Source organism: Saliphagus sp. GCM10025317 (genome assembly GCF_042663665.1).
Taxonomy (GTDB): Archaea; Halobacteriota; Halobacteria; order Halobacteriales; family Natrialbaceae; genus Natronosalvus.
Genome location: NZ_JBHTAQ010000002.1, coordinates 1 through 55,485, shown reverse-complemented (window position 1 = coordinate 55,485; position 55,485 = coordinate 1). Strand labels below are relative to the sequence as shown.

Annotated in this window: 49 protein-coding genes and 11 pseudogenes (1 of these 60 only partly in view); 28 read left to right on the top strand and 32 right to left on the bottom strand. The window is 64.4% G+C overall.

Translation table 11 applies throughout. The annotated features are described in order from the left end of the window. The 4 genes from ACFQS4_RS00845 to ACFQS4_RS00830 all read left to right on the top strand — a co-directional run. Positions 1-536, top strand: the 3' portion of a protein-coding gene (locus ACFQS4_RS00845) for an MFS transporter (protein ID WP_500191731.1). The gene continues 613 nt to the left of window position 1, outside the view; only the last 536 of its 1,149 coding nucleotides appear in the window; its start codon lies beyond the left edge, outside the window; its stop codon occupies positions 534-536. Between the two features lie 113 nt (positions 537-649). Next, entirely contained in the window at positions 650-1,639 is a 990-nt protein-coding gene (locus ACFQS4_RS00840) for a potassium channel family protein (protein WP_500191774.1), read from the top strand. Position 1,640: 1 nt separating this feature from the next. Continuing rightward, positions 1,641-1,871, top strand: coding sequence for an Lrp/AsnC family transcriptional regulator (locus tag ACFQS4_RS00835; protein WP_254157509.1), 231 nt, complete (start codon positions 1,641-1,643; stop codon positions 1,869-1,871). Between the two features lie 70 nt (positions 1,872-1,941). Next, a complete protein-coding gene (locus tag ACFQS4_RS00830; protein WP_500191726.1) occupies positions 1,942-3,429 on the top strand; it encodes a dihydrolipoyl dehydrogenase in 1,488 nt (495 codons plus the stop codon). Positions 3,430-3,507: 78 nt separating this feature from the next. On the opposite strand, the gene ACFQS4_RS00825 is transcribed toward ACFQS4_RS00830, so the two are convergent. From ACFQS4_RS00825 to ACFQS4_RS00810, 4 genes are all read right to left on the bottom strand, one after another. Next, positions 3,508-4,815: a thiamine pyrophosphate-dependent enzyme gene (locus ACFQS4_RS00825; protein ID WP_500191724.1), complete on the bottom strand. Its 1,308-nt coding sequence runs from the start codon at positions 4,813-4,815 to the stop codon at positions 3,508-3,510. A gap of 83 nt (positions 4,816-4,898) precedes the next feature. After that, positions 4,899-6,503 carry an ABC1 kinase family protein gene (locus ACFQS4_RS00820; protein WP_500191722.1) on the bottom strand — a complete coding sequence of 535 codons (1,605 nt, stop codon included), beginning with the start codon at positions 6,501-6,503 and terminating at the stop codon, positions 4,899-4,901. A gap of 75 nt (positions 6,504-6,578) precedes the next feature. Continuing rightward, entirely contained in the window at positions 6,579-6,986 is a 408-nt protein-coding gene (locus ACFQS4_RS00815) for an Hsp20/alpha crystallin family protein (RefSeq protein ID WP_500191719.1), read from the bottom strand. A 71-nt stretch (positions 6,987-7,057) separates the two neighbouring features. Then, the gene (locus tag ACFQS4_RS00810; RefSeq protein ID WP_500191772.1) at positions 7,058-7,882 is read right to left on the bottom strand and encodes a GIDE domain-containing protein; all 825 of its coding nucleotides are present in this window, start codon (positions 7,880-7,882) and stop codon (positions 7,058-7,060) included. Positions 7,883-7,973: 91 nt separating this feature from the next. Between ACFQS4_RS00810 and ACFQS4_RS00805 the strand changes: the two genes are divergently transcribed. From ACFQS4_RS00805 to ACFQS4_RS00795, 3 genes are all read left to right on the top strand, one after another. Beyond that, complete coding sequence (locus ACFQS4_RS00805) at positions 7,974-9,296, top strand: molybdopterin molybdotransferase MoeA (RefSeq protein WP_500191710.1); 1,323 nt, start codon at positions 7,974-7,976, stop codon at positions 9,294-9,296. 221 nt (positions 9,297-9,517) lie between these two features. Then, on the top strand, positions 9,518-11,392 hold the full coding sequence (locus ACFQS4_RS00800; RefSeq protein ID WP_500191708.1) for a molybdopterin biosynthesis protein: 1,875 nt from the start codon (positions 9,518-9,520) through the stop codon (positions 11,390-11,392). Positions 11,393-11,472: 80 nt separating this feature from the next. Next, positions 11,473-12,120, top strand: a complete 648-nt coding sequence (locus tag ACFQS4_RS00795; RefSeq protein WP_500191770.1) for a helix-turn-helix domain-containing protein — start codon at positions 11,473-11,475, stop codon at positions 12,118-12,120. Here ACFQS4_RS00795 and ACFQS4_RS00790 read toward each other — a convergent pair. Beyond that, positions 12,117-12,746, bottom strand: coding sequence for an HAD family hydrolase (locus tag ACFQS4_RS00790; protein WP_500191766.1), 630 nt, complete (start codon positions 12,744-12,746; stop codon positions 12,117-12,119). The two genes, ACFQS4_RS00795 and ACFQS4_RS00790, sit on opposite strands and share 4 nt — an antisense overlap. Positions 12,747-12,895: 149 nt before the next feature. Then, positions 12,896-13,105: an HVO_0649 family zinc finger protein gene (locus ACFQS4_RS00785; RefSeq protein ID WP_500191764.1), complete on the bottom strand. Its 210-nt coding sequence runs from the start codon at positions 13,103-13,105 to the stop codon at positions 12,896-12,898. 113 nt (positions 13,106-13,218) lie between these two features. On the opposite strand from ACFQS4_RS00785, the gene ACFQS4_RS00780 reads away from it, so the two are divergent. From ACFQS4_RS00780 to ACFQS4_RS00770, 3 genes and pseudogenes are all read left to right on the top strand, one after another. After that, on the top strand, positions 13,219-14,769 hold the full coding sequence (locus ACFQS4_RS00780) for a bacterio-opsin activator domain-containing protein (protein ID WP_500191762.1): 1,551 nt from the start codon (positions 13,219-13,221) through the stop codon (positions 14,767-14,769). Between the two features lie 141 nt (positions 14,770-14,910). After that, positions 14,911-15,093 (top strand): DUF1328 domain-containing protein, encoded by a 183-nt coding sequence (locus tag ACFQS4_RS00775; protein WP_253437063.1) that lies wholly within the window; start codon positions 14,911-14,913, stop codon positions 15,091-15,093. A 232-nt stretch (positions 15,094-15,325) separates the two neighbouring features. Continuing rightward, positions 15,326-17,244 (top strand): annotated as a pseudogene (locus tag ACFQS4_RS00770) (aldehyde ferredoxin oxidoreductase family protein). Positions 17,245-17,351: 107 nt separating this feature from the next. Here ACFQS4_RS00770 and ACFQS4_RS00765 read toward each other — a convergent pair. Both ACFQS4_RS00765 and pan2 (ACFQS4_RS00760) read right to left on the bottom strand, forming a co-directional pair. Beyond that, positions 17,352-17,843, bottom strand: coding sequence for a pyruvoyl-dependent arginine decarboxylase (locus ACFQS4_RS00765; RefSeq protein WP_500191759.1), 492 nt, complete (start codon positions 17,841-17,843; stop codon positions 17,352-17,354). Positions 17,844-17,940: 97 nt separating this feature from the next. Continuing rightward, positions 17,941-19,167, bottom strand: a complete 1,227-nt coding sequence (gene pan2 / locus ACFQS4_RS00760; protein WP_500191757.1) for a proteasome-activating nucleotidase Pan2 — start codon at positions 19,165-19,167, stop codon at positions 17,941-17,943. Between the two features lie 166 nt (positions 19,168-19,333). Here pan2 (ACFQS4_RS00760) and ACFQS4_RS00755 point away from each other — a divergent pair, with 166 nt between their 5' ends. After that, positions 19,334-19,723, top strand: a complete 390-nt coding sequence (locus tag ACFQS4_RS00755) for a DUF7522 family protein (protein ID WP_500191701.1) — start codon at positions 19,334-19,336, stop codon at positions 19,721-19,723. A gap of 6 nt (positions 19,724-19,729) precedes the next feature. Here the strand turns inward: ACFQS4_RS00755 and ACFQS4_RS00750 are convergent, their stop codons facing one another. Next, on the bottom strand, positions 19,730-19,876 hold the full coding sequence (locus ACFQS4_RS00750) for a hypothetical protein (protein ID WP_500191755.1): 147 nt from the start codon (positions 19,874-19,876) through the stop codon (positions 19,730-19,732). A gap of 209 nt (positions 19,877-20,085) precedes the next feature. On the opposite strand from ACFQS4_RS00750, the gene ACFQS4_RS00745 reads away from it, so the two are divergent. After that, positions 20,086-20,628, top strand: coding sequence for a DUF5813 family protein (locus ACFQS4_RS00745; protein ID WP_500191699.1), 543 nt, complete (start codon positions 20,086-20,088; stop codon positions 20,626-20,628). 181 nt (positions 20,629-20,809) lie between these two features. Here the strand turns inward: ACFQS4_RS00745 and ACFQS4_RS00740 are convergent, their stop codons facing one another. Next, positions 20,810-21,040, bottom strand: a complete 231-nt coding sequence (locus tag ACFQS4_RS00740; protein ID WP_253437094.1) for an Lrp/AsnC ligand binding domain-containing protein — start codon at positions 21,038-21,040, stop codon at positions 20,810-20,812. A gap of 161 nt (positions 21,041-21,201) precedes the next feature. On the opposite strand from ACFQS4_RS00740, the gene ACFQS4_RS00735 reads away from it, so the two are divergent. Next, positions 21,202-21,399: a heavy-metal-associated domain-containing protein gene (locus ACFQS4_RS00735; RefSeq protein WP_500191752.1), complete on the top strand. Its 198-nt coding sequence runs from the start codon at positions 21,202-21,204 to the stop codon at positions 21,397-21,399. A gap of 39 nt (positions 21,400-21,438) precedes the next feature. Here ACFQS4_RS00735 and ACFQS4_RS00730 read toward each other — a convergent pair whose 3' ends face one another. Genes ACFQS4_RS00730 through ACFQS4_RS00705 form a run of 6 tightly spaced genes read right to left on the bottom strand, consistent with a single transcriptional unit; the run spans position 21,439 to position 27,671 of the window. Further along, positions 21,439-22,047, bottom strand: a complete 609-nt coding sequence (locus tag ACFQS4_RS00730; protein WP_500191749.1) for a hypothetical protein — start codon at positions 22,045-22,047, stop codon at positions 21,439-21,441. Next, the gene (locus ACFQS4_RS00725) at positions 22,044-23,099 is read right to left on the bottom strand and encodes an ABC transporter ATP-binding protein (RefSeq protein ID WP_500191746.1); all 1,056 of its coding nucleotides are present in this window, start codon (positions 23,097-23,099) and stop codon (positions 22,044-22,046) included. Before ACFQS4_RS00725 ends, ACFQS4_RS00730 begins: the two co-directional genes overlap by 4 nt. Continuing rightward, on the bottom strand, positions 23,096-24,166 hold the full coding sequence (locus tag ACFQS4_RS00720; RefSeq protein ID WP_500191743.1) for an ABC transporter ATP-binding protein: 1,071 nt from the start codon (positions 24,164-24,166) through the stop codon (positions 23,096-23,098). Before ACFQS4_RS00720 ends, ACFQS4_RS00725 begins: the two co-directional genes overlap by 4 nt. 2 nt (positions 24,167-24,168) lie before the next feature. Next, positions 24,169-25,095: a nickel transporter permease gene (nikC, locus tag ACFQS4_RS00715; RefSeq protein WP_500191741.1), complete on the bottom strand. Its 927-nt coding sequence runs from the start codon at positions 25,093-25,095 to the stop codon at positions 24,169-24,171. Further along, positions 25,092-26,039, bottom strand: coding sequence for a nickel ABC transporter permease (nikB, locus tag ACFQS4_RS00710; RefSeq protein WP_500191738.1), 948 nt, complete (start codon positions 26,037-26,039; stop codon positions 25,092-25,094). Before nikB (ACFQS4_RS00710) ends, nikC (ACFQS4_RS00715) begins: the two co-directional genes overlap by 4 nt. Before the next feature lie 30 nt (positions 26,040-26,069). Continuing rightward, positions 26,070-27,671 (bottom strand): ABC transporter substrate-binding protein, encoded by a 1,602-nt coding sequence (locus ACFQS4_RS00705; RefSeq protein ID WP_500191736.1) that lies wholly within the window; start codon positions 27,669-27,671, stop codon positions 26,070-26,072. Positions 27,672-28,112: 441 nt separating this feature from the next. Between ACFQS4_RS00705 and ACFQS4_RS00700 the strand changes: the two genes are divergently transcribed. The 5 genes from ACFQS4_RS00700 (at position 28,113) to ACFQS4_RS00680 (ending at position 32,718) form a co-directional block, all read left to right on the top strand. Next, a complete protein-coding gene (locus ACFQS4_RS00700) occupies positions 28,113-28,709 on the top strand; it encodes a winged helix-turn-helix transcriptional regulator (protein ID WP_500191734.1) in 597 nt (198 codons plus the stop codon). Between the two features lie 213 nt (positions 28,710-28,922). Beyond that, positions 28,923-30,071, top strand: a complete 1,149-nt coding sequence (locus ACFQS4_RS00695; protein WP_500191731.1) for an MFS transporter — start codon at positions 28,923-28,925, stop codon at positions 30,069-30,071. Positions 30,072-30,184: 113 nt separating this feature from the next. Next, positions 30,185-30,928, top strand: a complete 744-nt coding sequence (locus ACFQS4_RS00690; RefSeq protein ID WP_500191729.1) for a potassium channel family protein — start codon at positions 30,185-30,187, stop codon at positions 30,926-30,928. 1 nt (position 30,929) lies between these two features. After that, positions 30,930-31,160 carry an Lrp/AsnC family transcriptional regulator gene (locus tag ACFQS4_RS00685; protein WP_254157509.1) on the top strand — a complete coding sequence of 77 codons (231 nt, stop codon included), beginning with the start codon at positions 30,930-30,932 and terminating at the stop codon, positions 31,158-31,160. Between the two features lie 70 nt (positions 31,161-31,230). Further along, positions 31,231-32,718: a dihydrolipoyl dehydrogenase gene (locus ACFQS4_RS00680; protein ID WP_500191726.1), complete on the top strand. Its 1,488-nt coding sequence runs from the start codon at positions 31,231-31,233 to the stop codon at positions 32,716-32,718. 78 nt (positions 32,719-32,796) lie between these two features. Here the strand turns inward: ACFQS4_RS00680 and ACFQS4_RS00675 are convergent, their stop codons facing one another. The 5 genes from ACFQS4_RS00675 to ACFQS4_RS00655 form a co-directional block, all read right to left on the bottom strand. Continuing rightward, positions 32,797-34,104: a thiamine pyrophosphate-dependent enzyme gene (locus ACFQS4_RS00675; protein ID WP_500191724.1), complete on the bottom strand. Its 1,308-nt coding sequence runs from the start codon at positions 34,102-34,104 to the stop codon at positions 32,797-32,799. An 83-nt stretch (positions 34,105-34,187) separates the two neighbouring features. Continuing rightward, the gene (locus ACFQS4_RS00670; RefSeq protein WP_500191722.1) at positions 34,188-35,792 is read right to left on the bottom strand and encodes an ABC1 kinase family protein; all 1,605 of its coding nucleotides are present in this window, start codon (positions 35,790-35,792) and stop codon (positions 34,188-34,190) included. Positions 35,793-35,867: 75 nt separating this feature from the next. After that, the gene (locus ACFQS4_RS00665) at positions 35,868-36,275 is read right to left on the bottom strand and encodes an Hsp20/alpha crystallin family protein (protein ID WP_500191719.1); all 408 of its coding nucleotides are present in this window, start codon (positions 36,273-36,275) and stop codon (positions 35,868-35,870) included. A 71-nt stretch (positions 36,276-36,346) separates the two neighbouring features. Beyond that, positions 36,347-36,553, bottom strand: a complete 207-nt coding sequence (locus ACFQS4_RS00660) for a hypothetical protein (RefSeq protein WP_500191717.1) — start codon at positions 36,551-36,553, stop codon at positions 36,347-36,349. Continuing rightward, complete coding sequence (locus ACFQS4_RS00655) at positions 36,550-37,170, bottom strand: GIDE domain-containing protein (RefSeq protein WP_500191714.1); 621 nt, start codon at positions 37,168-37,170, stop codon at positions 36,550-36,552. The genes ACFQS4_RS00660 and ACFQS4_RS00655 overlap by 4 nt, the downstream gene beginning before the upstream one ends. 91 nt (positions 37,171-37,261) lie before the next feature. Between ACFQS4_RS00655 and ACFQS4_RS00650 the strand changes: the two genes are divergently transcribed. The 3 genes and pseudogenes from ACFQS4_RS00650 (at position 37,262) to ACFQS4_RS00640 (ending at position 41,406) form a co-directional block, all read left to right on the top strand. Then, positions 37,262-38,584 carry a molybdopterin molybdotransferase MoeA gene (locus tag ACFQS4_RS00650; protein WP_500191710.1) on the top strand — a complete coding sequence of 441 codons (1,323 nt, stop codon included), beginning with the start codon at positions 37,262-37,264 and terminating at the stop codon, positions 38,582-38,584. A gap of 221 nt (positions 38,585-38,805) precedes the next feature. Next, positions 38,806-40,680, top strand: a complete 1,875-nt coding sequence (locus tag ACFQS4_RS00645) for a molybdopterin biosynthesis protein (protein WP_500191708.1) — start codon at positions 38,806-38,808, stop codon at positions 40,678-40,680. An 80-nt stretch (positions 40,681-40,760) separates the two neighbouring features. Beyond that, positions 40,761-41,406, top strand: a pseudogene (locus tag ACFQS4_RS00640) (helix-turn-helix domain-containing protein). Between the two features lies 1 nt (position 41,407). Here the strand turns inward: ACFQS4_RS00640 and ACFQS4_RS00635 are convergent. Beyond that, positions 41,408-42,031 (bottom strand): annotated as a pseudogene (locus tag ACFQS4_RS00635) (HAD family hydrolase); the annotation flags it as partial. Positions 42,032-42,056: 25 nt separating this feature from the next. Next, on the bottom strand, positions 42,057-42,389 hold the full coding sequence (locus tag ACFQS4_RS00630) for an HVO_0649 family zinc finger protein (protein WP_500191705.1): 333 nt from the start codon (positions 42,387-42,389) through the stop codon (positions 42,057-42,059). Between the two features lie 128 nt (positions 42,390-42,517). On the opposite strand from ACFQS4_RS00630, the pseudogene ACFQS4_RS00625 reads away from it, so the two are divergent. From ACFQS4_RS00625 to ACFQS4_RS00610, 4 genes and pseudogenes are all read left to right on the top strand, one after another. Further along, positions 42,518-44,049, top strand: a pseudogene (locus ACFQS4_RS00625) (bacterio-opsin activator domain-containing protein); the annotation flags it as partial. A 141-nt stretch (positions 44,050-44,190) separates the two neighbouring features. Next, positions 44,191-44,373, top strand: coding sequence for a DUF1328 domain-containing protein (locus ACFQS4_RS00620; protein ID WP_253437063.1), 183 nt, complete (start codon positions 44,191-44,193; stop codon positions 44,371-44,373). Positions 44,374-44,605: 232 nt separating this feature from the next. After that, positions 44,606-45,171, top strand: a pseudogene (locus ACFQS4_RS00615) (aldehyde ferredoxin oxidoreductase N-terminal domain-containing protein); the annotation flags it as partial. Further along, positions 45,148-46,524: an aldehyde ferredoxin oxidoreductase family protein gene (locus ACFQS4_RS00610; protein WP_500191789.1), complete on the top strand. Its 1,377-nt coding sequence runs from the start codon at positions 45,148-45,150 to the stop codon at positions 46,522-46,524. The pseudogene ACFQS4_RS00615 and the gene ACFQS4_RS00610, both read left to right, overlap by 24 nt. 120 nt (positions 46,525-46,644) lie before the next feature. Here ACFQS4_RS00610 and ACFQS4_RS00605 read toward each other — a convergent pair. Together ACFQS4_RS00605 and pan2 (ACFQS4_RS00600) are read right to left on the bottom strand one after the other, a co-directional pair. Further along, positions 46,645-47,124: pseudogene (locus tag ACFQS4_RS00605) on the bottom strand (pyruvoyl-dependent arginine decarboxylase); the annotation flags it as partial. 97 nt (positions 47,125-47,221) lie between these two features. Next, positions 47,222-48,443, bottom strand: a pseudogene (gene pan2, locus ACFQS4_RS00600) (proteasome-activating nucleotidase Pan2). Between the two features lie 166 nt (positions 48,444-48,609). On the opposite strand from pan2 (ACFQS4_RS00600), the gene ACFQS4_RS00595 reads away from it, so the two are divergent. Together ACFQS4_RS00595 and ACFQS4_RS00590 are read left to right on the top strand one after the other, a co-directional pair. Continuing rightward, positions 48,610-48,999 carry a DUF7522 family protein gene (locus ACFQS4_RS00595; RefSeq protein ID WP_500191701.1) on the top strand — a complete coding sequence of 130 codons (390 nt, stop codon included), beginning with the start codon at positions 48,610-48,612 and terminating at the stop codon, positions 48,997-48,999. Between the two features lie 361 nt (positions 49,000-49,360). After that, positions 49,361-49,903, top strand: coding sequence for a DUF5813 family protein (locus tag ACFQS4_RS00590; RefSeq protein ID WP_500191699.1), 543 nt, complete (start codon positions 49,361-49,363; stop codon positions 49,901-49,903). Between the two features lie 181 nt (positions 49,904-50,084). On the opposite strand, the gene ACFQS4_RS00585 is transcribed toward ACFQS4_RS00590, so the two are convergent. Then, positions 50,085-50,315 (bottom strand): Lrp/AsnC ligand binding domain-containing protein, encoded by a 231-nt coding sequence (locus tag ACFQS4_RS00585; RefSeq protein WP_253437094.1) that lies wholly within the window; start codon positions 50,313-50,315, stop codon positions 50,085-50,087. A 255-nt stretch (positions 50,316-50,570) separates the two neighbouring features. On the opposite strand from ACFQS4_RS00585, the pseudogene ACFQS4_RS00580 reads away from it, so the two are divergent. After that, a pseudogene (locus ACFQS4_RS00580) lies at positions 50,571-50,675 on the top strand (heavy metal transporter); the annotation flags it as partial. Here ACFQS4_RS00580 and ACFQS4_RS00575 read toward each other — a convergent pair. The 6 genes and pseudogenes from ACFQS4_RS00575 to nikB (ACFQS4_RS00550) all read right to left on the bottom strand — a co-directional run bounded on the left by ACFQS4_RS00575 (position 50,657) and on the right by nikB (ACFQS4_RS00550) (position 55,307). After that, positions 50,657-51,322, bottom strand: a complete 666-nt coding sequence (locus ACFQS4_RS00575) for a hypothetical protein (protein WP_500191695.1) — start codon at positions 51,320-51,322, stop codon at positions 50,657-50,659. The pseudogene ACFQS4_RS00580 and the gene ACFQS4_RS00575 sit on opposite strands and share 19 nt — an antisense overlap. After that, positions 51,319-51,732: an oligopeptide/dipeptide ABC transporter ATP-binding protein gene (locus ACFQS4_RS00570; protein ID WP_500191692.1), complete on the bottom strand. Its 414-nt coding sequence runs from the start codon at positions 51,730-51,732 to the stop codon at positions 51,319-51,321. Before ACFQS4_RS00570 ends, ACFQS4_RS00575 begins: the two co-directional genes overlap by 4 nt. A 103-nt stretch (positions 51,733-51,835) precedes the next feature. Then, positions 51,836-52,372: pseudogene (locus tag ACFQS4_RS00565) on the bottom strand (ATP-binding cassette domain-containing protein); the annotation flags it as partial. After that, complete coding sequence (locus ACFQS4_RS00560; protein WP_500191689.1) at positions 52,326-53,438, bottom strand: ABC transporter ATP-binding protein; 1,113 nt, start codon at positions 53,436-53,438, stop codon at positions 52,326-52,328. The pseudogene ACFQS4_RS00565 and the gene ACFQS4_RS00560, both read right to left, overlap by 47 nt. A gap of 37 nt (positions 53,439-53,475) precedes the next feature. Beyond that, a pseudogene (gene nikC / locus ACFQS4_RS00555) lies at positions 53,476-54,278 on the bottom strand (nickel transporter permease); the annotation flags it as partial. A gap of 82 nt (positions 54,279-54,360) precedes the next feature. Then, a pseudogene (gene nikB, locus ACFQS4_RS00550) lies at positions 54,361-55,307 on the bottom strand (nickel ABC transporter permease). Positions 55,308-55,485 lie beyond the last annotated feature (178 nt).

Genomic DNA, 55,485 nt, shown 5'->3' with positions numbered 1-55,485 from the left:
CCTCGATCTTTCTCCAGCCAGTCTTCGAAACGGCCGTCCTCGAGTTGGGAGCGTCACCGTCAGCCGTTGAGCCGCTTCTCGGCTGGTTTTACGCTATCGTGAGCCTCGTCTCTGCCGGGTTGAGCTATCACACCGGCCGGATCTACGAGTCTATCGGCGTCAAAGGCTGGTTCGCCACAGTCCCGTTTCTCGTCGGTACGGGGTTGGTAGTGCTCTGGTTCGTACCCGTGCTCGCCATTCCAGTTCTTCTGGGCGCGCGGAGCGTGGTCGAGACGTCCCGCTCGCTCGCGATTCAGCACGTCAATATACACGTCGGAACAATAGGCCGCGCCTCCGTATTGAGCGCGATGGCGATGGTTAGTTCGGTCACCGTGATCCCCTTCCAGCTTGGAAGTGGGGTCATCTCCGATTTGGCCAGCCCGCTGATCGCCCTCTCACTGGCCGGCGTCACCCTCGTAGCTGGCTCAGCGGCACTGCTCGCGCTGAGTTCGCCGCTTCGAAGCGACGACGCGGTAGCCAAAATTTCGTCGGACTAACGAGCGGCTCACGGTTCAATCCAAGCAGACTGATGAATCACCGCGCTTATCCGCACCCCGCACATCCGTGAACCGGGGTAACATTATTCACGGCTGCCGGCGTAGCCCACTCCATGCGGTTCGTCATCATCGGCGCCGGTCGGGTCGGCCTCCGCACTGCGCGCGTCTTACGTGAGGAGGGCCACGAGGTAACACTGGTCGAGTACGACGAGGCGAAGGTCCGCCGTGCGCGCGGGCAAGACTTCGAGGTCGTCCAGGGCGACGGCTCCCGCGAGGAGGTCCTCGAGGAAGCGGGGGTCCGTCGAGCCGACGCCCTCGGCGCATTGACGGGCGACCTGAACGTCAACTTCGCGGCCTGTATGATCGCCAAACACCACGGCTGTCGGACGATCATGCGCATCGACGAGGACTACCGCGAGGAGATCTACCGCAAGTATGCCGACGAGGTCGACGACGTGATCTACGGATACAATTTCCGCTCGGGCAGCGAAGACGCCTGGCTGTACGACAGCCTGACAGACCTGGATCGAAGCGATCACTTCCCTCACGTTCGTGGTCGCGGCGAAGCGCTCGCGCTCGCCATCGGTGCCGGCGCGTCGGTCATCGGGGGCTACGTCGGCGGAATCGATCTCGCCTATCCGTTCTTTCTCGCCGCGGGAGTGATGGCCGTCGGCGTCGGGGTCGTGTATACGATGCCCGAACCGAGGAGCTATCCCGAGCGGCTAGGCGCGATGGGCGCGAAGAACGCGCTTCTGGGCGGGACGATCCGGGCCATCGCGGACATCGCCCAGCACCTCCAGGTCGTCGAGTTGACGATTACCGACGAAGCCCCGGTTCGGGGGTACACGATCAGCGAACTCTCTGCCGCCAACGCAACCCTGCTCGCGTTCGGCAAGGCAGGCCACCAGCTCGCGATTCCGACCGAGGACGAGTCGCTCGAGACCGGCGACCGCCTGGTCGTCCTGGCGGATTTCGACGTGCTGAGCGACGTCAGACAGATTCTCGTGGGTGAGTCACCGGACCGGGCGGTGTCGGCCGATGGCGGAATTGTCGACCAAATCTCGGGTACAGCGAACGACGGCGAACACGACGGAGGTAACTAGTATGGTCACTGCGTTCATCATGATCAAGGCGAATACGGGCGAGGCGGATCGACTCAGGGACAGCGTCGAAGCGATCGAGGGCGTCGAATCGGCGCACATCGTCGCGGGCGACGTCGACATCATCGCGAAGGCGCGCGTCGAGACGCCCGCTGCAGTGAAGGAGATTTCGGCGACGCGGATCCAGGGCATTCAGGGCGTCGAGGACACCCAGACGTACATCGCGATGGACTGATCGACCCACTCACCGCCAGGGGATCGGTTCGACCTCGGTGATTTATACTGTTTTGTCGCGTGAAACCCGTATGCAGGAGTTCGACTTTCTCGTCATCGGATCGGGTTCGGGCCTCGACGTGGCGAACGCGGCCGTCAACCAGGGACAGTCCGTTGCCGTGGTCGAAAAGGGGCGTCTCGGCGGGACGTGTCTCAATCGTGGTTGCATCCCCTCGAAGATGTTGCTCTATCACGCCGATGTCCTCGAGACGATCGAGTCCGCCGACGAGTTCGGGATCGACGCGACCGTCGACGACGTTGACTTCGCCGGTATCGTCCGCGAAGTCAACGAAGACGTGAAAGCGGACGCCGAATCGATCCGCCGCGGTCTGCGCTCCTCGTCTGATCACGCCCTATTCGAGGCCGAAGGACGGTTCGTCAACGACAGAACGCTCGAGGTCTCCGGCGGCGAGGACGACGGCGTACAGCTCCGGGCCGACACGATCCTCATCGCGGCAGGGACTCGCCCGACAATCCCGCCAATCGAGGGCATCCAGGACGTCGAGTACCTGACCAGTACCGAGGCGCTACGCCTCGAGAGTCCACCGGAACACCTGGTGATCATTGGAGGCGGGTACGTCGCGGCCGAACTGGGGCACTTCTTCGGCACGTTCGGCAGCGACGTGACGATCGTCGGGAGGCGGCCGTCGCTCCTCCCCGAGGCCGACGACGAGGTCGCCGAGGCGTTCACCGACCGATTCGCCGACCGGTTCACCGTCTACACCGGCCACGAGGCGACCGCCGTCTCTGCTTCCGGCGGCCAGGTCACCGTCGAGGCGAAGCCCTACGAGTACGGCGATGGACTCCTCGAGGACGCTCAGCCGGTGACCGCCACCGGCGACGCGCTGTTGGTCGCCGCCGGTCGCCGCCCGAACACGGACACCCTGAACCTCGAGGAGACGGGCGTCGAGACGGATGCTCGAGGCTTCGTCGAGACCGACGAGTACCTGCGGACGGACGCCGAGGGCGTCTGGGCGCTCGGCGACATCGTCGGCGAGTACCTGCTGAAACACAGCGCGAACCACGAAGCCCAGGCGGTCGCCCGCAACCTCTTCGGGGACGAGCTCCAGCCGGTCGATTACGACGCGATGCCGTTCGCCGTCTTCACATCCCCCGAAGTCGCCGGTGTTGACGCTCACGAGGCCGACCTCCGGGACGACGGTCGAGAATACGCGACGAACACGTACCGCTACGAGAACACCGCCCGCGGCGCGGCGATGAAAGCCGAGGGGTTCGTGAAGGTGCTCATCGATCCCGAGGGAACGATCCTGGGGTGTCACATCGTGGGGCCGGACGCCTCGACGCTGATCCAGGAGGTCGTCGTCGCGATGAAGTCCGGTTCGGGGACGGTCCAGGACGTTCGGAGTGCGGTCCACGTTCACCCGGCGCTCCCCGAGGTCGTCCAGCGCGCGTTTACCGGGCAGTTCACCCGGGGTGACAGCCACGATCACGACGCCCAACCCGATCACCAGCACGATCACGGCGACGATCACCAGCACGACCCCGACCACCAGCACTGACGCCCGTATCCGCCGAGTGACAGCTCTCGAGAAGCAATCACAGAGACCGCATTTTCGAGACTCGAAGTCGCTCGAGCGTCAGTGCTCGAGTTCCTGCACGTCGTAGTCGGCGAGGAAGCGCTCGAGCCAGGCACGCTGGTCCTCGAGTCGGGGCGTCGGCTCGTCGTAGACGGGTTCGAACACGTCCGACGGGTCGGGGGCTGGCGCCTCCTCGGCCGTCTCGACGGCCGCCTCCACTTCGGCTTCGACATCCTCGCGGACCGACTCGACGACGTCGTCGTCGAGGACGCCCTGCTCGCGGAGATACGTTTCGTAGCGCTCGAGCGGGTCAGCGGTGCGCCACTCGGGGAGGTCCTCGCGGTCCTCGCGGTAGCGCGAGGGGTCGTTGTAGACGCCGGGGGCGACGTCGTTGGGGCCGTCGGGATAGTACAGCGCGGCCAGCAACTGAATTTGCCCGCGACCGACGCCGAGTTCGAACTGCCCGCCGCCGTAACACCGAATCCCGCGCTCCTCGCAGTAGGCGATCGTCTCGAGCAACGACTCGAGCGAGCCGAATCGGGAGGGCTTGACGTTCAACCACCGCGGCTCCCACGGCAATGACCCGACGTCCTCGACACTGTGAATCGGGGCGTCCCAGGAGAGCCGGTTCCGAACGTCGGGCACCTCGAGCAGCGGGCGCGTCTCCTCGGTTACACCCGGATCCTCGATCACGGCCTCCGGGAACGACTCGAGGATGCGCTCGTAGAAGTCCGGATCCGACGGGACGTCCACCTCGGTCCCCTCGTACTGCCCCTTCAGGTCGAGGATTCGGACGGCGTCGGTCGCCACCAGGTCGTCGACCACGGCGTCGGTCCACTCGGGCGTTGGATCGAGTTTAAACTCGAGGGACGGAACGGCATCGCGAAGGTGCTCGACCCGATCGGTCGACGGCGGCTCCCCGAGGCGGGTGCTCGCGACGAAGCGGAGCGGTTTCGGTTCGCGGTCGAGTGCGTCCCCAAGCGAGGTTCCGGCCTGGCGCAGCGCCAGGTCGAGCGCCGCGCTCTCGAGCGCCCAGCGACGGTAATCCCGGAAGTCCTTGCGGTCGGGTGGGCCCGCCGGAAACAGGTTCAGGTCCTCGAGTCGATCCGAGAACGATGCCAGCGTGAACTCGCCCTCGAGGCCGTCGGTCGGCAACCCGACCTGATGGAGGGCGTCGTGTTCCTCGGCGTCGTAGGTGACGTCTTCGCCGCGTCCCGTGACTTGCTCACTACTCGAGTGCGGTCCCGAGAGCGCGACCTCGGTCGTCACCCGCGTAAAATCGCTCGACGTGTCCCGCTCGAGTCGCTCGAGTTCGACGTCGGCGACGTGTACCTCGAGGTCGGCGAGACGGTCGAAGTCCGTATCCATACGTCTCGTTGGGTTGCCAGACCGATGAACGTTCGTGCGCTCGTGGCGCTCGAGCCCGGCCGATCGCCACTGACTGGCCTCGATTACTCCTGCTCCCGACGCTGTCTGAGATTCTGGCGCGTGAACTGCGGTTTCGTCGAGATGGAACTCGGCGTCCGGAACGACCAGTAGAGGACGATCGAGAGGACGGCCGAAAAGATTGCCGCGACGACCGCCGCGATGGGTGCGTCGAGCGCGTAGAGCACCCCCATAGAGAACAGCGACATGGTCAACAACATGCCGTAAACGAGCCGTTTCGCCAGGGTGGCGAATACCTGATCGCTGTCCTCGACCCCGACCCGGACGAACTGGTCGTCCCGTTCGAATCGGTCGAGCATCCGCTCGAGTTTCGGCGGGATCCTGACGGCGGATCGACTGGCGTCCCTGACCTCGCCCGCAGTGTCCTCGAGGACCCGCTGTATCGACTCCTCGCGGTAGCCCTGCTCGGTGAGGTAGTCCGTCGCGGTAGCGATGAAGTCGAAGTCGGGATCGAGGGTCACGCAGACGCCCTCGACGACGGTCGCCACCCGGAGCACGAGCGCAAGGTTCTTCGGGAGACGGAACGGGAACTCGTAGATCGAGTCCTCGATCTGGCCGACGATCTGCTGGACGCGGTACTGCTCGATGTCCTCGCCGCGCGCGTCGGCGATAGCGAGTTCCATCACGTCGGCCATCACGGCCCGGTCGGCCTCGGGACTCAGCGTTCCGATCGCGATGAGGGAGTCGAGGATCGCGTCGATGTCCTGGTTGGCAATCGCAATGTAGAACTCGACGATCCTGTCCTGGACGAATTCGTCGACGCGGCCGCTCATCCCGAAGTCGTAGAAGACGATCCGTCCGTCGTCGGTCACCGCCAGGTTTCCGGGGTGGGGATCGGCGTGAAAGACCCCGTCGTCGATGATCATCTGGAGGTACGATCGCTGGAGGTTCTCCGCGACCTGCTGGCGGTCGATTCCCTTCGCGTCGAGTTCGCCGACCTGATTGATCTTCGTCCCGTCGATGTAGGCCATCGTCAGGACCCGATCGCTCGAGTAGGCCTCGTACACCTCCGGAATGAGAAACCGGTCGTCGTCGGCGAAATTCGAGCGAATCTCGGCGAGCATCCGGGCCTCGCGATGGTAGTCCATCTCCTCGCGAATCGTTTTCGCGAACTCGTCGGCCAGGTTCTCGAGGGAGAACGACCGGGATTCGTCGACGAACCGAATCAGTACCGGAAGCGACCACCGGATCACCCGGAGGTCGGCCTCGACGAGCGTCTCGATTCCCGGCCGCCGAATCTTGACGGCGACGTCGTCGCCGTCGATCGAGGCACGGTACACCTGCCCCAGACTGGCGCCGCTGATTGCGTCGGTATCGAAGTCCTGAAAGCGGGTTTCGACCGGGCCGAGGTCCTCCTCGAGCACGACTCGCGCGTCGGCCCAGTCGGCCGGGGGTACCTCGTCCTGGAGGGCCGAGAGCACGTCGATGTACGCCGGGGGGAGGACGTCCGGGCGCGTCGAGAGCAACTGCCCGAGTTTGATGAACGTCGGACCGAGGGTGAGCAACGACTCGAGCAGGACTTCCGCGCGCTCGCGATGGGTCTCCGAGCCGACGCGGCGTGGCCGTCCGAAGACGAGCCAGCGGCGGCGGTCGCGGGCGTACGCCAGCAACAGCGGCAGGAAGTGCCACGCGACGACGACGAACCGTCGATACGCGCGAAGGATGCCCAGGTCAGGTCACCCGGGTTAGACGTCCCCGTCGGCGTCTCCATCGGCGTCTTCGGCAGTCGAGTCCTCGGGGTCGCTCACGACGTCGATCGGCGTCCTATCGGATCCCTCCCGTTTCGGCAGGGCGAGTTCGAGTACCCCCCTATCGACGCTCGCCTCGGCGTTCGACTCCGTCGCGTCGTCGGGCAGGGGGAGGTCGACGTCGACAAAGAGCGGACGGTTCTCCTCGAGGTAGTGGTACTCCTCGGGGAGATCCTTCTGGCGGCGGGCCTCGATCCGAATGCGGCCGTCTTCGACGGCGACGTCCACAGTCTCGGCAGCGACCCCTGGCACGTCGAGCACGAGGAGGTAAGAATCGTCGCTCTCGAGGAGATCGAAGAACGCGGCGTCGGAGAGGTCCCGGAGGGCGTCGCGCAGCGCTGACATAGTGACCGGTTCGAACGCCGCGACGAAAAAGGCCGCGGTCCCGACCGGTCGTTCTCGGGCCACCGGGCGGGTCAGATACCGCCGACGCCGACGGCGAGAGAGATGACGAGGAACAGGACGCCCGCGAACGCCGAGAGCAGTCCCCGGACCGCGACGCGGCGTGCCGCACGGCGCTCGGTCACGTCGAAGAGCAGAAACGGCGGGCCGAGCAGGCGTTGGCGAACGCGAGCTAGGAGTCCCGACTCTGGTGGGACCGACCGCTCGACGACGGCGTTCACCTGTCCCGTCTCTCGAGAGGCCGTCGTGTCTCGCCGGGCCGTCCCGAGCAGGTGAACCGACTCCCCGACGTCCAGTCGCCGCTCCAGGTAGCGCCGGTCCCGCCCGGTCGAAATCTCGAGCGGGCCCAGCGAGAGGCTCGTGTTCTCGTCAGAGACATCCTCGTCGCGCTCGATGTAGTGGGCGATCGGTGTCGGTGGCGTCTCGCCTCCCTCGACGCGAATCCGCGCGTCTGCCGTAAGACGCAGGTCCGCCCCTCGCGGATTGACCAGGACGTTCCCCGACTCGTCCTCGAGGCGGAACGGCACGACCTGAGTCCCGCCGTCGATTTCGACCCACTTCGTGGTGCTCCCCGTGTTGGTCGACTTCCGGCGTTTCTCCTCGACGGCGTACTCGACGGCGACACAGGCCGTTTCGGTGAACGGCGACTCGAGGACGTCGTCCCAGGCGAGCACGGTTCCAGACAGTTCGACGGACCCGCCGTTCGGCGTGTCTAGTACCGTGTGCGGCTCGCGTGCGAAGAGCCGATAGGCGAAGCCCAGTTCGCGGAGCCCGTAGCCCAGAAGGGCGACACCGAGGAGCATACCGAGGGCGGCCAGAGAGAGGACCAGGACGGACATGTTCGGATTCCAATTTGTCGGCGAGAGTAAAAGTCGTCGGGTTCGCGGCCGACCCGCACGTTTTTCATCGTCGGCCGTCCCTCTTTGCGGTATGAAGGGTGCCGACCACGACCGCACGGAGTCGGGGTTCCGAGTGAGAACCCGCGTCGACGACGCCCGATCGACCCTCGAGGCGGCGCTCGAGGAGCGAAGCGTCCGGTGTGATCAGGAACGCGTGGCGCTCTCACGCGCCGACGGCCGCGTCCTGGCCGAGCCAATCACCGCCGACGTCGACGTCCCCCACTACGAGCGAGCGGCGATGGACGGCTACGCCCTGCGAGCGGCCGTCACGTTCGGTGCGAGTGAACGCTCACCCGCGGTCTTGGCCCTCGAGGATCAGCCCGACCCCGAAACCGCGCTCCCCCCGGAAACGGCCCGTCGGGTCCACACCGGGAGCGCTGTCCCCGCCGACGCCGACGCGGTCGTCATGCTCGAGCACGCCGAATCGCTCGGGGCGACGGGCGAACTCGAGGTGCTCGACGCGGTCGCCGAGGGCGAGAACGTCGCGCCCGTCGGGGAGGACGTCGAGGCTGGCCAGAAACTGTACGAACCGGGCCATCGACTGCGCCCCTCGGACCTCGGCCTCCTCCGGTCGGCGGGGACCGACCGGTCGCTCGTCTCGAGTCGACCGACCGTCGGCGTCGTGCCGACCGGCGAGGAGGTCGTCCAGGCCGATCCCGACCCCGGCGAGGTGATCGAGACCAACGGGCTGACGGTCTCGCGACTGGTCGGGCGCTGGGGCGGTCGCGCGACCCACCGCGAGGTCGTGACGGACGACGCCGAGGCGCTTCGCGTGGCGATCCAGCGCGATCTGACGAAGGACATCGTCGTCACGACCGGCGGCTCTTCGGTCGGCCAGCGGGATCTCCTGCCGGAGGTGATCGACGACCTCGGCGAGGTGCTGGTTCACGGCGTCGCGCTGAAACCCGGTCACCCGGTCTGTCTCGGAATCGTCGAGGAGACACCGGTGCTCGCGTTGCCGGGGTACCCGGTAGCGTGTCTCATCAACGCGGTCCAGTTCCTGCGGCCGACGCTCGCGTGGCTCCAGGGAACCGAGGCGACCCCGCATCCGACGGTGGCGGCACGTCTTGAGCGAAAGATTGCCTCGGAACCGGGAACGCGAACGTTCGCTCGGGTATCGCTCGAGGGGAATGAGGGACTCGAGGAGGCGGACGAGGCAGTCGAGGAGACGGAAGACGGACACGAGGAGAGGAAAGAAGGCGGGGAGCTGGTCGCGACCCCCACGCGAGCGAGCGGGTCGGGCGTGCTCTCGAGCGTCGCGCTCGCCGACGGCTGGGTCGTCGTTCCAGAGGACCGAGAGGGGATCCCGGCGGGTGAGATGGTGGCGGTGGAGAACTGGGAGCCCTGGTTCTGAAGGACTGATCGACGAGGCGTCGGACTGTGGCGAACAGGCGACACACTGCGACCGCGATCCGTCGTGTCGCACGACCGCCGCGCGGATCGCGTCTCGAGTCAGTTCACGCCGAGGTTGGCCGCTCCTTCGTATATAAACCTCCTCACAGTGATCGGAGCGCAGTGAGCCGAGCGCGCCGACGGACACTCGAGGTTTTTACCGCATCGCTTCCAAGAACGCCCATGGCCCGCAAGGAATTTCGGGATCTCGCGACACCCGAGCAAGCCCACGAGGCGATTCGGTCGCTGTCGCTCGAGGGCGGCATCGACCGCGTTCCCCTGTCAGAGGCGCGCGGCCGGGTACTGGTGACGCGCGTCGACGCCGAACTGGACGTCCCCGGGTTCGATCGCTCGAGTCTGGACGGCTACGCCCTCCGCGCGAGTGATACGTTCGGCGCGGACGAGGCCGACCCGGCTCGCCTCGAACTGGTTGGGGAGGTCCACGCTGGCGAGAGGCCGGGACTCGAGGTCGGATCCGGCGAAGCGGTCGAAATCTCGACCGGGGCGGTGATGCCGCCCGGGGCCGACGCGATGGTTCCCGTCGAGCGGACGGACATCGAGGATGAGACGGTCCTGGTCCGCACGAGCGTCGCGCCGGGAGACAACGTCATGTTCGCCGGGGCTGACGTCGCCGCCGGCGAGCGCGCGCTGGGGCCGGGGACGCAGCTGACGCCGCGGGAGATCGGCCTACTCTCGGCGCTGGGCGTCGACGAGGTCCCCGTTCGTTCCCGTCCCCGCGTAGGAATCGTCTCGACCGGCGACGAACTCGTTCGCCCGGGCGGCGACCTCGAGAGTGCCCGCGGGCAGATCTACGACGTCAACAGCTACACGGTCGCGGCGGGCGTCGAGGAGGCAGGCGGCGAGGCGGTACTCTACTCGCACGCTGGCGACGACCCCGCCGAGATGGAGCGCGTGCTTCGGGAGGCGGCCGAGGAGTGCGATCTCGTGCTCTCGTCTGGATCGACGAGTGCGAGCGCGGTCGACGTGATTTACCGCGTGATCGAGGAACAGGGCGAGTTGCTGCTGCACGGCGTGAGCGTCAAACCCGGGAAGCCGATGCTGATCGGGCGTCTCGAGCGGTCGGATTCGGCGGGACAGTCCGCCTACGTCGGCCTCCCCGGCTACCCCGTCTCGGCGATGATGGTCTTCCGGACGTTCGTCGCGCCCGCCATCCGCGAGGCGGCTGGCGTTCCCGAACCCGAGACGGCGACGTTGACCGGCCGCCTGGCTCGAGAGGAGCGATCCGAGCAGGGCCGTCATCGCCTGCTTCCGGTCGGCGTCACGACCGACGGCGACGGCGAGTACCTGGTCTACCCCGTCGACAAGGGGAGCGGGGCGACGACCAGCCTCGTCGAGGCCGACGGCGTCGTCGAAATCGACGCCGACACGGACTACCTCGAGGTCGGCGCAACACTCGAGGTCCGGCTGTTCTCGCCCGATCGTCGGCTCCCGACGCTGTTCGGCGTCGGCGAGGACGATCCGACCCTCAACCGCGTCCTGGATCGCCTCGAGCGACCACGATACCTCCCGATCGGATCGCGCCCCGCACTGCGGCGGCTTCGGACGGGAGCTCCTGACGTGGCCGTGGTCGCCGGGCCGGTCGAGCCGGATCGCGAACCCGAAGGTATCGAACTCGGCTCCTGGAATCGAGAGTGGGGGCTGATCGTACCTGCGGGGAACCCGGTCGAGGTCGAAGGGCTCGAGTCGCTCGTCGACCGCGACCTGCGGTTCGTCAACCGGACGACCGATTCGGGGTTGCGAACGAGCCTGAGCGTCGCCCTCGCGGAACTCGCGGACGAACGCGGCCGGGACCGCCATGACCTCACCGCGGCCATCGACGGCTTCGATTTGGGACTACGCGCCCACGAGAGCCCTGCTCGACGGGTCATCGCCGGGGAAGCGGACGTCGCGCTCGGACTCCAGGAGACCGCGGAGCGATTGAGCCTCGGATTCGTTTCCTGCGGCGAGCAACCCGTCCGGGTCTGGGCGGCGGCCGACCGCGTGGACAAACCGGGCGTTCGGGAACTCGAGTCGGCTCTCCACGAGAAACTCGAATAACGCACGGAGACAGTCTCAGGGCCCCGGTAGTCAGGATCTTCGAAGTAGCAGTTTTACGCCCGAGCGGTGTAGTGTGCGTGATGTCGACGATTGCCGAGTTTCGGATCCCGGCCTCGGATACGGCGATGGAGACGACGTTCGAGCGCGCCCCACAGGCCAGGCTCGAACTCGAGTCCTCGGTGTCGAAGACGCTCCCGTCGATTTGGGTCTCGGGGACGACCTGCGAGGTGATCGAGAACGCCTTCGCCGCCGACGACACGATCGAGCGATTCGAACTGGTCGCGAGTGCCGAAGACCGACTCCTCTACGACGTCGACTCCGAGCGCGCGCAGTACCTCTACGACGAGTTGCTATCCTCTGGCGGCTCGTTGCTCGAGGCGAGCGGCGTCGATTCCTGGTGGCAGTTCAAGATGCGGTTTCGGACGCGCGAACACCTCGTCGACACCCACGAGACGCTCGAGAGCCAGGACATCGTGGTCGATTTGATCCGCGTCACCGACGTCACGACGGTGTCGACGGGGAACACGCGGCTCACGCCGGAGCAACACGAGGCGTTGACGGCCGCGTTCGAGAAGGGGTACTTCAAGATTCCGCGCCAGATTTCGATGGAGGAACTCGCGAGCGACCTCGGCATCTCCCACCAGGCACTCTCGGAACGGTTGCGTCGCGCGTACGGGACGCTGGTCGACGCGGAGGTACAGCCGGTGAACGAGCAGACGACCGACTAGAACAGTTCCTCGAACGATTGGACGCGGTAGTCGCCGAGCACGCAGCGTCCGCGCCTGTCGTGGCCGACGCGTTCGACGTGGATCGCGTCGAGACCCGCGTTCCAGGCAGCGCCGACGTCGCCAGCACCGTCGCCAGCGAGGACGCCCCGGTGTCCGTTTTTCGCGACGCCCAGGTTCGTCATCACCCGTTCGACGGGCGTGGGGTCGGGCTTCCAGCCCGTCTCCGGGGTACAGCACAGCACGTCGTCGAACCAGTCGCGAATCCCGACGTGGTCGAGGACTGGATCGGCCAGGAACTGCTGGCAGTGGGTGACGAGGCCGACCGGCGTCTCGAGGTCGCCGACGAAGGCGGCGTCCTCGTGGAGGTACGTCTGTTCGGCGCGGACGAGCGGATCCTCCTCGGCGTGGAAGGCGTCCCAGAACGCCGACGGCTCGATGCCCCAGGCCCTGAGCTGGGCGTCGCGGGAGCCGGTGAGGCCGTTCCAGAGGATGTCGGCCTCCCGGTCGGTGAACTCCCGGCTGAGTCGGTCACCGACGCGGTCGAACACCTCGCGGGTGTAGGACCACTCGACGTCGACCAGGGTTCCGTCGAGATCGAGGAGCCAGAAGTCGTACTCCGAGACCATGTGGAGCTACCAGTAGTCGTCCCGCTTATAAGTGTGTGTCGCCGCGAGCGCCGTCGCTCTCGGTTCGCCGATTTCCCACGTTATTCGTGTCGCCCGTCACACGTCCTTCACGTCGCCCGTCACACGTCACTTCCTCATGAGCGCAGAACTCACCGGCGCGGTGTCTCGAGCCTGACCTCCCTCGTCTCGACGCCGGCACAGGAAGGACAGACGAACCGGTAGTGGATGGACCGTCCGGACGTCGTCACGTGCCAGCCCGCGTCGTCGCCGTCGTAGCCGCACTCTCGGCACCGGGCGCTGGTTCGATCGAGTCGCTGGCGCAGCCTTTCGAACGGAGACCGACTTCGCTGTATAGACATGTGTTAACATACAACTCGAGGTCGTATAATTGTCCGCATCAGTCACGAACGAAGAATGTTCACCACCACGACAGGGACTGGCGTTTTATGACCGGCCCGAAACTAGAGTGAACATGGACGACACCGACGGACGAGACGGGGAGGGCGACGTCGATCGAGCCGTGAAGGCGAGGGCGGTCGACGAGGCACCGATCGGCGTCTCGCTCTCCGATCCGTCACGCGAGGACAACCCGCTGGTGTACATCAATCCGGCCTTCAAGCGACTCACCGGCTACGACGACGAGGCGGTTCTCGGACGAAACTGTCGATTCCTCCAGGGGCCGGACTCGAGCCCCGAAGTCGTCGCGGAAATGCGGGCCGCTATCGAGGACGAACGGCCGACGACAGTCGAACTCCGGAACTACCGAGATGACGGCACCGAGTTCTGGAACGAGGTGACGATCGCTCCCGTTCGCGACGAGACGGGAACCGTCACGCACTACGTCGGCTTCCAGAACGACGTCACGGCCAGAAAGGCAGCCGAGTTTGCCCTCGAGGAACGAACCGAGGAACTCGAGTATATCCTCGAGCGCGTCGAGGGATTGATCCAGGACGTGACCAGCGTCGTCGCTGGATCGACCTCCCGGAGCGACCTCGAGACCACAGTGTGTAGCCGAATCGCCGAGGAAGCCGCCTACGAGGGCGCCTGGATCGGCGAACGCAATCCCGCAACAGACACGCTCGAGGTGCGAGCGAGCGTCGGCGTCGACCCTGACGATTTGTCGATTGACGCCGATCACCCCGCGACGACCAGCCTCGCCTCGGAGTCCGTCGTCGTCGACACGGTCGAGGGGTGGACTCACGCCTCCTTCCCGCTCGTCTACAACGGCGTCGAGTACGGGACGCTGACGGTCTGCAGCGACGACTCACACGAGGTCGACGACCGCGAGACGATCATCCTCTCGGCGCTCGCACGGGCGGTCGCCAGCGGGATCAACGCTCGCGAGACCAGTCGCATGCTCGCGACCGACGCCGTCGTCGCCGTCGAACTCGAGATGACCGACCGCGACCTCCCACCAGTTGGGGTCAGCGCCGAGACGGGCGGTCGCCTCGAGTACCGCCGGTCGGTTCACGGTTCGGGTGACGACACGGCGTCGCTGTTTACGGTCACGAACGCTGGTGCCGAGGAGCTGGCCGCGGTCGCCGAGGGTCTCGAGGGAGTCGACCTCGCAGTTCTCGTCGAGCGGGCGGACCGCATGTTAATCGAACTCGACGCCGAGAACGACCTCGTCGAGTGGCTCTCCGAACGCGGCATTCTCGTCCAGTCGATCGAGGCCGAGGACGGCCGTGCCCGCGTGACCCTCGAGATTCCGCACTCGACGAACGTCCGCAGCGTCGTCGAGTCGGTTCAGGCACGGTACGACGGAACGGACGTCATCTCCTTTCGCCAGCACGAACGTGGCGACGAGACGCGCGAGGAGTTTGCCGCCAGACTCGAGGACGAACTCACCGAGCGCCAGTTCGCCTCTCTGCAACGGGCGTACCTCGGCGGCTACTTCGAGTGGCCCCGTCCGACCACTGGCGAGGAACTCGCCAGTTCGATGGACGTCTCGCGACCGACGTTCCACGAACACCTGCGGAATGCTGAAGCGAAACTCTGTCAGGCGTTTTTCGAAGGCAAGTGAGGCGAACGTTCGTCGAAGGCGAGCGAGGCGAAGAAAGATCACCCTATACTCGCTTACTGCGCCGTAGTCGGCCCTTAGGGTCGAAAATCGAGTAGGACAGTCACCAGCGTTTATATACTCGTTTGTGGTGGCAAGGCACACATGCTCGAGATTCCACTCCAGATCGGTGGCGGCGGCTTCCTGTACTGGGCGATCATCTTCTTCGTCCTGGCGATTATCGCCGCGGCGGTCGGGTCTCGCGGCGTCGCCGGGGTGAGTATGGAGATCGCACGGATCTTCGTGTTGATCTTCATCATCCTCGCGGTCGTCGCCCTGTTACTGTAGCCGCCCTCGAATGTCGGTACGGAGAAACCGAGACTCGAGGCCGGAAACCAGAAAGAAGAGGCTGGAGAGAGGAGACCGGAAATCAGAGAGAGAAAATCAGAGAAGCGACGCCAGTGTACGGACTCGCCACCGGCCGAGTCCGTCGTCTTCTTCGCGACGTAAGTGGATCCGGTTACGTGCCTGTGGGAACGCCTAACAGGCTTCACCACGAATATAACGAACAGGGTTTACCATGACAGAACTCGGCGGTTTTCACGACAGGGTTGCTCGCATCGATCTCTCCTCGGGGTCGGTCGACTACGAGCCGATCGACGACGAGGACGCCAGGAAGTACATCGGGGCTCGCGGCCTCGGCGTGAAGTACGTCTTCGAGAACGGCCCGGACGTCGACCCGGAGGGACCCGAGAACCTGCTCGCGTTCATGAACGGTCCGCTCACTGGCTCGCAGGTCCCGATGTCCGGTCGAATCGCGGTCTGTACCAAATCGCCGCTGACCGGGACCGTCACCGACAGCCACCACGGCGGCTGGTCCGGCGCGCGGCTCAAGTGGGCCGGCTTCGACGGCCTGCTGTTCGAAGGCAAGGCCGACGAACCCGTCTACGCCGTCGTCGAGGACGGCGAGGTCGAACTCCGTGACGCCTCTCACCTCTGGGGAAGCGGCGTCCACGAGACGCGCGACCAGCCGAGGAGGAAGTAGACGGCTCCTACGGGAAGAACCTCTCGTTGATGGCCATCGGGACGGGCGGCGAGAACGGCGTGAAGTACGCCTGCATCATGAACGAGGACGACCGAGCCTCCGGTCGGGGCGGTACCGGTTGCGTGATGGGGTCGAAGAACCTCAAGGCGGTCGTCGTCAAGTCGACGACGAAGATGCCCAAGCCCGCAGACCAGGAGACGTTCAGGGAGGGCCACCAGCAGGCGATGAAGGCGATCCAGGAGTCGGACGTCACCGCGCCCAACGAGGGCGGCCTCTCGATGTACGGGACGAACGTCCTGATGAACATCGGCGAGGAGATGGACGGCCTCCCGACGAAGAACGCTCAGTACACCTCGACCGAGAGCATGCGCGAGGCCGAGGGCGCCGACATCGACGCCGAGCGCGTCTCCGGGGAGAATGTTCGCGAGAACATCCTCGTCGACGAACCGACCTGTCACTCCTGTCCGGTCGCCTGCAAGAAGGAAGTCGAGGTGCAGACGATGCACAAGGGCGAGGAGATGAACGTCCGGACGGAGTCCTACGAGTACGAGTCGGCCTACGCGCTCGGCCCGAACTCGGGGCACACCGACCGCGACGCCGTCGCCCTCATGATCGAGCGCTGTAACGACGTGGGCGTCGACACCATCGAAACGGGGAACATGATGGCGATGGCCATGGAGATGTCCGAGCAAGGCAAACTCGAGGAGGGCGACCTCGAGTGGGGCGACTACGAGACGATGATCGACATGATCGACCGAATCGGCCGCCGCGAGGACGACCTCGCCGACCTGCTCGCGGAGGGGCCGCGCCGGGTCGCCGACCGCAAGGACGCCCAGGACAACTCGCTCGCGGTCAAGGGCCAGACCATCGCCGCCTACGACCCGCGCTGTATGAAGGGGATGGGCATCGGCTACGCCACCTCGAACCGGGGCGCGTGTCACCTGCGCGGGTACACGCCCGCCGCCGAAATTCTCGGCATTCCCGAGAAGGTCGATCCTTACGAGTGGGAGGGCAAGGGCGAGCTGACCGCCGCCTTCCAGGACCTCCACGCCATCTCCGACAGCTTCGACATCTGCAAGTTCAACGCTTTCGCGGAGGGCATCGAGGAGTACGTCGACCAGTACAACGGCATGACCGGCCTCGACGTGAGCGAAGACGAACTCATGGAAGCCGGCGAGCGCATCTACAACCTCGAGCGCTACTACAACAACCTCGCCGGCTTCGACGGCTCGGACGACTCCCTGCCGGCGCGCTTCCTCGAGGACGGCATCCGCGGCCAGGGCGCCAGCGAGGGTGAGTACTGCGAGCTCGATGAGATGAAAGAAGAGTACTACGAGCACCGCGGCTGGGTCGACGGCGTCGTTCCCGACGAGAAACTCGACGAACTGGGCATCGACATGGGCCCCGGTACCGGCGTCTCGCTCGGCGACTCGCCGGCTCCGGCGGACGACTGATTGCCAGGCCGACTCGTTTCCGATCACCGGCCATTTTTCGACGCGAATCGACCCACTCGAGCGGCGTTCAGCCGGCTCGCTGACTCCATCTGCGCCTCGAGACTCGGCTAAAACCCGCAGCAGATCGGCTCGCTCTCGCCGTACACCGCCAGCACCACGGCCGTCGCGTAGCCGTCCGGTTCCCCCCGAACCGTCTCGATTCGCGTCTCGGGTTCGTCGAACACCCACTCGCGCAGGGTCTGTCCGCCCGCCAGGCCCTCGAGCACCCGGGACTCGACGGTGGCCGGATCGGCCTCGCCCGCGTTCTCGTAGAACAGGCCGGGACCGTTCCCCGAATCGGACTGGGCCCAGGCGAGCGCGGAACTGGCGCGTCCTTCGCCGCGAACGGTCGCGCGGGCCTGTACCACGGTGAGTCGTTCCCCGGCGGGGCCGAGGTCGGGCGCCGTGCCGACCGCTTCGACGTCGGCAGCTGCGGGAATCACCGACGAGACCGTCACGAGGTTGTAGTTTTCGACGCCAGCGTCGGCCAGGGCGGCGTCGTAGGAGGCCATCTCCGTCGAGGCGGTCGCCGATCCCCAGGCGACGCGGATCGTGCTCATGAGCGGGAGTCGGGGACCGACGGCGTAAGGGCTTGCGATTTCGCTGTCGTCGTGCCGGTACGTAAATTGCGGGGAGTGTGTCGCTCGAAGGCGTAGCTCAGTCGAAGAAGTAGTTCGCCGACGTGACGACTTCCCGATCACCGGCCTCGATCTTCTCGAGGGCGGCCTCGAAGTCCGACTGCCCGACGGTCGTCCGGTCGTCGCGGATGGCGAACATCCCGGCTTCGGTCGTGACGGATTCGATTTCCGCGCCCGTGAAGCCGACCGTCTGTTCGGCGAGGTCCTCGAAGTCGACCTCGTCGTCGACGTTCATGGCTCGCGTGTGAATCTCGAAGATCTGCTGTCGTCCCTCGCCGTCTGGTTCTGGAACCTCGATGAGGCGATCGAACCGACCTGGACGGAGGATCGCGTCGTCGAGCATGTCGAAACGGTTCGTGGCGGCGATGATGCGGATGTCACCGCGCTCGTCGAACCCGTCCATCTCGCTCAGGAGCTGCATCATCGTTCGCTGGACCTCGGCGTCGCCGGAGGTCTTCGACTCGGTACGCGTAGCGGCGATGGCATCGATCTCGTCGATGAAGATAACGGCAGGTTCGCGCTCGCGGGCCATCTCGAAGAGGTCCCGAACCAGTCGGGAGCCCTCGCCGATGAACTTGCGGACGAGTTCGGAGCCGGCCATCTTGATGAAGGTCGCGTCGGTCTGGGTGGCGACGGCTTTGGCGAGCATCGTCTTCCCCGTGCCCGGCGGCCCGTAGAGCAGGACGCCGGCCGGTGGTTCGATCCCCACGTTCTCGAAGAGTTCGGGCTGGGCGAGCGGTTGCTCGACGGCCTCCCTGACTTCGCGAACCTGGTCGTCGATCCCCCCGATGTCCTCGTAGCTGACGTCGGGTTTTTCCGTAATCTCCATCGTCTGCGCACGGGCGTCCGTCTCCGCCGAGAGGATCCGCTGGATACCAAAGGAATCGTTGACGGCGACGCGGTCCCCGTACTCGAGTTCCTCGGCGAAGTCGGGGCCGATTTCGGTGAGTACCTCCTGGTTGTTCCCGTGTTGCTTGACGATCACCTCGTCGCCCAGGTGGTCTTCGACGGTCGCGAGGTACAGCGACGAACTCTTGAGGACCTCGTTTTCGCGTTTGGTGCGGTCGACCTGTTCTTTGAGTCGCGTTCGCCGGTCGCGGGCGGCGTCGAGTTGCTCTGACAGCTGCTCGCTGGCCGCTGTCAGCTGCAGAAAGTGGTCGTGGAGCGCTTCGAGTCGTTCTTCGTCCGGGAGATCGGGATCGATCTCCCGACTCGGTGTGTCGGGGAGCGAGGGACTTCGAGACATCCTGACGACCGAGCATAACTGCCGACGGTACATCTGCCTTTGGGTCCCGGTGAGGATATCGACGCGGCCCCGGTTCGCCGGCGAACGTCCACGGCTCGGGCCCGGCACCCGTCGGCCGTCTGTCGCTGCCCGCGCCATTTAAGCGGCCGGGGTTCCCTTTCCCGGTATGGCCACGGGTCTGCTCACGGACGAACGAGCCGATCAGATCGTCACCACCTGTCGAACCGCCGTCGGCGACAGCCTCCGGTCGGTGACGTACTTCACCCGGGACGACTTCGAACAGCTGTACCTCCGCGACGACCTCGAGCGCGACGCCGACCTCACGAGCTTCATCGGTCACGAGTGGCGCGGCTTCAAGACCGCCCAGACCGCCTACGAGGGCTCCGAACTGGGCGACTACGAGTACACCATCCGCGTATTCGAAAACGGCTTTCTCATCCGCGTGACGACCGATCGGGAGGGCGTCTTCGCGACGACCGACGGGCTGACGGTCAAGGACTTCGAAGAAGTCGCAACCGGTCTCGAGTCGTTCTTAGGCGAGCGCAACCGCGAGTAAGCGCCGTTAACACGCTTCCGACCGCTCGTCGTCGTCGCCTGACTCGCCCGGTCCGTCGGGGGAGCCGATCGGTAATCCCGAGCCGAGTTCCCCGTCGGTGCCGAGCAGTCGAGCGAACCGTCGTTTCTCCGCAGCGTACTTATCGAGTGCCATGCTTCCGACGAACGGTCGACCCACGTGTAGTTATGCACGACATTAACGCTGTTTCCCACCGTTGTTTACGGCGAAACGGACGGGAACCGATCGAACGCCAGTAAAATGGTTAGAAAAATGATGGGACGATTCTATTGAACCCTGACATCGCAAGCCCAGGCCGTGCCGCTGTCGTAACACCCATTTTCGCACCCACCCTTCGCCCACGTATGACGAAGCTACCGACGGCCGTCGCTGACACACTCGAGGCGCACGAGGCGTTTTCGCCGCTCGACGACGCGACGTACGCGCTCGAGACCACGGTCTTCGAGGCGCGCGTGAGCGTGACCGCCGCCGAGGGGCGGCGAGACGGCTCGTTTACCGTCGTCGTCCGATTGCCGACGCTCGACGCGGCGACCGCCGACCGCGTTGCCCCGGTGGTCGAAGACGGCTGGTTCGAGACGTTCGAGCGTCGACTCGCGGACGTGTTCACGGTCGCCGAAACCGGCACGCACGACGCGCCGCGAATCGACCGCGACGAGGGCGTCGTGACGGTCACCCTCGAGTACGTCGCCTGGGACGCCAGGGAGGGGGTCGACGACGCCAAGGCGCTGATCGAATACGTCGAGGGAACCTACGCGCAGGGCATCATTCCGGGGTACGAGTACGAAGGGCCCGCAGCGACGCTGGTCGAGAACGCCCAGACCGCGGGAGAGCGGGCTGCCGAAGGCGCTGCTGGCGACCATGGCGACGAGTACGACAGCCCGTTTTAATCACGCTTACTTGCCTCGACTCACGCTGAACGGATGCGTCCGCATTAGTGGTAGTGGCTCGAGACGTACTGCCCCATCTCTCGTTCCTACGAACTCGAGCGATAGATTCCTCCGGCGCGTTTGATCCGGTCCACTCGAGCGACGGACCTGCCGCGCAGTACGCAATCTCGCAAACGTCGTTTCAGTCCATCGCGATGTAGGTCTTCGTATCCGAAACCCCATCGAGACTCTGGATATCGCCCGAAGCCGCCTTCAGGACGCCGTACACCTCGTCGGCGTCGACCTCGGCGATGATGTCGTAATTTCCGGCGACGATGTGGGCGTCCGAAACGCTCTCGAGGTCGCGGATGCCCGCCAGGAGCCCTTCGGATTTGCCGGCAGCGGTCTTCACCATGATGAACGCGTGAACCATTACTTTCGTGTGGTACTCCTTGGCACGACTAAAGTGTTTGCCCGGCCACGGACGCCGACGTCTCGAGAACCCGTCGAAACTTTCGTATCAAAAGTCCCGCGGTGGTTACAACGAGAGGTCGAAGCAGTAACTGGCAAAAACCTGGAGCCCGAAGTGAGTGTATGGCACGAACCATCACGGTAACTGGCATGAGCTGTGGCGGCTGCGAGGACACGGTCGAATCGGCGCTCGAGGACGTCGACGGCGTCGTCGAGGCGTCGGCGGACAACGAATCGGACGCCGTCACCGTCGAGGGTGACGCCAACGTCGACACGCTCGTCGAAGCGATCCAGAACGCGGGCTACGACGCCTCCGCCTGAAATCGGCCCACTCGCGAACGCCCGCTCGTTCTACACGTTTTACCGGTCGATCGGATCGTCGATCCAGTTGTAACAGCGAAAGTGCTCCGGCCGCTTTTCGCTCGTGAGCATCTCGAGGGGGATGAACCCCTCGCCGCCGCGAGCCCCCGCCTCGCGCTCGTCGGGATCGTCGGAGAAGGTCATGAGCTTCGCCTTCACCGAAAACGTGACCTCGAGCGTGCCCGTGTGGTTTTCGTCGGGGTCGAACCGCATCGAGACGTCGCCGGCGCCGACGCCGAAGATGGCCCGATCGGTCGGCGTCGAGACGCCCACGTCGTGACTGGCGAGTCCGCTCGAGAGGCCCTCGAGCCACGCGCGCATCGACTCGCGGTCGAGCGGTTGCTCGAGGTCGAACCCGCCGTCTGCGTCCATCGACCCCGATTCGAACGCGAAGTCGGGGTAGGCGAGTTTCTCGTCGGGGAGGACGTGAGAACTCGTTTCCGGGTCCGGCGGGGTTTCGGGGACGCCCAGTTCGTCGCTGATCGCCGACCGGACGGTCGCTTCGGCGTTCGACGGGTCCACTGGTGTCGCATCGCACACTTCTTCCGTTTCGTCGTCCGTTTCCGCCGAGGAGTCGCCGTCCATTCTCTCGTCGCTATCTCGAGTCATGGTCCATAGTCCTCCTGGTCGCTCGCTCGAGCGACACGCTCTGCGAAGTGGCACTTCGAAACTGTCCCCTCGAGGTCGACCACGTTGGGGACGTCCGTTCGGCACTGGTCCTCGGCGATTGGACATCGCGTGTGGAAGACGCACCCGCTCGGCGGATCCACTGGACTCGGGATGTCACCCTCGAGAATGGTCGCGTCGAGCACCGACGTGGTGGGATCGAGATCAGGAATCGACGCGAGCAATGCCTCCGTGTAGGGGTGACCGGGCGACGTGAACAGTCGCTCTGCCTCGCCGACCTCCATCAACTCGCCGAGGTACATAACCGCGATACGATCGGCGATGTGCTTGACGACGCTCAGGTCGTGGCTGATGAGGACGTAGGTGAGATCGAGTTCCCGCTGGAGGCGCAACAGGAGGTTGATAATGCTCCCTTTCACCGAGGCGTCGAGCGCCGACACTGGTTCGTCGAGGATGAGCACCCGTGGCTCCGTCGCAATCGCCCTGGCAATCGCGACTCGCTGGGCTTGACCACCTGAAAGTTCGTGGGCGTATCGATCGACGTAGCGCGCTGAGAGGTTTACCTGTTCAAGCAACTCGGTGATACGGTCCTTTCGTTCGACCCGCGACCAACCCTGCGTCTTTAGCGGTTCGGCGATCGCCTGCGCGACCGTCATTCGCGGATCGATGCTCGATTTGGCGTTCTGGAAGATGACTCCGAAGTCCGCGAGCAGTTGGTTCGAGCGACCGCTGACGGATCGAACGGCCCGACCATCGATTCGGACGTCACCTGCCGTCGGCGTGTGAAGTCCCGTAACGAGGTTCGCGAGCGTCGACTTCCCGCTCCCGCTCTCGCCGACGATGCCGAGCGTCTCGCCTTCGTACACGTTCAGTGAGACGCCCGAGACGGCGGTGATCGTCGTCCGAGTGCCGAACAGGCGATCGATCAGGGAGTCTTCGAGGGCGAACTCCTTCGTGACGTTCTCGAGTTCGACGACCGTGGTCGCATCACGTTCGTGTTCGCGTTCCTCCGCCGATTCGACTGGCGTGCTCATCGTTCTCCCTCCGTGTCGAGGGTTGAGGCCAGCGAGAGATCGTCGTTCACCCGACGAATTTCACAGCACTTCGCTCGGTGGTTCTCGCCGCAGTCTACCGTCGGCATCGGTCCCGACCGACACGCCTCGCGAGCGTAGTCACACCGCGACGCGAACGGACACCCCGTGACGTCGCCGAGTTGATCCGGAACCTGCCCCTCGATCGTCTCTAACTGCTCCTTCCGCGCGGTTTCCTGGGGCATGCACTCGAGCAACGCCTGTGTGTAGGGATGTTTCGGTTCTTGCAGGATCTCTTCGACCGGTCCGCTCTCCATGACCTCGCCGCCGTACATCACGATCACGCGGTCACAGATATCGGCGACGACGCCAAGGTCGTGGGTGATCATGACGACAGACATATCGCGTTCGTCTCTGAGCCTGGCGATGATTCGAAGGATCTGCGCCTGAATCGTGACGTCGAGGGCCGTCGTCGGTTCGTCGGCGATCAGGAGGTCAGGCTCACTCGCGAGTGCGATCGCGAGCATCGCTCGCTGGCGCATCCCGCCGGAGAACTCGTGGGGGTAGGCGTCGAGTCGTTCGGTCGGGTTCGGAATGCCGACCTCTTCCATCAGATCGACGACTCGCCCACGCTTTTCTCGCCAGTCGGAGCGGTCGTGCAAGAGGGGAACGCGTAGGTACTCTCGAAGCTTTTGTGACGTCGGATCGTCGTGGATCTTCAGCGATTCGACGATCTGTTCGCCGACCGTAAAGACCGGGTTGAGCGTCGTCATCGGATCTTGAAACACCATCGAGAGACCGTCGCCGCGGATCCGGCGGATCTCGCGGTCGTTTGCCGTCGTCAACTCGGTGTCCCTGAACCGTATTGATCCATCGGCGATTCGTCCGGGGTCTTCGAGTCGCATCGTCGAAAGCGCGGTGACGGATTTCCCGCTTCCGCTCTCGCCGACGATGCCAAGAATCTCTCCCCTGTCGACGTCGAAACTCACGCCGTTGACGGCGTGAACGGTTCCTTCGTACGTATCGAAACAGGTGTGTAAATTTTCGACCGAGAGCAGTGGTTCTGTCATGCTTAGAATCCCTCGTTCTGTACCGTATCCGTTTCCCGGGGATCGAGGACGTCGCGAAGCCCGTCACCGAGCAAGTTGAATCCGAGAACCGCGAGCATGATCGCCAGGCCGGGGAAGTTCACGACCCACCAGGCGTCCTGCAGGTAGTTTCGTCCTTCGGATATCATCGTTCCCCACTCTGGCGTCGGCGGCTGAGCGCCGAGACCCAGGAACGATAGTCCGGCGGTCCCGAGGATCACGCCGGCCATGTCGATCGTCGCGAGGACGACTACCGGGCCGATGACGTTCGGCACGATGTGGCGACCGACGATCCTGAGGCGACCGACACCCATCAACTGGCTGGCCTTGACGAACTCCTGTTCTTTGACCGAGAGTACGCTCCCGCGTATCACGCGAGCGTATCTGGTCCAGCCGACGACGGCGAGCGCGATCATGATGTTCGTCAGACTGGGCCCGAGGATGCCGGCGATGACGAGCGCGAGCAAGAGCCCGGGGAAGGCCAGCAGGACGTCGACGAACCGCATCAGCGCTTCGTCTACGTAGCCGCCGGCGTACCCCGCCGTCACTCCCACCGCCGTGCCGATCGCCAGCGAGATACCGACGACGGCAAGCCCGATTCGCAGTGAGATGCGAGCGCCGTATAGCAATCGCGTCAGGATGTCACGGCCAAGCTGGTCAGTCCCCAGCGGGTGGTCGACCGATGGGGACTCGAGGCGGTTCTCGAGGTCCTGTTCGGCCGGCTCGTACGGAGTCAGAAACGGGGCGAGCAGGGCGCTGAAGAGGATAACTAGAACGATCACCAGCCCGACGACGTTCAGCGTGTTCGACCGAAACTGTCGCATCTTTCGTGAGTCGTACAGCGATCGAATCCGCTCGCGCCGGGTCGGTCCCTCGAGCGACGTTTGTTCATCGAGATTAGCGTCGGTCATTTGGATGCACCTTCGAACGAAATGCGCGGGTCGACGTACCGGTAGGTGACGTCGACGAGGAGGTTCGTTACGACGAAGAAGACAGCGATCACGAGGACGAGCCCCTGGACGATCGGATAGTCACGAGCGAAGATCGAGTCGATTAACAGCCGACCGAGTCCGGGTCGCTGAAAGACCATTTCGATGATGACCGCTCCGTTCAGGAGGTAGCCGAACTGGAGGCCCACGATCGTGATCACAGGAATGAGCGCATTGCGCAGGGCGTGTTTGTAGACCACGATGCGCTCGCGCAATCCCTTCGATCGCGCCGTGCGGATGTACTCCTCGTCGAGCACCTCGAGCATGGACGACCGGAGCAGGCGGGTGACGATCGCCGCCATGCCAGTACCGAGCGTGATCGCCGGCAAGACGAGTTGATCGGCCGTGCCGTACCCGGACGTTGGTAACACCCCCAACTGAATCGCGAAGACGAGCATGAGCAGGTAACCCAGCCAGAAATTCGGCATCGATAGTCCGAGAAGCGCGGCAAGCTGGCTCCCGTAGTCGAGTCGGCCACCCTTGTGAACGGCGCTGACGACGCCCGTCGGGACGGCGATAAGAAGGGCAACGAACAGTCCGGCGAGAGCCAGTTCGAACGTCGGCCAGAGGTTTTCGAGAATCAACTGGACGACGGAGGCGTCGTTGTGGTAGGACTGTCCGAGGTTCCCCTGCAGGATGTCCGCGACCCAGTCTCCGTACTGAACAAGTATCGGGTCGTTCAGCCCCTGTTCTATTCGAAACTGCTCGATCGCTGCATCCGGGGGCGTCCGTCCACCCATCTGCTGGCGGAGAATCGTCTCCGCGGGATCTCCCGGCGTGAAAAACACCATGAGGAAGGTCAGGACTGACACTCCGAAGAGGACGAACAAGGACGTTATTGACCGTCTGAGGATGAATTTCCACATCGTATATCTATTCTGGAAGAGACTCGTGAACTACTCCCAATGCTCGAGTTCCGTCCAGCGCGAAAACTGAGGAATCGCACCCAATTCGGCGCCGTCGATATTCGCGTGGGCCGCTGCGATGAACTCGCTGTAGTAGAGCGGAATCGTCACGGCCTGGTCGGCGATGTGCTGCTGGGCCTCCTTGTAGGCCGACGCCTTCTCCTCCTCATCGCCCGTCTGGAATCCCTGTTCGATCAGTTCATCGACCTCTCCACCGAGGTTGTGAAGCCCCGTCCCCTCCTCCCCGTAGAGGCGCTGGTTGACGTCGCCCTCCGAGTGGAATCCCTCGTAGATGATGTAGTCAGCGTCGCCGCTGTTCGATCCGCTCTCTTTCAGGATGAGATGGGCCTCTCCGTCTCGTTCGGCTTCCGAAAAGGCGGCCCGCTCGAGGACCTGAATCTCTGAGTCGACGCCGATCCCGTCGAGCGCTCCCTGGACGACCTGAGCGATTTCGCGACCGTCGACCATGTCGTTCGCCACGAGGATCGACAGTTCCTCGCCGTCGTAACTCGAATCCGAAACGAGGTCGGCAGCGCGGTCGTCGTCTTTCTCGTACCCGTCGATGTCGTCGTGGGCGGACCAGTAAATGACCGGTGAGATCGGGCCGCGGGCGGGTTGGCCGACTTCCTCGAGGATCGTCTCGACGATCGTCTCCTGTGAGACGGCGTGGTTCAGCGCGCGACGGAGGTCCGCATCGTCGGTCGGCGACTTGTAGAGGTTGATGCCGACGTACCCGGCACCGGGGCGGTTCTGGCGCTCGAGATAGAGCGAGTCGTCGTCCTCAATCGACGAGACTCGCGTGCGGGGCGGCGCGAGCGCGAGGTCGATCTCGCGATTTTCCAGCGCGAGCGTTCGGGTGTTGGGATCCTCGATCACGCGGAACGTGAGTTCCTCGAGGATCGGTTCGTCGTTCCAGTAGTCCTCGAAGGCCGTTGTCCTGACCTCCTGCTGTTTCTCGATCTCGTCGACCTGGAATGGTCCGGTGCCGATAACGGTGCCGGACTCGTGATCTCGATCGGGGTGCTGTATCGCGACCAAGTTGTGTGCGATCGTCCCCGGGAACGTCGGGAACGGGTCCGTCGTCGTGAACTCGACCGTGTAGTCGTCGAGCGCCACGATGTCACCCGACTCGACGTGGATCCACCCCGGGGCCCACGCCCACTCCTCGAGGACAGCCTCGAACGAGAAGACGACGTCGTCGGCGGTCATTTCCTCGCCGTTGTGGAACGTGACGCCTTCGCGGAGTGAGAACTCCCACACTGTGTCTTCAACCTGTTCCCAGTCGGTCGCGAGCCACGGTTCCAGTTCCATGTCCGCCGAGACCCAGACTAGTGGTTCGAGAATGTTCGTCCAGTAGGGGATTACTCCGCCATAGTGGTTCCAGTCGTCTCGCGTCGGATCGTCGTTCAGTGCGATCGTCGCGCCCGGAAGTTGCTCCTGTTCATTCCGATCCTGGTCGTTCGGGTTGCCATTCCCGTTTCCGTTACCGTCATCCGAATCGCCACCAAGACATCCGGCTAAGGAGACAATACCAGCGCCACCCAGAGCCTTTAGTACTGTCCGTCTATCGTTCAATTGCATATTGCGTGTCATGTTCTAACACTCTCGGAATCGATACCATCCATCTGGCCCCTCCAAACATAAGTCTTGTATGTCCGCACGGCTGGTTATTTATATAGTCTCGTGTTTTAGAGGGAGTTGAGATTTAATATATAATCTGAATTTTTAAATTGAGGCAATATCAATGCAAGATTACTGGTTACGGTTTACTTACCAGGGCATATATTACATTTAGCATAACTCCAATAAGTTCGAATAATGAAAATCAAACGATCTATGTTCGCGTCTCCATCCACCGTGACTTCTAGCCTGGTCTGCTGACGACGGATTAGGTGAATACAATCACGATATCCGCCGAAAAGTTCATTCGGTGTACGCTTCCCAACTCCCTGGCGTTCCCGATCAGGTTAAGATCAACAGGAACGATGAGCTCCGAAGTAAATTATATAATGGTCGGTTAGAAATTTCTTTAGTATGAGAAACTTCGATGAGACGGACCTCGAGATTCTTCGCCTACTGGCCGAAGACGGTCGACGCCCATTTAACGAAGTCGCAAACGCGGTTGACCCCTCGGCTCCCGCTGTTTCCGACCGGGTCAGCAAGCTTGAGGAACAAGGGATCATTCGCCAGTTTACCATCGACATCGACCGCTCACAGCTACGGCGAAGCCTCCCGATTCTCGTCACTCTTTCCGTTCGTCCGGAATGCTTTGACATCATCAAACAGCAGTTGGTGACGGTCCCCGAGGTGGAACACATCTACTCGACGATCAGTTCCGACTTCGTCTTTTACGCGAACGCGCCGGAGAACAACCCACGAGAGTGGATCGTCACACAGTTCGATCAGTCGATGATCCTCGAGTACGAAGTGACGCTGCTGACGGAAACCGACCGCTCGTTCACGCTTAGCGGGACCGAGTTCGCCCTCTCCTGTACCGAGTGCGGCAACACCGTCACCAGCGAGGGCGTCGTAACGCGGGTCGATGGTGAGCTGAAACAGTTCTGCTGTACCTCCTGCGAGAATCACTTTACTGAACGCCGCGACCGATTACGCCCGCAATCCGAATCCTGAGACGGACCTGTTCGTAACGACTCGTTCACCGCGTCGCGAGCGACGGTAACTGAAGTATTACGCTGTCTCGTGTTCCGTCATAACAAGATTAATGCTCGGTAGCCGCTCTCGTTACCTACGATGGGTACCAAAAGTAATTTGTCTATTTCGCCTACGATTCTAAAGTACTATCTCTACAAATCGACAAAAGCTGTCGAGTTCTACCGCCCCATCATGTACCTCTACTTTCTCTCACAGGGGCTCTCGTTTACGCAGGTCGTCATCCTCGAGGCCGCGTACAACCTAACCACCCTATTAGGCGAGGTGCCGACAGGGTACGTGAGCGACCGCTTCGGCCGGCGGCCGTCATTGTTGATCGGTTCAGTGCTCATCACGACCACGCTGATCGCCATCGGATTCGCGAACTCATTTCGCGAATTACTGGTTTTGTTCGTTACCTGGTCGATGGGATACAATTTCCGCTCGGGCAGCGAAGACGCCTGGCTGTACGACAGCCTGACAGACCTGGATCGAAGCGATCACTTCCCTCACGTTCGTGGTCGCGGCGAAGCGCTCGCGCTCGCCATCGGTGCCGGCGCGTCGGTCATCGGGGGCTACGTCGGCGGAATCGATCTCGCCTATCCGTTCTTTCTCGCCGCGGGAGTGATGGCCGTCGGCGTCGGGGTCGTGTATACGATGCCCGAACCGAGGAGCTATCGGCGCGCTACCACTGATCGGCTACGGTTTCGGGAATCGGTGAACGTGATCAAACGGACCCTCGGAACCAGGCGGATCAGAGCGTTCGTCCTGTACTACTTCGTCCTGTTTGCGGCGGTCCTCTACGTCACCTCGATCTTTCTCCAGCCAGTCTTCGAAACGGCCGTCCTCGAGTTGGGAGCGTCACCGTCAGCCGTTGAGCCGCTTCTCGGCTGGTTTTACGCTATCGTGAGCCTCGTCTCTGCCGGGTTGAGCTATCACACCGGCCGGATCTACGAGTCTATCGGCGTCAAAGGCTGGTTCGCCACAGTCCCGTTTCTCGTCGGTACGGGGTTGGTAGTGCTCTGGTTCGTACCCGTGCTCGCCATTCCAGTTCTTCTGGGCGCGCGGAGCGTGGTCGAGACGTCCCGCTCGCTCGCGATTCAGCACGTCAATATACACGTCGGAACAATAGGCCGCGCCTCCGTATTGAGCGCGATGGCGATGGTTAGTTCGGTCACCGTGATCCCCTTCCAGCTTGGAAGTGGGGTCATCTCCGATTTGGCCAGCCCGCTGATCGCCCTCTCACTGGCCGGCGTCACCCTCGTAGCTGGCTCAGCGGCACTGCTCGCGCTGAGTTCGCCGCTTCGAAGCGACGACGCGGTAGCCAAAATTTCGTCGGACTAACGAGCGGCTCACGGTTCAATCCAAGCAGACTGATGAATCACCGCGCTTATCCGCACCCCGCACATCCGTGAACCGGGGTAACATTATTCACGGCTGCCGGCGTAGCCCACTCCATGCGGTTCGTCATCATCGGCGCCGGTCGGGTCGGCCTCCGCACTGCGCGCGTCTTACGTGAGGAGGGCCACGAGGTAACACTGGTCGAGTACGACGAGGCGAAGGTCCGCCGTGCGCGCGGGCAAGACTTCGAGGTCGTCCAGGGCGACGGCTCCCGCGAGGAGGTCCTCGAGGAAGCGGGGGTCCGTCGAGCCGACGCCCTCGGCGCATTGACGGGCGACCTGAACGTCAACTTCGCGGCCTGTATGATCGCCAAACACCACGGCTGTCGGACGATCATGCGCATCGACGAGGACTACCGCGAGGAGATCTACCGCAAGTATGCCGACGAGGTCGACGACGTGATCTACCCCGAGCGGCTAGGCGCGATGGGCGCGAAGAACGCGCTTCTGGGCGGGACGATCCGGGCCATCGCGGACATCGCCCAGCACCTCCAGGTCGTCGAGTTGACGATTACCGACGAAGCCCCGGTTCGGGGGTACACGATCAGCGAACTCCAGCTGCCGGCCAACGCAACCCTGCTCGCGTTCGGCAAGGCAGGCCACCAGCTCGCGATTCCGACCGAGGACGAGTCGCTCGAGACCGGCGACCGCCTGGTCGTCCTGGCGGATTTCGACGTGCTGAGCGACGTCAGACAGATTCTCGTGGGTGAGTCACCGGACCGGGCGGTGTCGGCCGATGGCGGAATTGTCGACCAAATCTCGGGTACAGCGAACGACGGCGAACACGACGGAGGTAACTAGTATGGTCACTGCGTTCATCATGATCAAGGCGAATACGGGCGAGGCGGATCGACTCAGGGACAGCGTCGAAGCGATCGAGGGCGTCGAATCGGCGCACATCGTCGCGGGCGACGTCGACATCATCGCGAAGGCGCGCGTCGAGACGCCCGCTGCAGTGAAGGAGATTTCGGCGACGCGGATCCAGGGCATTCAGGGCGTCGAGGACACCCAGACGTACATCGCGATGGACTGATCGACCCACTCACCGCCAGGGGATCGGTTCGACCTCGGTGATTTATACTGTTTTGTCGCGTGAAACCCGTATGCAGGAGTTCGACTTTCTCGTCATCGGATCGGGTTCGGGCCTCGACGTGGCGAACGCGGCCGTCAACCAGGGACAGTCCGTTGCCGTGGTCGAAAAGGGGCGTCTCGGCGGGACGTGTCTCAATCGTGGTTGCATCCCCTCGAAGATGTTGCTCTATCACGCCGATGTCCTCGAGACGATCGAGTCCGCCGACGAGTTCGGGATCGACGCGACCGTCGACGACGTTGACTTCGCCGGTATCGTCCGCGAAGTCAACGAAGACGTGAAAGCGGACGCCGAATCGATCCGCCGCGGTCTGCGCTCCTCGTCTGATCACGCCCTATTCGAGGCCGAAGGACGGTTCGTCAACGACAGAACGCTCGAGGTCTCCGGCGGCGAGGACGACGGCGTACAGCTCCGGGCCGACACGATCCTCATCGCGGCAGGGACTCGCCCGACAATCCCGCCAATCGAGGGCATCCAGGACGTCGAGTACCTGACCAGTACCGAGGCGCTACGCCTCGAGAGTCCACCGGAACACCTGGTGATCATTGGAGGCGGGTACGTCGCGGCCGAACTGGGGCACTTCTTCGGCACGTTCGGCAGCGACGTGACGATCGTCGGGAGGCGGCCGTCGCTCCTCCCCGAGGCCGACGACGAGGTCGCCGAGGCGTTCACCGACCGATTCGCCGACCGGTTCACCGTCTACACCGGCCACGAGGCGACCGCCGTCTCTGCTTCCGGCGGCCAGGTCACCGTCGAGGCGAAGCCCTACGAGTACGGCGATGGACTCCTCGAGGACGCTCAGCCGGTGACCGCCACCGGCGACGCGCTGTTGGTCGCCGCCGGTCGCCGCCCGAACACGGACACCCTGAACCTCGAGGAGACGGGCGTCGAGACGGATGCTCGAGGCTTCGTCGAGACCGACGAGTACCTGCGGACGGACGCCGAGGGCGTCTGGGCGCTCGGCGACATCGTCGGCGAGTACCTGCTGAAACACAGCGCGAACCACGAAGCCCAGGCGGTCGCCCGCAACCTCTTCGGGGACGAGCTCCAGCCGGTCGATTACGACGCGATGCCGTTCGCCGTCTTCACATCCCCCGAAGTCGCCGGTGTTGACGCTCACGAGGCCGACCTCCGGGACGACGGTCGAGAATACGCGACGAACACGTACCGCTACGAGAACACCGCCCGCGGCGCGGCGATGAAAGCCGAGGGGTTCGTGAAGGTGCTCATCGATCCCGAGGGAACGATCCTGGGGTGTCACATCGTGGGGCCGGACGCCTCGACGCTGATCCAGGAGGTCGTCGTCGCGATGAAGTCCGGTTCGGGGACGGTCCAGGACGTTCGGAGTGCGGTCCACGTTCACCCGGCGCTCCCCGAGGTCGTCCAGCGCGCGTTTACCGGGCAGTTCACCCGGGGTGACAGCCACGATCACGACGCCCAACCCGATCACCAGCACGATCACGGCGACGATCACCAGCACGACCCCGACCACCAGCACTGACGCCCGTATCCGCCGAGTGACAGCTCTCGAGAAGCAATCACAGAGACCGCATTTTCGAGACTCGAAGTCGCTCGAGCGTCAGTGCTCGAGTTCCTGCACGTCGTAGTCGGCGAGGAAGCGCTCGAGCCAGGCACGCTGGTCCTCGAGTCGGGGCGTCGGCTCGTCGTAGACGGGTTCGAACACGTCCGACGGGTCGGGGGCTGGCGCCTCCTCGGCCGTCTCGACGGCCGCCTCCACTTCGGCTTCGACATCCTCGCGGACCGACTCGACGACGTCGTCGTCGAGGACGCCCTGCTCGCGGAGATACGTTTCGTAGCGCTCGAGCGGGTCAGCGGTGCGCCACTCGGGGAGGTCCTCGCGGTCCTCGCGGTAGCGCGAGGGGTCGTTGTAGACGCCGGGGGCGACGTCGTTGGGGCCGTCGGGATAGTACAGCGCGGCCAGCAACTGAATTTGCCCGCGACCGACGCCGAGTTCGAACTGCCCGCCGCCGTAACACCGAATCCCGCGCTCCTCGCAGTAGGCGATCGTCTCGAGCAACGACTCGAGCGAGCCGAATCGGGAGGGCTTGACGTTCAACCACCGCGGCTCCCACGGCAATGACCCGACGTCCTCGACACTGTGAATCGGGGCGTCCCAGGAGAGCCGGTTCCGAACGTCGGGCACCTCGAGCAGCGGGCGCGTCTCCTCGGTTACACCCGGATCCTCGATCACGGCCTCCGGGAACGACTCGAGGATGCGCTCGTAGAAGTCCGGATCCGACGGGACGTCCACCTCGGTCCCCTCGTACTGCCCCTTCAGGTCGAGGATTCGGACGGCGTCGGTCGCCACCAGGTCGTCGACCACGGCGTCGGTCCACTCGGGCGTTGGATCGAGTTTAAACTCGAGGGACGGAACGGCATCGCGAAGGTGCTCGACCCGATCGGTCGACGGCGGCTCCCCGAGGCGGGTGCTCGCGACGAAGCGGAGCGGTTTCGGTTCGCGGTCGAGTGCGTCCCCAAGCGAGGTTCCGGCCTGGCGCAGCGCCAGGTCGAGCGCCGCGCTCTCGAGCGCCCAGCGACGGTAATCCCGGAAGTCCTTGCGGTCGGGTGGGCCCGCCGGAAACAGGTTCAGGTCCTCGAGTCGATCCGAGAACGATGCCAGCGTGAACTCGCCCTCGAGGCCGTCGGTCGGCAACCCGACCTGATGGAGGGCGTCGTGTTCCTCGGCGTCGTAGGTGACGTCTTCGCCGCGTCCCGTGACTTGCTCACTACTCGAGTGCGGTCCCGAGAGCGCGACCTCGGTCGTCACCCGCGTAAAATCGCTCGACGTGTCCCGCTCGAGTCGCTCGAGTTCGACGTCGGCGACGTGTACCTCGAGGTCGGCGAGACGGTCGAAGTCCGTATCCATACGTCTCGTTGGGTTGCCAGACCGATGAACGTTCGTGCGCTCGTGGCGCTCGAGCCCGGCCGATCGCCACTGACTGGCCTCGATTACTCCTGCTCCCGACGCTGTCTGAGATTCTGGCGCGTGAACTGCGGTTTCGTCGAGATGGAACTCGGCGTCCGGAACGACCAGTAGAGGACGATCGAGAGGACGGCCGAAAAGATTGCCGCGACGACCGCCGCGATGGGTGCGTCGAGCGCGTAGAGCACCCCCATAGAGAACAGCGACATGGTCAACAACATGCCGTAAACGAGCCGTTTCGCCAGGGTGGCGAATACCTGATCGCTGTCCTCGACCCCGACCCGGACGAACTGGTCGTCCCGTTCGAATCGGTCGAGCATCCGCTCGAGTTTCGGCGGGATCCTGACGGCGGATCGACTGGCGTCCCTGACCTCGCCCGCAGTGTCCTCGAGGACCCGCTGTATCGACTCCTCGCGGTAGCCCTGCTCGGTGAGGTAGTCCGTCGCGGTAGCGATGAAGTCGAAGTCGGGATCGAGGGTCACGCAGACGCCCTCGACGACGGTCGCCACCCGGAGCACGAGCGCAAGGTTCTTCGGGAGACGGAACGGGAACTCGTAGATCGAGTCCTCGATCTGGCCGACGATCTGCTGGACGCGGTACTGCTCGATGTCCTCGCCGCGCGCGTCGGCGATAGCGAGTTCCATCACGTCGGCCATCACGGCCCGGTCGGCCTCGGGACTCAGCGTTCCGATCGCGATGAGGGAGTCGAGGATCGCGTCGATGTCCTGGTTGGCAATCGCAATGTAGAACTCGACGATCCTGTCCTGGACGAATTCGTCGACGCGGCCGCTCATCCCGAAGTCGTAGAAGACGATCCGTCCGTCGTCGGTCACCGCCAGGTTTCCGGGGTGGGGATCGGCGTGAAAGACCCCGTCGTCGATGATCATCTGGAGGTACGATCGCTGGAGGTTCTCCGCGACCTGCTGGCGGTCGATTCCCTTCGCGTCGAGTTCGCCGACCTGATTGATCTTCGTCCCGTCGATGTAGGCCATCGTCAGGACCCGATCGCTCGAGTAGGCCTCGTACACCTCCGGAATGAGAAACCGGTCGTCGTCGGCGAAATTCGAGCGAATCTCGGCGAGCATCCGGGCCTCGCGATGGTAGTCCATCTCCTCGCGAATCGTTTTCGCGAACTCGTCGGCCAGGTTCTCGAGGGAGAACGACCGGGATTCGTCGACGAACCGAATCAGTACCGGAAGCGACCACCGGATCACCCGGAGGTCGGCCTCGACGAGCGTCTCGATTCCCGGCCGCCGAATCTTGACGGCGACGTCGTCGCCGTCGATCGAGGCACGGTACACCTGCCCCAGACTGGCGCCGCTGATTGCGTCGGTATCGAAGTCCTGAAAGCGGGTTTCGACCGGGCCGAGGTCCTCCTCGAGCACGACTCGCGCGTCGGCCCAGTCGGCCGGGGGTACCTCGTCCTGGAGGGCCGAGAGCACGTCGATGTACGCCGGGGGGAGGACGTCCGGGCGCGTCGAGAGCAACTGCCCGAGTTTGATGAACGTCGGACCGAGGGTGAGCAACGACTCGAGCAGGACTTCCGCGCGCTCGCGATGGGTCTCCGAGCCGACGCGGCGTGGCCGTCCGAAGACGAGCCAGCGGCGGCGGTCGCGGGCGTACGCCAGCAACAGCGGCAGGAAGTGCCACGCGACGACGACGAACCGTCGATACGCGCGAAGGATGCCCAGGTCAGGTCACCCGGGTTAGACGTCCCCGTCGGCGTCTCCATCGGCGTCTTCGGCAGTCGAGTCCTCGGGGTCGCTCACGACGTCGATCGGCGTCCTATCGGATCCCTCCCGTTTCGGCAGGGCGAGTTCGAGTACCCCCCTATCGACGCTCGCCTCGGCGTTCGACTCCGTCGCGTCGTCGGGCAGGGGGAGGTCGACGTCGACAAAGAGCGGACGGTTCTCCTCGAGGTAGTGGTACTCCTCGGGGAGATCCTTCTGGCGGCGGGCCTCGATCCGAATGCGGCCGTCTTCGACGGCGACGTCCACAGTCTCGGCAGCGACCCCTGGCACGTCGAGCACGAGGAGGTAAGAATCGTCGCTCTCGAGGAGATCGAAGAACGCGGCGTCGGAGAGGTCCCGGAGGGCGTCGCGCAGCGCTGACATAGTGACCGGTTCGAACGCCGCGACGAAAAAGGCCGCGGTCCCGACCGGTCGTTCTCGGGCCACCGGGCGGGTCAGATACCGCCGACGCCGACGGCGAGAGAGATGACGAGGAACAGGACGCCCGCGAACGCCGAGAGCAGTCCCCGGACCGCGACGCGGCGTGCCGCACGGCGCTCGGTCACGTCGAAGAGCAGAAACGGCGGGCCGAGCAGGCGTTGGCGAACGCGAGCTAGGAGTCCCGACTCTGGTGGGACCGACCGCTCGACGACGGCGTTCACCTGTCCCGTCTCTCGAGAGGCCGTCGTGTCTCGCCGGGCCGTCCCGAGCAGGTGAACCGACTCCCCGACGTCCAGTCGCCGCTCCAGGTAGCGCCGGTCCCGCCCGGTCGAAATCTCGAGCGGGCCCAGCGAGAGGCTCGTGTTCTCGTCAGAGACATCCTCGTCGCGCTCGATGTAGTGGGCGATCGGTGTCGGTGGCGTCTCGCCTCCTCGACGCGAATCCGCGCGTCTGCCGTAAGACGCAGGTCCGCCCCTCGCGGATTGACCAGGACGTTCCCCGACTCGTCCTCGAGGCGGAACGGCACGACCTGAGTCCCGCCGTCGATTTCGACCCACTTCGTGGTGCTCCCCGTGTTGGTCGACTTCCGGCGTTTCTCCTCGACGGCGTACTCGACGGCGACACAGGCCGTTTCGGTGAACGGCGACTCGAGGACGTCGTCCCAGGCGAGCACGGTTCCAGACAGTTCGACGGACCCGCCGTTCGGCGTGTCTAGTACCGTGTGCGGCTCGCGTGCGAAGAGCCGATAGGCGAAGCCCAGTTCGCGGAGCCCGTAGCCCAGAAGGGCGACACCGAGGAGCATACCGAGGGCGGCCAGAGAGAGGACCAGGACGGACATGTTCGGATTCCAATTTGTCGGCGAGAGTAAAAGTCGTCGGGTTCGCGGCCGACCCGCACGTTTTTCATCGTCGGCCGTCCCTCTTTGCGGTATGAAGGGTGCCGACCACGACCGCACGGAGTCGGGGTTCCGAGTGAGAACCCGCGTCGACGACGCCCGATCGACCCTCGAGGCGGCGCTCGAGGAGCGAAGCGTCCGGTGTGATCAGGAACGCGTGGCGCTCTCACGCGCCGACGGCCGCGTCCTGGCCGAGCCAATCACCGCCGACGTCGACGTCCCCCACTACGAGCGAGCGGCGATGGACGGCTACGCCCTGCGAGCGGCCGTCACGTTCGGTGCGAGTGAACGCTCACCCGCGGTCTTGGCCCTCGAGGATCAGCCCGACCCCGAAACCGCGCTCCCCCCGGAAACGGCCCGTCGGGTCCACACCGGGAGCGCTGTCCCCGCCGACGCCGACGCGGTCGTCATGCTCGAGCACGCCGAATCGCTCGGGGCGACGGGCGAACTCGAGGTGCTCGACGCGGTCGCCGAGGGCGAGAACGTCGCGCCCGTCGGGGAGGACGTCGAGGCTGGCCAGAAACTGTACGAACCGGGCCATCGACTGCGCCCCTCGGACCTCGGCCTCCTCCGGTCGGCGGGGACCGACCGGTCGCTCGTCTCGAGTCGACCGACCGTCGGCGTCGTGCCGACCGGCGAGGAGGTCGTCCAGGCCGATCCCGACCCCGGCGAGGTGATCGAGACCAACGGGCTGACGGTCTCGCGACTGGTCGGGCGCTGGGGCGGTCGCGCGACCCACCGCGAGGTCGTGACGGACGACGCCGAGGCGCTTCGCGTGGCGATCCAGCGCGATCTGACGAAGGACATCGTCGTCACGACCGGCGGCTCTTCGGTCGGCCAGCGGGATCTCCTGCCGGAGGTGATCGACGACCTCGGCGAGGTGCTGGTTCACGGCGTCGCGCTGAAACCCGGTCACCCGGTCTGTCTCGGAATCGTCGAGGAGACACCGGTGCTCGCGTTGCCGGGGTACCCGGTAGCGTGTCTCATCAACGCGGTCCAGTTCCTGCGGCCGACGCTCGCGTGGCTCCAGGGAACCGAGGCGACCCCGCATCCGACGGTGGCGGCACGTCTTGAGCGAAAGATTGCCTCGGAACCGGGAACGCGAACGTTCGCTCGGGTATCGCTCGAGGGGAATGAGGGACTCGAGGAGGCGGACGAGGCAGTCGAGGAGACGGAAGACGGACACGAGGAGAGGAAAGAAGGCGGGGAGCTGGTCGCGACCCCCACGCGAGCGAGCGGGTCGGGCGTGCTCTCGAGCGTCGCGCTCGCCGACGGCTGGGTCGTCGTTCCAGAGGACCGAGAGGGGATCCCGGCGGGTGAGATGGTGGCGGTGGAGAACTGGGAGCCCTGGTTCTGAAGGACTGATCGACGAGGCGTCGGACTGTGGCGAACAGGCGACACACTGCGACCGCGATCCGTCGTGTCGCACGACCGCCGCGCGGATCGCGTCTCGAGTCAGTTCACGCCGAGGTTGGCCGCTCCTTCGTATATAAACCTCCTCACAGTGATCGGAGCGCAGTGAGCCGAGCGCGCCGACGGACACTCGAGGTTTTTACCGCATCGCTTCCAAGAACGCCCATGGCCCGCAAGGAATTTCGGGATCTCGCGACACCCGAGCAAGCCCACGAGGCGATTCGGTCGCTGTCGCTCGAGGGCGGCATCGACCGCGTTCCCCTGTCAGAGGCGCGCGGCCGGGTACTGGTGACGCGCGTCGACGCCGAACTGGACGTCCCCGGGTTCGATCGCTCGAGTCTGGACGGCTACGCCCTCCGCGCGAGTGATACGTTCGGCGCGGACGAGGCCGACCCGGCTCGCCTCGAACTGGTTGGGGAGGTCCACGCTGGCGAGAGGCCGGGACTCGAGGTCGGATCCGGCGAAGCGGTCGAAATCTCGACCGGGGCGGTGATGCCGCCCGGGGCCGACGCGATGGTTCCCGTCGAGCGGACGGACATCGAGGATGAGACGGTCCTGGTCCGCACGAGCGTCGCGCCGGGAGACAACGTCATGTTCGCCGGGGCTGACGTCGCCGCCGGCGAGCGCGCGCTGGGGCCGGGGACGCAGCTGACGCCGCGGGAGATCGGCCTACTCTCGGCGCTGGGCGTCGACGAGGTCCCCGTTCGTTCCCGTCCCCGCGTAGGAATCGTCTCGACCGGCGACGAACTCGTTCGCCCGGGCGGCGACCTCGAGAGTGCCCGCGGGCAGATCTACGACGTCAACAGCTACACGGTCGCGGCGGGCGTCGAGGAGGCAGGCGGCGAGGCGGTACTCTACTCGCACGCTGGCGACGACCCCGCCGAGATGGAGCGCGTGCTTCGGGAGGCGGCCGAGGAGTGCGATCTCGTGCTCTCGTCTGGATCGACGAGTGCGAGCGCGGTCGACGTGATTTACCGCGTGATCGAGGAACAGGGCGAGTTGCTGCTGCACGGCGTGAGCGTCAAACCCGGGAAGCCGATGCTGATCGGGCGTCTCGAGCGGTCGGATTCGGCGGGACAGTCCGCCTACGTCGGCCTCCCCGGCTACCCCGTCTCGGCGATGATGGTCTTCCGGACGTTCGTCGCGCCCGCCATCCGCGAGGCGGCTGGCGTTCCCGAACCCGAGACGGCGACGTTGACCGGCCGCCTGGCTCGAGAGGAGCGATCCGAGCAGGGCCGTCATCGCCTGCTTCCGGTCGGCGTCACGACCGACGGCGACGGCGAGTACCTGGTCTACCCCGTCGACAAGGGGAGCGGGGCGACGACCAGCCTCGTCGAGGCCGACGGCGTCGTCGAAATCGACGCCGACACGGACTACCTCGAGGTCGGCGCAACACTCGAGGTCCGGCTGTTCTCGCCCGATCGTCGGCTCCCGACGCTGTTCGGCGTCGGCGAGGACGATCCGACCCTCAACCGCGTCCTGGATCGCCTCGAGCGACCACGATACCTCCCGATCGGATCGCGCCCCGCACTGCGGCGGCTTCGGACGGGAGCTCCTGACGTGGCCGTGGTCGCCGGGCCGGTCGAGCCGGATCGCGAACCCGAAGGTATCGAACTCGGCTCCTGGAATCGAGAGTGGGGGCTGATCGTACCTGCGGGGAACCCGGTCGAGGTCGAAGGGCTCGAGTCGCTCGTCGACCGCGACCTGCGGTTCGTCAACCGGACGACCGATTCGGGGTTGCGAACGAGCCTGAGCGTCGCCCTCGCGGAACTCGCGGACGAACGCGGCCGGGACCGCCATGACCTCACCGCGGCCATCGACGGCTTCGATTTGGGACTACGCGCCCACGAGAGCCCTGCTCGACGGGTCATCGCCGGGGAAGCGGACGTCGCGCTCGGACTCCAGGAGACCGCGGAGCGATTGAGCCTCGGATTCGTTTCCTGCGGCGAGCAACCCGTCCGGGTCTGGGCGGCGGCCGACCGCGTGGACAAACCGGGCGTTCGGGAACTCGAGTCGGCTCTCCACGAGAAACTCGAATAACGCACGGAGACAGTCTCAGGGCCCCGGTAGTCAGGATCTTCGAAGTAGCAGTTTTACGCCCGAGCGGTGTAGTGTGCGTGATGTCGACGATTGCCGAGTTTCGGATCCCGGCCTCGGATACGGCGATGGAGACGACGTTCGAGCGCGCCCCACAGGCCAGGCTCGAACTCGAGTCCTCGGTGTCGAAGACGCTCCCGTCGATTTGGGTCTCGGGGACGACCTGCGAGGTGATCGAGAACGCCTTCGCCGCCGACGACACGATCGAGCGATTCGAACTGGTCGCGAGTGCCGAAGACCGACTCCTCTACGACGTCGACTCCGAGCGCGCGCAGTACCTCTACGACGAGTTGCTATCCTCTGGCGGCTCGTTGCTCGAGGCGAGCGGCGTCGATTCCTGGTGGCAGTTCAAGATGCGGTTTCGGACGCGCGAACACCTCGTCGACACCCACGAGACGCTCGAGAGCCAGGACATCGTGGTCGATTTGATCCGCGTCACCGACGTCACGACGGTGTCGACGGGGAACACGCGGCTCACGCCGGAGCAACACGAGGCGTTGACGGCCGCGTTCGAGAAGGGGTACTTCAAGATTCCGCGCCAGATTTCGATGGAGGAACTCGCGAGCGACCTCGGCATCTCCCACCAGGCACTCGGAACGGTTGCGTCGCGCGTACGGGACGCTGGTCGACGCGGAGGTACAGCCGGTGAACGAGCAGACGACCGACTGAACAGTTCCTCGAACGATTGGACGCGGTAGTCGCCGAGCACGCAGCGTCCGCGCCTGTCGTGGCCGACGCGTTCGACGTGGATCGCGTCGAGACCCGCGTTCCAGGCAGCGCCGACGTCGCCAGCACCGTCGCCAGCGAGGACGCCCCGGTGTCCGTTTTTCGCGACGCCCAGGTTCGTCATCACCCGTTCGACGGGCGTGGGGTCGGGCTTCCAGCCCGTCTCCGGGGTACAGCACAGCACGTCGTCGAACCAGTCGCGAATCCCGACGTGGTCGAGGACTGGATCGGCCAGGAACTGCTGGCAGTGGGTGACGAGGCCGACCGGCGTCTCGAGGTCGCCGACGAAGGCGGCGTCCTCGTGGAGGTACGTCTGTTCGGCGCGGACGAGCGGATCCTCCTCGGCGTGGAAGGCGTCCCAGAACGCCGACGGCTCGATGCCCCAGGCCCTGAGCTGGGCGTCGCGGGAGCCGGTGAGGCCGTTCCAGAGGATGTCGGCCTCCCGGTCGGTGAACTCCCGGCTGAGTCGGTCACCGACGCGGTCGAACACCTCGCGGGTGTAGGACCACTCGACGTCGACCAGGGTTCCGTCGAGATCGAGGAGCCAGAAGTCGTACTCCGAGACCATGTGGAGCTACCAGTAGTCGTCCCGCTTATAAGTGTGTGTCGCCGCGAGCGCCGTCGCTCTCGGTTCGCCGATTTCCCACGTTATTCGTGTCGCCCGTCACACGTCCTTCACGTCGCCCGTCACACGTCACTTCCTCATGAGCGCAGAACTCACCGGCGCGGTGTCTCGAGCCTGACCTCCCTCGTCTCGACGCGGCACAGGAAGGACAGACGAACCGGTAGTGGATGGACCGTCCGGACGTCGTCACGTGCCAGCCCGCGTCGTCGCCGTCGTAGCCGCACTCTCGGCACCGGGCGCTGGTTCGATCGAGTCGCTGGCGCAGCCTTTCGAACGGAGACCGACTTCGCTGTATAGACATGTGTTAACATACAACTCGAGGTCGTATAATTGTCCGCATCAGTCACGAACGAAGAATGTTCACCACCACGACAGGGACTGGCGTTTTATGACCGGCCCGAAACCAGAGTGAACATGGACGACACCGACGGACGAGACGGGGAGGGCGACGTCGATCGAGCCGTGAAGGCGAGGGCGGTCGACGAGGCACCGATCGGCGTCTCGCTCTCCGATCCGTCACGCGAGGACAACCCGCTGGTGTACATCAATCCGGCCTTCAAGCGACTCACCGGCTACGACGACGAGGCGGTTCTCGGACGAAACTGTCGATTCCTCCAGGGGCCGGACTCGAGCCCCGAAGTCGTCGCGGAAATGCGGGCCGCTATCGAGGACGAACGGCCGACGACAGTCGAACTCCGGAACTACCGAGATGACGGCACCGAGTTCTGGAACGAGGTGACGATCGCTCCCGTTCGCGACGAGACGGGAACCGTCACGCACTACGTCGGCTTCCAGAACGACGTCACGGCCAGAAAGGCAGCCGAGTTTGCCCTCGAGGAACGAACCGAGGAACTCGAGTATATCCTCGAGCGCGTCGAGGGATTGATCCAGGACGTGACCAGCGTCGTCGCTGGATCGACCTCCCGGAGCGACCTCGAGACCACAGTGTGTAGCCGAATCGCCGAGGAAGCCGCCTACGAGGGCGCCTGGATCGGCGAACGCAATCCCGCAACAGACACGCTCGAGGTGCGAGCGAGCGTCGGCGTCGACCCTGACGATTTGTCGATTGACGCCGATCACCCCGCGACGACCAGCCTCGCCTCGGAGTCCGTCGTCGTCGACACGGTCGAGGGGTGGACTCACGCCTCCTTCCCGCTCGTCTACAACGGCGTCGAGTACGGGACGCTGACGGTCTGCAGCGACGACTCACACGAGGTCGACGACCGCGAGACGATCATCCTCTCGGCGCTCGCACGGGCGGTCGCCAGCGGGATCAACGCTCGCGAGACCAGTCGCATGCTCGCGACCGACGCCGTCGTCGCCGTCGAACTCGAGATGACCGACCGCGACCTCCCACCAGTTGGGGTCAGCGCCGAGACGGGCGGTCGCCTCGAGTACCGCCGGTCGGTTCACGGTTCGGGTGACGACACGGCGTCGCTGTTTACGGTCACGAACGCTGGTGCCGAGGACTGGCCGCGGTCGCCGAGGGTCTCGAGGGAGTCGACCTCGCAGTTCTCGTCGAGCGGGCGGACCGCATGTTAATCGAACTCGACGCCGAGAACGACCTCGTCGAGTGGCTCTCCGAACGCGGCATTCTCGTCCAGTCGATCGAGGCCGAGGACGGCCGTGCCCGCGTGACCCTCGAGATTCCGCACTCGACGAACGTCCGCAGCGTCGTCGAGTCGGTTCAGGCACGGTACGACGGAACGGACGTCATCTCCTTTCGCCAGCACGAACGTGGCGACGAGACGCGCGAGGAGTTTGCCGCCAGACTCGAGGACGAACTCACCGAGCGCCAGTTCTCTCTGCAACGGGCGTACCTCGGCGGCTACTTCGAGTGGCCCCGTCCGACCACTGGCGAGGAACTCGCCAGTTCGATGGACGTCTCGCGACCGACGTTCCACGAACACCTGCGGAATGCTGAAGCGAAACTCTGTCAGGCGTTTTTCGAAGGCAAGTGAGGCGAACGTTCGTCGAAGGCGAGCGAGGCGAAGAAAGATCACCCTATACTCGCTTACTGCGCCGTAGTCGGCCCTTAGGGTCGAAAATCGAGTAGGACAGTCACCAGCGTTTATATACTCGTTTGTGGTGGCAAGGCACACATGCTCGAGATTCCACTCCAGATCGGTGGCGGCGGCTTCCTGTACTGGGCGATCATCTTCTTCGTCCTGGCGATTATCGCCGCGGCGGTCGGGTCTCGCGGCGTCGCCGGGGTGAGTATGGAGATCGCACGGATCTTCGTGTTGATCTTCATCATCCTCGCGGTCGTCGCCCTGTTACTGTAGCCGCCCTCGAATGTCGGTACGGAGAAACCGAGACTCGAGGCCGGAAACCAGAAAGAAGAGGCTGGAGAGAGGAGACCGGAAATCAGAGAGAGAAAATCAGAGAAGCGACGCCAGTGTACGGACTCGCCACCGGCCGAGTCCGTCGTCTTCTTCGCGACGTAAGTGGATCCGGTTACGTGCCTGTGGGAACGCCTAACAGGCTTCACCACGAATATAACGAACAGGGTTTACCATGACAGAACTCGGCGGTTTTCACGACAGGGTTGCTCGCATCGATCTCTCCTCGGGGTCGGTCGACTACGAGCCGATCGACGACGAGGACGCCAGGAAGTACATCGGGGCTCGCGGCCTCGGCGTGAAGTACGTCTTCGAGAACGGCCCGGACGTCGACCCGGAGGGACCCGAGAACCTGCTCGCGTTCATGAACGGTCCGCTCACTGGCTCGCAGGTCCCGATGTCCGGTCGAATCGCGGTCTGTACCAAATCGCCGCTGACCGGGACCGTCACCGACAGCCACCACGGCGGCTGGTCCGGCGCGCGGCTCAAGTGGGCGGCTTCGACGGCCTGCTGTTCGAAGGCAAGGCCGACGAACCCGTCTACGCCGTCGTCGAGGACGGCGAGGTCGAACTCCGTGACGCCTCTCACCTCTGGGGAAGCGGCGTCCACGAGACGCGCGACCAGCTCGAGGAGGAAGTAGACGGCTCCTACGGGAAGAACCTCTCGTTGATGGCCATCGGGACGGGCGGCGAGAACGGCGTGAAGTACGCCTGCATCATGAACGAGGACGACCGAGCCTCCGGTCGGGGCGGTACCGGTTGCGTGATGGGGTCGAAGAACCTCAAGGCGGTCGTCGTCAAGTCGACGACGAAGATGCCCAAGCCCGCAGACCAGGAGACGTTCAGGGAGGGCCACCAGCAGGCGATGAAGGCGATCCAGGAGTCGGACGTCACCGCGCCCAACGAGGGCGGCCTCTCGATGTACGGGACGAACGTCCTGATGAACATCGGCGAGGAGATGGACGGCCTCCCGACGAAGAACGCTCAGTACACCTCGACCGAGAGCATGCGCGAGGCCGAGGGCGCCGACATCGACGCCGAGCGCGTCTCCGGGGAGAATGTTCGCGAGAACATCCTCGTCGACGAACCGACCTGTCACTCCTGTCCGGTCGCCTGCAAGAAGGAAGTCGAGGTGCAGACGATGCACAAGGGCGAGGAGATGAACGTCCGGACGGAGTCCTACGAGTACGAGTCGGCCTACGCGCTCGGCCCGAACTCGGGGCACACCGACCGCGACGCCGTCGCCCTCATGATCGAGCGCTGTAACGACGTGGGCGTCGACACCATCGAAACGGGGAACATGATGGCGATGGCCATGGAGATGTCCGAGCAAGGCAAACTCGAGGAGGGCGACCTCGAGTGGGGCGACTACGAGACGATGATCGACATGATCGACCGAATCGGCCGCCGCGAGGACGACCTCGCCGACCTGCTCGCGGAGGGGCCGCGCCGGGTCGCCGACCGCAAGGACGCCCAGGACAACTCGCTCGCGGTCAAGGGCCAGACCATCGCCGCCTACGACCCGCGCTGTATGAAGGGGATGGGCATCGGCTACGCCACCTCGAACCGGGGCGCGTGTCACCTGCGCGGGTACACGCCCGCCGCCGAAATTCTCGGCATTCCCGAGAAGGTCGATCCTTACGAGTGGGAGGGCAAGGGCGAGCTGACCGCCGCCTTCCAGGACCTCCACGCCATCTCCGACAGCTTCGACATCTGCAAGTTCAACGCTTTCGCGGAGGGCATCGAGGAGTACGTCGACCAGTACAACGGCATGACCGGCCTCGACGTGAGCGAAGACGAACTCATGGAAGCCGGCGAGCGCATCTACAACCTCGAGCGCTACTACAACAACCTCGCCGGCTTCGACGGCTCGGACGACTCCCTGCCGGCGCGCTTCCTCGAGGACGGCATCCGCGGCCAGGGCGCCAGCGAGGGTGAGTACTGCGAGCTCGATGAGATGAAAGAAGAGTACTACGAGCACCGCGGCTGGGTCGACGGCGTCGTTCCCGACGAGAAACTCGACGAACTGGGCATCGACATGGGCCCCGGTACCGGCGTCTCGCTCGGCGACTCGCCGGCTCCGGCGGACGACTGATTGCCAGGCCGACTCGTTTCCGATCACCGGCCATTTTTCGACGCGAATCGACCCACTCGAGCGGCGTTCAGCCGGCTCGCTGACTCCATCTGCGCCTCGAGACTCGGCTAAAACCCGCCAGCAGATCGGCTCGCTCTCGCCGTACACCGCCAGCACCACGGCCGTCGCGTAGCCGTCCGGTTCCCCCCGAACCGTCTCGATTCGCGTCTCGGGTTCGTCGAACACCCACTCGCGCAGGGTCTGTCCGCCCGCCAGGCCCTCGAGCACCCGGGACTCGACGGTGGCCGGATCGGCCTCGCCCGCGTTCTCGTAGAACAGGCCGGGACCGTTCCCCGAATCGGACTGGGCCCAGGCGAGCGCGGAACTGGCGCGTCCTTCGCCGCGAACGGTCGCGCGGGCCTGTACCACGGTGAGTCGTTCCCCGGCGGGGCCGAGGTCGGGCGCCGTGCCGACCGCTTCGACGTCGGCAGCTGCGGGAATCACCGACGAGACCGTCACGAGGTTGTAGTTTTCGACGCCAGCGTCGGCCAGGGCGGCGTCGTAGGAGGCCATCTCCGTCGAGGCGGTCGCCGATCCCCAGGCGACGCGGATCGTGCTCATGAGCGGGAGTCGGGGACCGACGGCGTAAGGGCTTGCGATTTCGCTGTCGTCGTGCCGGTACGTAAATTGCGGGGAGTGTGTCGCTCGAAGGCGTAGCTCAGTCGAAGAAGTAGTTCGCCGACGTGACGACTTCCCGATCACCGGCCTCGATCTTCTCGAGGGCGGCCTCGAAGTCCGACTGCCCGACGGTCGTCCGGTCGTCGCGGATGGCGAACATCCCGGCTTCGGTCGTGACGGATTCGATTTCCGCGCCCGTGAAGCCGACCGTCTGTTCGGCGAGGTCCTCGAAGTCGACCTCGTCGTCGACGTTCATGGCTCGCGTGTGAATCTCGAAGATCTGCTGTCGTCCCTCGCCGTCTGGTTCTGGAACCTCGATGAGGCGATCGAACCGACCTGGACGGAGGATCGCGTCGTCGAGCATGTCGAAACGGTTCGTGGCGGCGATGATGCGGATGTCACCGCGCTCGTCGAACCCGTCCATCTCGCTCAGGAGCTGCATCATCGTTCGCTGGACCTCGGCGTCGCCGGAGGTCTTCGACTCGGTACGCGTAGCGGCGATGGCATCGATCTCGTCGATGAAGATAACGGCAGGTTCGCGCTCGCGGGCCATCTCGAAGAGGTCCCGAACCAGTCGGGAGCCCTCGCCGATGAACTTGCGGACGAGTTCGAGCCGCCATCTTGATGAAGGTCGCGTCGGTCTGGGTGGCGACGGCTTTGGCGAGCATCGTCTTCCCCGTGCCCGGCGGCCCGTAGAGCAGGCCGGCCGGTGGTTCGATCCCCACGTTCTCGAAGAGTTCGGGCTGGGCGAGCGGTTGCTCGACGGCCTCCCTGACTTCGCGAACCTGGTCGTCGATCCCCCCGATGTCCTCGTAGCTGACGTCGGGTTTTTCCGTAATCTCCATCGTCTGCGCACGGGCGTCCGTCTCCGCCGAGAGGATCCGCTGGATACCAAAGGAATCGTTGACGGCGACGCGGTCCCCGTACTCGAGTTCCTCGGCGAAGTCGGGGCCGATTTCGGTGAGTACCTCCTGGTTGTTCCCGTGTTGCTTGACGATCACCTCGTCGCCCAGGTGGTCTTCGACGGTCGCGAGGTACAGCGACGAACTCTTGAGGACCTCGTTTTCGCGTTTGGTGCGGTCGACCTGTTCTTTGAGTCGCGTTCGCCGGTCGCGGGCGGCGTCGAGTTGCTCTGATGCTGCTCGCTGGCCGCTGTCGTACTGCAGAAAGTGGTCGTGGAGCGCTTCGAGTCGTTCTTCGTCCGGGAGATCGGGATCGATCTCCCGACTCGGTGTGTCGGGGAGCGAGGGACTTCGAGACATCCTGACGACCGAGCATAACTGCCGACGGTACATCTGCCTTTGGGTCCCGGTGAGGATATCGACGCGGCCCCGGTTCGCCGGCGAACGTCCACGGCTCGGGCCCGGCACCCGTCGGCCGTCTGTCGCTGCCCGCGCCATTTAAGCGGCCGGGGTTCCCTTTCCCGGTATGGCCACGGGTCTGCTCACGGACGAACGAGCCGATCAGATCGTCACCACCTGTCGAACCGCCGTCGGCGACAGCCTCCGGTCGGTGACGTACTTCACCCGGGACGACTTCGAACAGCTGTACCTCCGCGACGACCTCGAGCGCGACGCCGACCTCACGAGCTTCATCGGTCACGAGTGGCGCGGCTTCAAGACCGCCCAGACCGCCTACGAGGGCTCCGAACTGGGCGACTACGAGTACACCATCCGCGTATTCGAAAACGGCTTTCTCATCCGCGTGACGACCGATCGGGAGGGCGTCTTCGCGACGACCGACGGGCTGACGGTCAAGGACTTCGAAGAAGTCGCAACCGGTCTCGAGTCGTTCTTAGGCGAGCGCAACCGCGAGTAAGCGCCGTTAACACGCTTCCGACCGCTCGTCGTCGTCGCCTGACTCGCCCGGTCCGTCGGGGAGCCGATCGGTAATCCCGAGCCGAGTTCCCCGTCGGTGCCGAGCAGTCGAGCGAACCGTCGTTTCTCCGCAGCGTACTTATCGAGTGCCATGCTTCCGACGAACGGTCGACCCACGTGTAGTTATGCACGACATTAACGCTGTTTCCCACCGTTGTTTACGGCGAAACGGACGGGAACCGATCGAACGCCAGTAAAATGGTTAGAAAAATGATGGGACGATTCTATTGAACCCTGACATCGCAAGCCCAGGCCGTGCCGCTGTCGTAACACCCATTTTCGCACCCACCCTTCGCCCACGTATGACGAAGCTACCGACGGCCGTCGCTGACACACTCGAGGCGCACGAGGCGTTTTCGCCGCTCGACGACGCGACGTACGCGCTCGAGACCACGGTCTTCGAGGCGCGCGTGAGCGTGACCGCCGCCGAGGGGCGGCGAGACGGCTCGTTTACCGTCGTCGTCCGATTGCCGACGCTCGACGCGGCGACCGCCGACCGCGTTGCCCCGGTGGTCGAAGACGGCTGGTTCGAGACGTTCGAGCGTCGACTCGCGGACGTGTTCACGGTCGCCGAAACCGGCACGCACGACGCGCCGCGAATCGACCGCGACGAGGGCGTCGTGACGGTCACCCTCGAGTACGTCGCCTGGGACGCCAGGGAGGGGGTCGACGACGCCAAGGCGCTGATCGAATACGTCGAGGGAACCTACGCGCAGGGCATCATTCCGGGGTACGAGTACGAAGGGCCCGCAGCGACGCTGGTCGAGAACGCCCAGACCGCGGGAGAGCGGGCTGCCGAAGGCGCTGCTGGCGACCATGGCGACGAGTACGACAGCCCGTTTTAATCACGCTTACTTGCCTCGACTCACGCTGAACGGATGCGTCCGCATTAGTGGTAGTGGCTCGAGACGTACTGCCCCATCTCTCGTTCCTACGAACTCGAGCGATAGATTCCTCCGGCGCGTTTGATCCGGTCCACTCGAGCGACGGACCTGCCGCGCAGTACGCAATCTCGCAAACGTCGTTTCAGTCCATCGCGATGTAGGTCTTCGTATCCGAAACCCCATCGAGACTCTGGATATCGCCCGAAGCCGCCTTCAGGACGCCGTACACCTCGTCGGCGTCGACCTCGGCGATGATGTCGTAATTTCCGGCGACGATGTGGGCGTCCGAAACGCTCTCGAGGTCGCGGATGCCCGCCAGGAGCCCTTCGGATTTGCCGGCAGCGGTCTTCACCATGATGAACGCGTGAACCATTACTTTCGTGTGGTACTCCTTGGCACGACTAAAGTGTTTGCCCGGCCACGGACGCCGACGTCTCGAGAACCCGTCGAAACTTTCGTATCAAAAGTCCCGCGGTGGTTACAACGAGAGGTCGAAGCAGTAACTGGCAAAAACCTGGAGCCCGAAGTGAGTGTATGGCACGAACCATCACGGTAACTGGCATGAGCCTGTGGCGGCTGCGAGGACACGGTCGAATCGGCGCTCGAGGACGTCGACGGCGTCGTCGAGGCGTCGGCGGACAACGAATCGGACGCCGTCACCGTCGAGGGTGACGCCAACGTCGACACGCTCGTCGAAGCGATCCAGAACGCGGGCTACGACGCCTCCGCCTGAAATCGGCCCACTCGCGAACGCCCGCTCGTTCTACACGTTTTACCGGTCGATCGGATCGTCGATCCAGTTGTAACAGCGAAAGTGCTCCGGCCGCTTTTCGCTCGTGAGCATCTCGAGGGGGATGAACCCTCGCCGCCGCGAGCCCCCGCCTCGCGCTCGTCGGGATCGTCGGAGAAGGTCATGAGCTTCGCCTTCACCGAAAACGTGACCTCGAGCGTGCCCGTGTGGTTTTCGTCGGGGTCGAACCGCATCGAGACGTCGCCGGCGCCGACGCCGAAGATGGCCCGATCGGTCGGCGTCGAGACGCCCACGTCGTGACTGGCGAGTCCGCTCGAGAGGCCCTCGAGCCACGCGCGCATCGACTCGCGGTCGAGCGGTTGCTCGAGGTCGAACCCGCCGTCTGCGTCCATCGACCCCGATTCGAACGCGAAGTCGGGGTAGGCGAGTTTCTCGTCGGGGAGGACGTGAGAACTCGTTTCCGGGTCCGGCGGGGTTTCGGGGACGCCCAGTTCGTCGCTGATCGCCGACCGGACGGTCGCTTCGGCGTTCGACGGGTCCACTGGTGTCGCATCGCACACTTCTTCCGTTTCGTCGTCCGTTTCCGCCGAGGAGTCGCCGTCCATTCTCTCGTCGCTATCTCGAGTCATGGTCCATAGTCCTCCTGGTCGCTCGCTCGAGCGACACGCTCTGCGAAGTGGCACTTCGAAACTGTCCCCTCGAGGTCGACCACGTTGGGGACGTCCGTTCGGCACTGGTCCTCGGCGATTGGACATCGCGTGTGGAAGACGCACCCGCTCGGCGGATCCACTGGACTCGGGATGTCACCCTCGAGAATGGTCGCGTCGAGCACCGACGTGGTGGGATCGAGATCAGGAATCGACGCGAGCAATGCCTCCGTGTAGGGGTGACCGGGCGACGTGAACAGTCGCTCTGCCTCGCCGACCTCCATCAACTCGCCGAGGTACATAACCGCGATACGATCGGCGATGTGCTTGACGACGCTCAGGTCGTGGCTGATGAGGACGTAGGTGAGATCGAGTTCCCGCTGGAGGCGCAACAGGAGGTTGATAATGCTCCTTCACCGAGGCGTCGAGCGCCGACACTGGTTCGTCGAGGATGAGCACCCGTGGCTCCGTCGCAATCGCCCTGGCAATCGCGACTCGCTGGGCTTGACCACCTGAAAGTTCGTGGGCGTATCGATCGACGTAGCGCGCTGAGAGGTTTACCTGTTCAAGCAACTCGGTGATACGGTCCTTTCGTTCGACCCGCGACCAACCCTGCGTCTTTAGCGGTTCGGCGATCGCCTGCGCGACCGTCATTCGCGGATCGATGCTCGATTTGGCGTTCTGGAAGATGACTCCGAAGTCCGCGAGCAGTTGGTTCGAGCGACCGCTGACGGATCGAACGGCCCGACCATCGATTCGGACGTCACCTGCCGTCGGCGTGTGAAGTCCCGTAACGAGGTTCGCGAGCGTCGACTTCCCGCTCCCGCTCTCGCCGACGATGCCGAGCGTCTCGCCTTCGTACACGTTCAGTGAGACGCCCGAGACGGCGGTGATCGTCGTCCGAGTGCCGAACAGGCGATCGATCAGGGAGTCTTCGAGGGCGAACTCCTTCGTGACGTTCTCGAGTTCGACGACCGTGGTCGCATCACGTTCGTGTTCGCGTTCCTCCGCCGATTCGACTGGCGTGCTCATCGTTCTCCTCCGTGTCGAGGGTTGAGGCCAGCGAGAGATCGTCGTTCACCCGACGAATTTCACAGCACTTCGCTCGGTGGTTCTCGCCGCAGTCTACCGTCGGCATCGGTCCCGACCGACACGCCTCGCGAGCGTAGTCACACCGCGACGCGAACGGACACCCCGTGACGTCGCCGAGTTGATCCGGAACCTGCCCCTCGATCGTCTCTAACTGCTCCTTCCGCGCGGTTTCCTGGGGCATGCACTCGAGCAACGCCTGTGTGTAGGGATGTTTCGGTTCTTGCAGGATCTCTTCGACCGGTCCGCTCTCCATGACCTCGCCGCCGTACATCACGATCACGCGGTCACAGATATCGGCGACGACGCCAAGGTCGTGGGTGATCATGACGACAGACATATCGCGTTCGTCTCTGAGCCTGGCGATGATTCGAAGGATCTGCGCCTGAATCGTGACGTCGAGGGCCGTCGTCGGTTCGTCGGCGATCAGGAGGTCAGGCTCACTCGCGAGTGCGATCGCGAGCATCGCTCGCTGGCGCATCCCGCCGGAGAACTCGTGGGGGTAGGCGTCGAGTCGTTCGGTCGGGTTCGGAATGCCGACCTCTTCCATCAGATCGACGACTCGCCCACGCTTTTCTCGCCAGTCGGAGCGGTCGTGCAAGAGGGGAACGCGTAGGTACTCTCGAAGCTTTTGTGACGTCGGATCGTCGTGGATCTTCAGCGATTCGACGATCTGTTCGCCGACCGTAAAGACCGGGTTGAGCGTCGTCATCGGATCTTGAAACACCATCGAGAGACCGTCGCCGCGGATCCGGCGGATCTCGCGGTCGTTTGCCGTCGTCAACTCGGTGTCCCTGAACCGTATTGATCCATCGGCGATTCGTCCGGGGTCTTCGAGTCGCATCGTCGAAAGCGCGGTGACGGATTTCCCGCTTCCGCTCTCGCCGACGATGCCAAGAATCTCTCCCCTGTCGACGTCGAAACTCACGCCGTTGACGGCGTGAACGGTTCCTTCGTACGTATCGAAACAGGTGTGTAAATTTTCGACCGAGAGCAGTGGTTCTGTCATGCTTAGAATCCCTCGTTCTGTACCGTATCCGTTTCCGGGGATCGAGGACGTCGCGAAGCCCGTCACCGAGCAAGTTGAATCCGAGAACCGCGAGCATGATCGCCAGGCCGGGGAAGTTCACGACCCACCAGGCGTCCTGCAGGTAGTTTCGTCCTTCGGATATCATCGTTCCCCACTCTGGCGTCGGCGGCTGAGCGCCGAGACCCAGGAACGATAGTCCGGCGGTCCCGAGGATCACGCCGGCCATGTCGATCGTCGCGAGGACGACTACCGGGCCGATGACGTTCGGCACGATGTGGCGACCGACGATCCTGAGGCGACCGACACCCATCAACTGGCTGGCCTTGACGAACTCCTGTTCTTTGACCGAGAGTACGCTCCCGCGTATCACGCGAGCGTATCTGGTCCAGCCGACGACGGCGAGCGCGATCATGATGTTCGTCAGACTGGGCCCGAGGATGCCGGCGATGACGAGCGCGAGCAAGAGCCCGGGGAAGGCCAGCAGGACGTCGACGAACCGCATCAGCGCTTCGTCTACGTAGCCGCCGGCGTACCCCGCCGTCACTCCCACCGCCGTGCCGATCGCCAGCGAGATACCGACGACGGCAAGCCCGATTCGCAGTGAGATGCGAGCGCCGTATAGCAATCGCGTCAGGATGTCACGGCCAAGCTGGTCAGTCCCCAGCGGGTGGTCGACCGATGGGGACTCGAGGCGGTTCTCGAGGTCCTGTTCGGCCGGCTCGTACGGAGTCAGAAACGGGGCGAGCAGGGCGCTGAAGAGGATAACAGAACGATCACCAGCCCGACGACGTTCAGCGTGTTCGACCGAAACTGTCGCATCTTTCGTGAGTCGTACAGCGATCGAATCCGCTCGCGCCGGGTCGGTCCTCGAGCGACGTTTGTTCATCGAGATTAGCGTCGGTCATTTGGATGCACCTTCGAACGAAATGCGCGGGTCGACGTACCGGTAGGTGACGTCGACGAGGAGGTTCGTTACGACGAAGAAGACAGCGATCACGAGGACGAGCCCCTGGACGATCGGATAGTCACGAGCGAAGATCGAGTCGATTAACAGCCGACCGAGTCCGGGTCGCTGAAAGACCATTTCGATGATGACCGCTCCGTTCAGGAGGTAGCCGAACTGGAGGCCCACGATCGTGATCACAGGAATGAGCGCATTGCGCAGGGCGTGTTTGTAGACCACGATGCGCTCGCGCAATCCCTTCGATCGCGCCGTGCGGATGTACTCCTCGTCGAGCACCTCGAGCATGGACGACCGAGCAGGCGGGTGACGATCGCCGCCATGCCAGTACCGAGCGTGATCGCCGGCAAGACGAGTTGATCGGCCGTGCCGTACCCGGACGTTGGTAACACCCCCAACTGAATCGCGAAGACGAGCATGAGCAGGTAACCCAGCCAGAAATTCGGCATCGATAGTCCGAGAAGCGCGGCAAGCTGGCTCCCGTAGTCGAGTCGGCCACCCTTGTGAACGGCGCTGACGACGCCCGTCGGGACGGCGATAAGAAGGGCAACGAACAGTCCGGCGAGAGCCAGTTCGAACGTCGGCCAGAGGTTTTCGAGAATCAACTGGACGACGGAGGCGTCGTTGTGGTAGGACTGTCCGAGGTTCCCCTGCAGGATGTCCGCGACCCAGTCTCCGTACTGAACAAGTATCGGGTCGTTCAGCCCCTGTTCTATTCGAAACTGCTCGATCGCTGCATCCGGGGGCGTCCGTCCACCCATCTGCTGGCGGAGAATCGTCTCCGCGGGATCTCCCGGCGTGAAAAACACCATGAGGAAGGTCAGGACTGACACTCCGAAGAGGACGAACAAGGACGTTATTGACCGTCTGAGGATGAATTTCCACATCGTATATCTATTCTGGAAGAGACTCGTGAACTACTCCCAATGCTCGAAGTTCCGTCCAGCGCGAAAACTGAGGAATCGCACCCAATTCGGCGCCGTCGATATTCGCGTGGGCCGCTGCGATGAACTCGCTGTAGTAGAGCGGAATGTCCGGCCTGGTCGGCGATGTGCTGCTGGGCCT

What these genes read in the sequence shown, in the direction of transcription:
- ACFQS4_RS00730 (WP_500191749.1), bottom strand. Translation starts at nt 22,047, where the DNA reads ATGACTCGAGATAGCGACGAGAGAATGGACGGCGACTCCTCGGCGGAA.
- ACFQS4_RS00690 (WP_500191729.1), top strand. Translation starts at nt 30,185, where the DNA reads ATGCGGTTCGTCATCATCGGCGCCGGTCGGGTCGGCCTCCGCACTGCG.
- ACFQS4_RS00735 (WP_500191752.1), top strand. Translation starts at nt 21,202, where the DNA reads ATGGCACGAACCATCACGGTAACTGGCATGAGCTGTGGCGGCTGCGAG.
- ACFQS4_RS00780 (WP_500191762.1), top strand. Translation starts at nt 13,219, where the DNA reads ATGGACGACACCGACGGACGAGACGGGGAGGGCGACGTCGATCGAGCC.
- ACFQS4_RS00650 (WP_500191710.1), top strand. Translation starts at nt 37,262, where the DNA reads ATGAAGGGTGCCGACCACGACCGCACGGAGTCGGGGTTCCGAGTGAGA.
- ACFQS4_RS00655 (WP_500191714.1), bottom strand. Translation starts at nt 37,170, where the DNA reads ATGTCCGTCCTGGTCCTCTCTCTGGCCGCCCTCGGTATGCTCCTCGGT.
- ACFQS4_RS00765 (WP_500191759.1), bottom strand. Translation starts at nt 17,843, where the DNA reads ATGAGCACGATCCGCGTCGCCTGGGGATCGGCGACCGCCTCGACGGAG.
- ACFQS4_RS00740 (WP_253437094.1), bottom strand. Translation starts at nt 21,040, where the DNA reads ATGGTTCACGCGTTCATCATGGTGAAGACCGCTGCCGGCAAATCCGAA.
- ACFQS4_RS00680 (WP_500191726.1), top strand. Translation starts at nt 31,231, where the DNA reads ATGCAGGAGTTCGACTTTCTCGTCATCGGATCGGGTTCGGGCCTCGAC.
- ACFQS4_RS00825 (WP_500191724.1), bottom strand. Translation starts at nt 4,815, where the DNA reads ATGGATACGGACTTCGACCGTCTCGCCGACCTCGAGGTACACGTCGCC.
- ACFQS4_RS00610 (WP_500191789.1), top strand. Translation starts at nt 45,148, where the DNA reads ATGAACGAGGACGACCGAGCCTCCGGTCGGGGCGGTACCGGTTGCGTG.
- ACFQS4_RS00595 (WP_500191701.1), top strand. Translation starts at nt 48,610, where the DNA reads ATGGCCACGGGTCTGCTCACGGACGAACGAGCCGATCAGATCGTCACC.
- ACFQS4_RS00620 (WP_253437063.1), top strand. Translation starts at nt 44,191, where the DNA reads ATGCTCGAGATTCCACTCCAGATCGGTGGCGGCGGCTTCCTGTACTGG.
- nikC (WP_500191741.1), bottom strand. Translation starts at nt 25,095, where the DNA reads ATGACCGACGCTAATCTCGATGAACAAACGTCGCTCGAGGGACCGACC.
- ACFQS4_RS00685 (WP_254157509.1), top strand. Translation starts at nt 30,930, where the DNA reads ATGGTCACTGCGTTCATCATGATCAAGGCGAATACGGGCGAGGCGGAT.
- ACFQS4_RS00720 (WP_500191743.1), bottom strand. Translation starts at nt 24,166, where the DNA reads ATGACAGAACCACTGCTCTCGGTCGAAAATTTACACACCTGTTTCGAT.
- ACFQS4_RS00560 (WP_500191689.1), bottom strand. Translation starts at nt 53,438, where the DNA reads ATGACAGAACCACTGCTCTCGGTCGAAAATTTACACACCTGTTTCGAT.
- ACFQS4_RS00585 (WP_253437094.1), bottom strand. Translation starts at nt 50,315, where the DNA reads ATGGTTCACGCGTTCATCATGGTGAAGACCGCTGCCGGCAAATCCGAA.
- ACFQS4_RS00815 (WP_500191719.1), bottom strand. Translation starts at nt 6,986, where the DNA reads ATGTCAGCGCTGCGCGACGCCCTCCGGGACCTCTCCGACGCCGCGTTC.
- pan2 (WP_500191757.1), bottom strand. Translation starts at nt 19,167, where the DNA reads ATGTCTCGAAGTCCCTCGCTCCCCGACACACCGAGTCGGGAGATCGAT.
- ACFQS4_RS00745 (WP_500191699.1), top strand. Translation starts at nt 20,086, where the DNA reads ATGACGAAGCTACCGACGGCCGTCGCTGACACACTCGAGGCGCACGAG.
- ACFQS4_RS00575 (WP_500191695.1), bottom strand. Translation starts at nt 51,322, where the DNA reads ATGACTCGAGATAGCGACGAGAGAATGGACGGCGACTCCTCGGCGGAA.
- nikB (WP_500191738.1), bottom strand. Translation starts at nt 26,039, where the DNA reads ATGTGGAAATTCATCCTCAGACGGTCAATAACGTCCTTGTTCGTCCTC.
- ACFQS4_RS00800 (WP_500191708.1), top strand. Translation starts at nt 9,518, where the DNA reads ATGGCCCGCAAGGAATTTCGGGATCTCGCGACACCCGAGCAAGCCCAC.
- ACFQS4_RS00810 (WP_500191772.1), bottom strand. Translation starts at nt 7,882, where the DNA reads ATGTCCGTCCTGGTCCTCTCTCTGGCCGCCCTCGGTATGCTCCTCGGT.
- ACFQS4_RS00630 (WP_500191705.1), bottom strand. Translation starts at nt 42,389, where the DNA reads ATGTCTATACAGCGAAGTCGGTCTCCGTTCGAAAGGCTGCGCCAGCGA.
- ACFQS4_RS00590 (WP_500191699.1), top strand. Translation starts at nt 49,361, where the DNA reads ATGACGAAGCTACCGACGGCCGTCGCTGACACACTCGAGGCGCACGAG.
- ACFQS4_RS00725 (WP_500191746.1), bottom strand. Translation starts at nt 23,099, where the DNA reads ATGAGCACGCCAGTCGAATCGGCGGAGGAACGCGAACACGAACGTGAT.
- ACFQS4_RS00695 (WP_500191731.1), top strand. Translation starts at nt 28,923, where the DNA reads ATGTACCTCTACTTTCTCTCACAGGGGCTCTCGTTTACGCAGGTCGTC.
- ACFQS4_RS00645 (WP_500191708.1), top strand. Translation starts at nt 38,806, where the DNA reads ATGGCCCGCAAGGAATTTCGGGATCTCGCGACACCCGAGCAAGCCCAC.
- ACFQS4_RS00795 (WP_500191770.1), top strand. Translation starts at nt 11,473, where the DNA reads ATGTCGACGATTGCCGAGTTTCGGATCCCGGCCTCGGATACGGCGATG.
- ACFQS4_RS00835 (WP_254157509.1), top strand. Translation starts at nt 1,641, where the DNA reads ATGGTCACTGCGTTCATCATGATCAAGGCGAATACGGGCGAGGCGGAT.
- ACFQS4_RS00785 (WP_500191764.1), bottom strand. Translation starts at nt 13,105, where the DNA reads ATGTCTATACAGCGAAGTCGGTCTCCGTTCGAAAGGCTGCGCCAGCGA.
- ACFQS4_RS00755 (WP_500191701.1), top strand. Translation starts at nt 19,334, where the DNA reads ATGGCCACGGGTCTGCTCACGGACGAACGAGCCGATCAGATCGTCACC.
- ACFQS4_RS00775 (WP_253437063.1), top strand. Translation starts at nt 14,911, where the DNA reads ATGCTCGAGATTCCACTCCAGATCGGTGGCGGCGGCTTCCTGTACTGG.
- ACFQS4_RS00790 (WP_500191766.1), bottom strand. Translation starts at nt 12,746, where the DNA reads ATGGTCTCGGAGTACGACTTCTGGCTCCTCGATCTCGACGGAACCCTG.
- ACFQS4_RS00750 (WP_500191755.1), bottom strand. Translation starts at nt 19,876, where the DNA reads ATGGCACTCGATAAGTACGCTGCGGAGAAACGACGGTTCGCTCGACTG.
- ACFQS4_RS00840 (WP_500191774.1), top strand. Translation starts at nt 650, where the DNA reads ATGCGGTTCGTCATCATCGGCGCCGGTCGGGTCGGCCTCCGCACTGCG.
- ACFQS4_RS00665 (WP_500191719.1), bottom strand. Translation starts at nt 36,275, where the DNA reads ATGTCAGCGCTGCGCGACGCCCTCCGGGACCTCTCCGACGCCGCGTTC.
- ACFQS4_RS00805 (WP_500191710.1), top strand. Translation starts at nt 7,974, where the DNA reads ATGAAGGGTGCCGACCACGACCGCACGGAGTCGGGGTTCCGAGTGAGA.
- ACFQS4_RS00705 (WP_500191736.1), bottom strand. Translation starts at nt 27,671, where the DNA reads ATGACACGCAATATGCAATTGAACGATAGACGGACAGTACTAAAGGCT.
- ACFQS4_RS00700 (WP_500191734.1), top strand. Translation starts at nt 28,113, where the DNA reads ATGAGAAACTTCGATGAGACGGACCTCGAGATTCTTCGCCTACTGGCC.
- ACFQS4_RS00675 (WP_500191724.1), bottom strand. Translation starts at nt 34,104, where the DNA reads ATGGATACGGACTTCGACCGTCTCGCCGACCTCGAGGTACACGTCGCC.
- ACFQS4_RS00830 (WP_500191726.1), top strand. Translation starts at nt 1,942, where the DNA reads ATGCAGGAGTTCGACTTTCTCGTCATCGGATCGGGTTCGGGCCTCGAC.